This window comes from Hahella sp. NBU794 (genome assembly GCF_050749805.1).
Classification (GTDB): Bacteria; Pseudomonadota; Gammaproteobacteria; order Pseudomonadales; family Oleiphilaceae; genus Hahella.
The window spans coordinates 632,533-689,093 of the sequence record NZ_CP192738.1; the positions used below are offsets into that span (position 1 = coordinate 632,533).

A 56,561-nucleotide genomic window follows, 5' to 3' on the forward strand; every position below is an offset into this window, starting at 1 on the left:
GCCACTCAATGGTTTGAACTTCCAGCGCAGAGGCGATGGAGTCTCCCGGGGTGGACAGGTTCTGATCCACCGCTGCTGCGATCCAGTCTCCCAGCAGCGCGGCTGGAGTCACTCCACCGGTAACGAAGCCCCAATATCTGGGGCCTATGGCGGCGGCAAGATGGGGGCTGACCTCCTTGATGAAGCGCGCCACGGCTGCCTCCGCGCCCTCACCAAGCTCCGGCGCGGCTAATGCGGGGGGAGTGATGTCGGCGGTCATGGCCGCAGGACGATCGTCGGCGGAACGGATGAAGTCCAGGCACCATTGGCGAACGTCAGTGGTCAATCTGTCCAGGTCGTGAAAATCGTCGTGTAGCTGCGACATGGCGGCGCTCCTGAGTAAGGTTGCTAAATATGCATTGCATTATCGGAGCAGGAGTGAAAGCATAACAGTGACAATTCACTTCCATAAAAAGAGTACAATTTGCCTGCGTTATATCAAACCCTGGCGGAAAGCCTGATGCAAGATATCCATAGCGGTCGCCTGCAACCCGGGGAGCGCCTGCCCTCGGTGCGGCGCTTCAGCCGTCAGCGTGAGGTCAGCCTGACAACGGCGCTGCAGTGCTACCGCCAGTTGGAGGCGGAGGGCTTTGTCCAGGCGCGGCCGCAATCTGGTTTTTACGTCAGGCATAAAGAAAAGCTTCCTGCGGGACCGGAATTGCCGGTGTTCACGGGGCGCGCTGCGCGGGTCGCCAACATTGGTGCGATCGAAGAAGTGCAGGCTGTGTCCAGCCGTCGGGATTTTGCGCCTTTCGGGGTTTCCCTGTTAGCGCCTTCGCTGGTTCCTTCCGACATGCTGCAGCGCAGCCTGATCCGCGCTTCCCGGCGCCTGGGCGAGCGTTTGTTTCATTACGGTCCCGCGCAAGGCGACGTGGGGTTGCGGGAGGCGCTGGCGCGGCATTTCAAAGACGATGGCATGGCGTTCTCGCCGGATGATCTGATGATCTGCAATGGCGGCATGGATGCGGTGAGTTTGGGACTACAGTTGTGTACGCAACCTGGAGAAACGGTGGCGGTGTTGACCCCCTGTTTCAGTGGACTGTTGCAGGTGATAGAAAGTCTCGGACGCAAGGTGCTGGAGATTCCGTTGCATTACCGGGGCATTTACCCGGAGCGTTTGCGCGCAGCAATGGCGCGGCCGGATGTGAAGGCCTGCCTGTTGAGCGCCAATAACCATAACCCGCTTGGGTTTACGCTGTCGGCGCAGGAAAAAAAGGACATCGCCGCCTGGGCGGCGGCGCACCAATGCCCGGTGATTGAAGATGATATCTTCGGTGAGTGCGGCTATGGCCGCCAGCGACCGCTGCCCATTAAATCCTGGGATGACGAGGGCTGGGTATTTTGGTGCGGCTCCGTATCGAAAACGCTGACGCCGGCGTATCGCCTGGGCTGGTGCGCGCCGGGTAAATGGCGACAGGCTGCATTGCAGCACCGCCGGGCGCTCACGATCAGCATCAACCTGCCTTTGCAGGCGGCCTTGGCGGACTTCATGCACTGCGGCGAATATCGCAGCCACTTGCGCAAGTTGCGCTTGAGTCTGGCGCAACAGGTGGACGCCATGAGCCGGGCCATATTGCAGTCTTTTCCTGCCGGCTCCACCGTCACGGAGCCGGAGGGCGGGTATGTGCTATGGGTGACTCTGCCGCCGCAATGCGATGGCTGGCGAGTGTTTCAGCGGGCGGCGCAGGAAGGCCTGAGTATTTCCCCGGGGACGGTTTTTTCCATTACAGAACGCTATCGTCACTGCATCCGATTGAACGCGGGCTGGCCGTTTGATGAAAAGGCGCAGACGGCGGTGCGCAGGCTGGGGGAAATCTGCCGGGAGGCAGTGAGGTAGCGCCTATTTTTTCTGAATGAAGTCGCCCATGCGGGACTTTTCAAACAGCGACTCCAGGCGTCCGCTTGCGCGCATCTTCTTCAAGCCGCGATTGAACGCCTCGATTAACTCATTGGCGTCGGGAGTGCGACGGGACATCAAAAGATAGTGCTTCTCCTCGGACAACGGCTTCAAATGGCTGGTGACCATGCGGTCGACGCCGGGGGCGAATTCGCTGGATAAGATGAAGTAACCCACTTCGACATCTTCCGGCACCACATCCACCCGGTGTTTGAACATCATTTTGAAGCTGCTGACGATGTCGCTGGCGTAGTCGTGGGCAATTTCCTCATTACGCACCATGTCCATGAATTTGTCGTTGTAGTTGTAACCCAGGGTCAGTCCGAAACGGTATTTTTTCAGGTCGCTGAAATCTTTCCAGTCAAACTCGGCGTTGCGCAGATGAAAAAATACATACTGGGTGCTGGAGATCGGGTCGCTATAGATGAAGTACTGGGTGCGCTCTTCGCGATAGGCCCACAGGATGGAGCCGTCCCACTCGCCGTCCTGTGCGCTCTGCAGGGCGCGCTTCCAGGGCAGGAAGGTGAATTTGACTTCGTAACCTTCACTGGCGAAGGCCTCTTTGACGATCAGCGATACGACGCCATCGTACTTGAGTTCCTGAGAGACATAGGGCGGCCATTCGCCATTGGTGAGGCGGACGACGCGTTTGGCGTCGGCGGCGTGAGCGAAGGATATCAGGCTCAAAGCCCACCCAAGAAGCAAGAAGCGCCAGAGACAGGTATTCATGGTTAGACGGCCGCGCAAGTGAAAAACATATCCTGCGAAAGACTTTGAGTCTTTCCCGTTATGTCATCATGACAATCCGCTAATAGATTAAGTGTATGCGAATTGTCCCAGTTCGCAAACGCAAGCACGGAACGCAATGGCGGACAGCGACCGAGACTATACTCAATAAAGCGTCGCCCGGTGCGGCTCAATTGTTATCTAAGGAACCCTGATGAGGCGCCTGACGGAAAGACTATTATTTACCCTTGCTCTCATCGCCATGATTGACGGCGCGATGGCGAAAGAAAAGGTTTTGCTGGTGACCCAGGATTTTCCTCCATTGCAGGTGATGACGGGGCATGGCGAGTACACTGGCTTCGTGATCGACTTTATGAAGGAAGTGATGGCGGAGGTCGCCAAAGAAAACGACATTGAGAGCAGCATTATGTTCGCGCCCTGGAAGCGGGCGATGCTGTTGGCGGAGAGTCAGCCGAACGTCGTCTTCTTTTCCCTGTCGCGCACCCCTGAGAGGGAGACAAAATTCCACTGGTTGGGCTGGGTGGCGCCTTACGACGTGTATCTCTATAAACTCAGCTCTCGGGAAGATATTCAAGCGAAGGGCTGGGAGGATATCCTTGGTAAGGGCTACAGCATCAGCGTGCAAAGCGGCAGTAACTTTGAAGAGCTGCTGAAACGCAAGGGCATTGGTTTCCCGCCGGACAATACGATGGTGGAGACGGTGGTGCATAACTCGCAGAACATCATGCGCGAGTATCGCGGCTTTACAGATCTCATGATGCAGGTCGAAGTCAGCTTTCCGATTCGTCTGAAAGAGGTGAATCTCAACCCGTCCAACTTCGAGAAACTGTTCAGAATCGAAGAACTGTCTGGACGCTTGTGGGCGGTGGTGAGTCCGAAAACGTCTGACGCCGTCAAACAGGCGTTGCAGAAAAGCTTTGATCGTTTGAAAGCGGCGGGACGGGATAAAGAACTGATGCGCCGCTACTTCGTGGAGCCGCCGGCGGACGCGCTATTGGAAGTGGAAAGAACGGTGGAGGGCGGCTCCGCTTGGCCAGGGTGAGACGGCAGTCAGATTGAGCCGGTCAGGATATGCGGACGCTGGCGACCACGCCCTCGCAGCGCAGAGAGCCCAGAGTGGAGCTGGAGGTGTAGATAAAGAAGCTGCCGCCATCCACATCAATCGCCGCCACTTCTATGGAGAACTGTTCGGACATGCGGTTCGCCTCGCTCAGCGCGTCATTCCCAGACTTCAGAAACACAGTAGCGCCGCTTTCAAGGCCTGCAATGTCGCCTTCCAGCGGCGCAGGATCATCGCAACCTGAATTGACGGCGATGTGGAACTGAGCGTCACACCCGCCTAACCAGGGCGATACGCATAGAGTCGCCAAAGCGACCCAGCTTATAAGTTTGTACATGAGCGGCCTCTATCCCATGAACTTCATCCGAGTATACGCCTTTGTGGCGGATGACGTCAGGACCTGGCTGCGCGCCGGCGGCTTTCCCATATGGATAAGGTATCCAGGAGGGTGCGGGCGCAGGCGGCGGGGTTGGCCTGGAGCAGAAAGTGAGGGCCCTGGATGCGCACCAGACGGTTGTCTGGGAAATGCTGTTGGATTTCCAGCGCTTTGCCTGGCGACACTAAATAATCGTCGGTGGCTTGCAGGTAGATAGAGGGCGAAGAGACCGGCTCGTGACGCCAGTGCAGGTGCTGCAGCGTCTCCAGGCGCGCCTTGAGCGTCGCCGTCGGTATAGAGCGCACTGCGGCAGTGAAATGTTGCAGGAAGTCATCGCCGACATCCGGGCCCAGCAACAGGCGTCGCTGCGTCCAACTGGAAAAAGGCAGACGCATCATTCCTTGCAGCGGCAGCCGTCGACCGACGCATACCGCCCAAGGACTGGGGATCGATAAAAACGTGGCGACGAAGATGACGCCTTGCAGGCCCGGGACGCCATCCGCCGCCAACAGCGCGCCGATAGGGCCGGAAAAGGACTCCGCCAGCAGATAGAAGTCGTCGTCAGGAAGCTGTTCGCGAACGTAAGCGGCCAGCGAGTCATAGTCCTGGGCGCCGGTCTGCGGCAGCGGAATAATCTGCGTCTCAATCTGAGGGATACACTCCAGAAATGGCGCAAACAAATCCCCGGTCCCGTCCATGCCTGGCAACATCACTAATTTGGGTTGTGACTTCATCGCTGATGCGCATCCTTGCTGGCGGCCATTATTTCGTCCTGCAGCTTTTCCAGATCGTCCAGAATGCGGATGAACTTGCGTCCGAATGGAGTGATTTCATATTCCACACGCGGCGGGATTTCCGGGTAGGCGATGCGTTTGATAATGCCGAAGCTCTGGTTTTTGCGCAGGCAGTCGTTAAGCACTTTGGTCGTCAGGCCATCCACCCGACGCACCATTTCACCGGGACGATTGACGCCGTTCGCCAGCAGACTGAAGACGGTCAGCGACCATTTGCAGCCATAAATGGTTTCCACCATACGGGCGCTTTCCAATGGAGGCGTTTTCAAGGGGACGGTATCTTCGGACATAGACTCGAAACCATAAACGGACGACGATGGCGTCAGGGCTGCAACGACCCCAGATAATAAACAAAAAGACCCGCAAACCTAAATAAGATTTCCGGGTCTTCCGTCATAGGAAGGGATTATTCCGCCACTGCGTCAGCCTGTAGCGATTCCCCTGATTCGCCGAACAAACCACGCACCACCTGCCAGCCCATGGCGAAAGCGCCGACGATAAAGATTACGTCGCCGAAAGTGCGCGCCCAGCGTAGAGTTTCCATGATGTCCTGTTGCATGAAAAGCTCGCTGCGCGCGTACCACAGACCCTGGCTGGCGCTGGCGTAGAATTGCAGCAGCCCGATTGGGGCCAGGCTGACGACGACCATCAACGCCAATCCTGCGTTCAGCCACCAGAAGCCGGTTTTCATCAAACGATCGCTAAAGACCATATGGGGACGGATATAACGCAGCACCAACAGAGTGAAGCCCAGGGCCAGGAAGCCGTAGACGCCAAACAGGGCCGAGTGAGCGTGTACGGGCGTGGTGTTCAATCCCTGGATGTAATACAGCGAAATCGGCGGGTTGATCAGGAAGCCGAACACGCCTGCTCCCAGCATGTTCCAGAAGGCGACGGCGACAAAGCACAGTAGCGGCCATTTCAGGTTTTCCATCCATGGGGCTCGTGCTTTTAAACGCCAGTTCTCCCAGGCTTCGTAGCCCAGCACGATCAAAGGAACCACTTCCAGCGCGCTGAAGGTGGCGCCGACAGCCATCACGGGCGTCGTGGTGCCAGCGAAGTAAAGATGGTGAAACGTTCCGGGAACGCCCCCAAGCATAAACAGTGACGCCGAAGCCAGGCTGGCGGTGGTCGCCATGGGCCGCGACACTAGTCCCATGGTGGAGAAAATAAACGCCAGCGCGGTTGTGGCGAATACTTCGAAGAAGCCTTCCACCCATAAGTGCACCACCCACCAGCGCCAGTATTCCATGATGGAAAGATGTGTGCGCTCGCCGTAGAAAAAGGCGGAGCCGTAAAACAGACCAATAGCGATCACGGACGCGGTCAACAACGCTAACAGGTTTTTATCGCCGGGACGTCGCAGGCCATTGACGATTCCCCGCAGCATCAATACCAGCCAGAACGCGACACCGAGGAATTTACCGATCTGCCAGAGCCGTCCCAGATCCACATACTCATACCCTTGATGGCCAAGCCAGAAATTCAGCTCTGGCGGCATAATCTGTGCGATGGCCAGCCAGTTGCCGACAAAGGAGCCAACCACCACCACGACTAGCGCCCAGAACAGGATGTCGACGCCCAGCTTCTGATATTTGGGGTCTTTGCCGCCGTTAATAATGGGCGCAAGAAACAAGCCTGCGGCAAGAAAGCCGGTGGCGATCCAGAACAGCGCGCTCTGAATATGCCAGGTGCGCACCAGCGAATAGGGAAACCATTGGGAGACATCAAGACCATAAAAGTGCTGACCTTCAACGGTGTAGTGGGCGGTGAAGCCGCCGACCAGCACTTGGAAGGCGAACAGGGCGACAATCAGGAACAGGTATTTGCCCAGCGCCAGTTGAGAAGGCGTCAGCGCGAAACGGGTCAGTGGATCTGATTGCGGCGCCACGGGCTCCGCTTCATCATGTTTATGCAGGAACGCCCAGCCCCAAATCAGCAGGCCGACGCCGGCGATCAGCAGGGCGACGCTGACAATGGACCACATGATGTTTTCAGCGGTGGGGCGGTTGTCTATCAAGGGCTCATGGGGCCAGTTGTTGGTGTAGGTGACGTCGCTGTCAGGTCTTTGCGTGGCGGCGGCCCAGGCGGTCCAGAAGAAAAAGGCGGCGAGTTTTTCTCTGCGTTGGGCGTCGGGCAGGGTATTTTCCTTCATGGCGTAACTTTCGCGAGTTCCCTGTAACTCCACTGCGTCGCTGAACAGGCGGCTGTAGTAATCTGAGATATCCGCCATGGCCTGAGCGCGTCGAGGGCTCACTGTCGCCGCTCCACTGTCTGTGTTGTAGGTGTTGGTGCGGTATTCGTTTTTCAGGCGATGGCGCAGGATGTTTTGCCGTTCGTCATCCAGGTCCGTGTAAGCCGCGCCGTAGACCTCCTGCGCCGCCAGCTCAAGCCAGCGCACCAGTTCACGGTGCAGCCAGTCTGCAGTCCAGTCCGGCGCCTGATAGGCGCCGTGCCCCCAGATTGAACCCAGTTGCATGCCGCCTACGGACTGCCAGGCGGTTTGCCCATCGAGAATATTTTCCTGGGTAAAAATGGTCTCGCCCGAAGTGGTGACATAACGCTCCGGAATCGGCGGCGCCTGCCGGTAAACCTCGCGGCCAAAGAAACCAAGCAAGCAGAAGGTGGCGCCCAGTACGGCGATGAGCAGCCACCAGAGTTTACGATAGTCAGACATGGGCGTTCTCCACGGCGTCGGCGAACAATATGTTGTTTTCTAGATGGATGTGCTGCATCAGGTCGTCACGCAGTTGGGCGAGGCCGGTGTATAGCGCGCGCCAAGTGTTGCAGGCGCCTTTGGGTGGCGTGATGTTGTTGGTCAACGCCTCCAGATGCGCTAGTGCGTCGCCGTGCTGATCATGCTCCATGCGCATGACGGAAATAGGGCCTTGCGCCTGCATGCCGCTCATTCCCGCCAGCAGTATGGGAAATAGAATGTTCTCCTCTTTCATCATGTGGCTTTCCAACTCCTGGAGCATTTCCGTCAGGTGCTGGGCGAGTCCATTGGGACATTCCTCTCGCTCCCCGTGAACATGCTCCACGCGGCGAGCGAGGTGTATCAGCTCCGGAAGCTGTTCGCGATGGCGGGCGTGGTAGCGGGTGAGGATATGGTCGATCAGTTCAGGACGGCCGGCCTGGCTCCAAGTGTCCGCAGGCTCTTCCTGCAGGGCGTTGAGCCGTTGCAGCACAAGGTCCGGCTCTACTTCTTTTTCAGCCAGCGCATCACGTAACTTCTTCGCGCCTCCGCAACAAAAATCCAGTTGGTATTCACGAAAGAGGCGGGTGGAGCCGGGGAGGTTGCGAGCGATCCAGCCGACGGGGCGATCCAGTAAGGTCATGGCGGGTTTCCTTTGATAGTGATTAACTCGCCATAGCCATCGCAACCTTTGTGCCATTGATTATGTTATTGATATTTATAGAGTAAAAATTACATATGGTGTTTTTTACCCAAATCGAATAGGGTGATAAAAACCCTTTTAAGGTGATTAATACCATGATTGAAGCCAGTCTATTGGCGGACCTGGTGACGGAGCTGCCCCATGCGGTGCGTTATCAGCGCTTAATGAACGCCATGCGGGAATATTTCCACTGCGGCGCGGTGGCGCTATTACGGCTTGATGGCGACAGTCTGCGGCCGCTGGCGGCGGAGGGGCTGGTGGTGGAAACCCTGGGACGCCGTTTTATTATCGCAAAGCATCCCCGGCTTGCGGCGATTCTGGCCAGTCGACGGCCAGTGTGTTTCCCCTGCGATTCGAGCTTGCCCGATCCTTACGACGGTCTGCTGGAGAGCTGTGTCGGCGAGCCTTTGCCCGTACATGACTGTATGGGCGTGAGCCTCTATGTGGATGGCATCCTGTGGGGAGCGGTGACCCTGGATGCGTTGCAGGAAGGCACTTTTGACGCCCTGGCGCAGCAGGATCTGGCGCGTTTTACGCTGATCATCGAAGCGTCGGTAAGAGTGACCCGACTGGAGCAGGAGCGCCGAAATCTGGCGCTGATGCGGCAGGATGGCGATCGGCGGGGCGTAGCGCAGGAGGAAGGCGAGATCATTGGCTCCAGCGACAGCATCCGAAACCTGCTGCGGGAACTGGACGTGGTGGCGGACTCAGAACTACCGGTGTTGCTGATGGGGGAAACAGGGGTGGGTAAAGAGCTGTTTGCGCGGCGGCTGCACAGTCGCTCGCCGCGTCGGGAACGGCCGTTGATCCACGTGAATTGCGCGGCGCTGCCGGAATCGCTGGTGGAGAGTGAATTGTTCGGTCATAGCAAAGGCGCCTTTTCGGGGGCTTCGGCGGATCGCGCAGGTCGTTTTGAGGCGGCGCAAGGCGGAGTGATCTTTCTGGATGAAGTGGGAGAGCTGCCGCTCAGCGTGCAGGCGAAGTTGTTGCGGACGCTGCAGAACGGCGAGATTCAACGCCTGGGTGAGGACAAACCCAGGCAGGTGGATGTGCGGGTCATCGCCGCGACCAACCGACAGTTGAAAGACAGCGTTCGCGCCGGCGACTTTCGGGCGGATCTGTATCACCGCCTGTCCGTCTATCCTGTATGGATTCCACCGTTGCGCGAGCGGGGCTCAGACGTGCTGGTGCTGGCGGGGCACTTCTTGGAACTTAACCGCTCCCGCCTGGGCGTACGCAGTCTGCGGCTGTCGCGTGCGGCGGAGCAGGCGCTGTGCGCATACTCCTGGCCGGGTAATGTGCGGGAGTTGGAACATGTCATCAGTCGCGCGGCGCTTAAGGCGATCAGTCGGGGCGCTAATAGAAATGACATTGTGACGCTGGATGCGGCGTTACTGGACCTGGATTATGGCGACGCGGTGTCGGCGCCCAGAAAAAGCGCACCATCAGAAAGCCTGAGTTATCCGCGTGTCCGCTCCCTGCGCGCTGCCGTAGAGGACTGTCAGCGCGAAGTTATCCGCGAGTCGGTGAATCGTCACGATGGCTCCTGGGCCGCCGCCGCTCGTGAGTTGGAGGTGGATTCGAGCAATCTGCATAAAATGGCCAAGAAACTGGGGCTGAAGTGAGCCTGTTTTTGGCGGCGCTTTTGCTGGTTAAGCCCAGACTGCCGCCGTCAGCGATAGTCAGCAAGATCAATCAGGCGAATCTGCGCATGCGCTGCCACACTGCTCTCCGTTGAGGCGAATATGGCGAATGAGACGACTGTAAGCACATATCAAAAACGGCTGCGGCGCGTGCTGGCATACATTGATCAGCATTTGTTGGATGACTTGAGCGTCGAACAGCTGAGTCAGGTCGCTCACTTCTCCAAATTTCATTTCCACCGGCAGTTTTCTGCGAGCATGGGGATGGGCGTATACAAGTATGTGCAATGGCGACGGCTGAAAAAAGCCGCTCATGAGCTGGCTTATCGCAGTCGTTACAGCGTGACGGATATTGCGTTGAATACCGGGTTTGACAGCCTGGAAGCCTTTTCCCGAGCCTTTAAGAAAGCATGTGGGCAAACGCCTTCCCAATTTCGGCGACAACCGCGGTGGGAGCCTTGGCGAGATCATGATGAATTTCTTTTCAAAGCAAGGGCGGACATTATGCAGACGGATAACTCGAACTATTCAGTCAATATCCTGGAACAGGAGGCCATTCCTGTTGCGGCGCTGGAACATCACGGCGCTCCAGAGCGTCTCGGCGAGTCCATCCGACGCTTTATTGAATGGCGTAAAGCCAACAAACGGCCTCCCTCAGTCAGCGCCACTTATAACATTCTGTACAACGATCCTGAGTCTACGCCAGCGGAGGCGTTCCGCATGGACTTGTGCGCAGGCGTCAACTCAGCGGTTGAGGAAAATCCGTACGGCGTCATTGCTAAAACAATCCCGGCGGGACGTTATGCCGTGCTGCGTCATATCGGCCCCGACGCCGGCATGCGGGCGGTTTTCCACTTCTTATATGGCGAGTGGCTGCCTGGGAGTGGGGAAACATTGCGCGACACCCCTTGCTTCCTTCAGCGCGTGACAATGTATCCAGACGTTCCTGAACATGAAGCGATCATCGATATCTATTTGCCATTGGTTTGATCAGCGGCGCGCGCCGCCAAAAAGGTTCTTCTTCGGCCCAAATCCAGCAATAATGCGAGCCAACGTTGAGAACCAGTAATGAGAGATAAAGATGTTGCGTATTTTGGGGATTCTATTATTGCTGTCGCTGACCAGTTGCGGTTTTGTGGAAGGCGTTGATGACGCCAAGGCCGCCGCCGCAACCTTTTTTGACGACAGAATCAAGGAGGGCGGACCCGGAGCGGACCGCTTCTACTCGCCGCACTTTATCGATTCCGTGGACCCTGAAGAGTGGGAGAGCATTCGTCGGTTGGTGCAAAAGGCCAATGGCGACTTGCGTAGCTACTCCCTTGATACATGGCGCGCGCAGGACAAAGTGCAGACAAATGGGTTGTCCGGTATGTTTGTGACGCTCACCTACAAGACGACCTATACAAACGGGGAGGGCGTAGAGACGCTGATTTTGTTCAGCAATGACGAAAACCCGGAATATAAGGTGCTGTACCATCACTATAACAGTGAGTCGATCGACCGACTCGTCAAGCAAGGAATTGATGAGGTCGCCAGTAAGCCGGAAGCGATCAAACCCATCGCCGTCAAAGGCGCTGACAAGTAGCTGGGTGCGGCGCTCACATGAAATTGACGGCGAAACTGGCCGAGTGGCGTCTGGGGTGGAAACTTTATTTTTGCCTATGCGCGTTGATTGCAGTCGTGTTTGCGGTGATTGTCACGCAAGCGTCTTTTGGCTGGCATGATTATGTGGATTTAGCGTTTTTCTACATCAACTTACTGGCGATTTATGGCTACGCCTTTCACAAAAGAATCGGGCGCGCCGGGTTCTGGAAATGCCTGTTATGGGTTTACCCTGTCTGGTCGCTGTTATATCTGTTTGTTTTGCCATTTGGATATGACTTCCCGCAGATGGGCATGCGGGCTCACGCTAACTGGACAATGATATTCCCGTTGGGCGTTACCGCCGTCAGCTCCCGCTGTATTTATAACTATGGATTTAAGTCGCAGGGCTTATGGCGGCGTTAATTCAATTCGTCAACCATATCGTGAAATGAGAATGGAATAATTGAGGATCAACGAATGAGCGACTTGTATGCGCCGCCCAAAAGCGAAGTGTCGGAAGGCGAAATGGCGATTAAAGAGCCAATCGTCATATGGAAAATATTCTTTGTGGTTTATGTGTTGTTGAATCTGTTCGCGGCGCCATTTTTGATTATGTCCTTCATTGGCGCAGACTATTTGGAGATAGAGCTTAACGCTGGCGCGCTGGACTATCTGGACTGGCTGATACAATGCGCCATGATGGTTGGGCTGTTTGGGTACGCATTTTCCAGGCGTATCGGCGGAAGGGCCCTATGGAGAGCGGCCTTGCCTGCATATGTCGTCTGGTATGTGTCATACGCTTTTATCCTGCCGTTTGGCTTCGGCGTGCTTCCATACAATGAGCCGCCTACTTTGGACTGGACGATGGCGATTGACCCGCTGTTTACTCTAGCGGTAGCGCAGGCATTATATCTATACGGCTTTTCATCGGATCACCTTTGGCGAGAGCGCTGAACTGGTGGTTCAAGCCTGTTAAGAGACGCTACTCAATGGGATACTCTCTGCCGTATTTCTCATAAAGCGGCAGGAGCTGATGGGTTTCAATGAGGTAAGAGACGCCTTCGTTATATTTCTCGCGTAGATATTCGCCACGTTCGTTTTTGGCGAAGGTCATGTACAAGAAGACCCGGGTTACCGGCTCAGTGCGAAACTGGGTTTTATCCACCAGAATATTGCTGAAAGTAATGTTGGTCTGGCGCAGGTTGTCGAAGTAGTAGTCCGCCCGCTTCAAATAGACTTTGGATAGCGCGCTTTCCCGGGAGTTCAGATCTTCTCCCTGTAGATACTGCTTCACCTTGTCGTCGATATAATCCGTATAACCGCGAATCCATACACCGTTTTTCCCCTCCAGCGACGCGACTCCTTTCCATTCGCCAAAGTGCTCCGGCAGAAAAGTGACCGCTTCAGTGATAACGGAAATAGGGTAGAGCGCTTGCGGGTACTCGTCAGTAGGATCGAGGCCGCCGTACATGTCGGCGTGTCCGTCTTTCACCATCAGCTCGGCCCGCTTCCACGGCACGATAATCTGATTTACCTCGATATTCACATGTTTGAAGGCGGCGAAAATGACTTCGTTGTACAGTCCTGTTCCGTCTTTTTCCACGCTGCCTTCCCACTCTGGAGTGGCCCAGGTCACGCGTTCCGGCCCCTCCGCACAGGCGAGGTGGCTGATTAAGCTGGTGAGAATAAGTAATGCGAGTGGTTTGAGCATCTTGCGTCCAATCAGATAATGCCCGGGATATCCGGCGGAATAATAGTACAAGCCAGGTCCAATGCGAAGGAGGAGATGCGCTATCTGTATGTCCCTAACTGGCGTTGTCGCGCAATAATATTTTTTTCTTGTCTGGAATCAACTATCTATACCGATAAGTGCCTACCTGACCAATTTGTGCTTACTTTTTTGACTCTCTCTGGAAGCCTACTCTGGGGCCTGTTTCGAATGACTTTAGAGAGGTGAGACATCATGAAATTGGTAAAAGGTTCCTGGGCGTTGATCGTGGGCGGCTCCAGTGGAATGGGGTTGGAAATTGCGCGCCGGATGGCGACGGCGGGGGTGAATATCATGCTGGTTGGCAAGCGTCGGGAAAAACTGCAGCTGGCTGGCGACGCATTGCGGGACGTTGCGGAAATCAGGACGTTTAGCGTGGATCTTTATGACGACGAGCAAGTCACTGGTTTGATAGCTCAACTGAATGATCTGGGGGAGCCCATTCGCTATTTGGTCAACGCCGCCGGGTATTTCAACCCCAAGCCGTTCCTGCAGCATACGCCAGCGGATTATGACGCCTACCTGGGGTTGAATAAGGCGCTGTTCTTTATCTCCCAGGCGGTCGCTGCGAACATGCGCAAACACGGCGGCGGCGCTGTGCTGAACATTGGGTCCATGTGGGCGAAGCAGGCGGTTAAAGCCACGCCGTCCTCCGCCTACTCCATGGCGAAGGCGGGCTTGCACGCGCTGACTCAGCATATGGCGATGGAGCTGGCGGATGATGGCGTTCGCGTCAACGCCATCGCGCCGGCAGTGGTGAAAACGCCGATCTATGAAGCCTTTATCGCCCCTGAAGAGGTCGATGAGACCTTGGCGACGTTAAACGCATTCCACCCTATTGGTCGGATTGGCGACGTTGGGGATGTGGCGAACGCGGCGATATTTCTGCTGTCAGATCAGGCGGACTGGGTGACCGGCGCGATTTGGGACGTAGACGGCGGCGTGATGGCGGGGCGCAATTAGCCCGCCTCATGCAGGGCTCGCTCGCTGCGTGGTCGGCGAGAGCCCTGCTATACTGCCGCGCCATATCTCTTAATACGATATGCAGGAGTAGCCGTGTAATGGATGAGATGATGAATAGGAGACTGCGCTGTGCGGTGTTGGACGACTATCAGAACGTGGCTAAGACCTATGCGGATTGGAGTGCGCTGGAAACGCGCATAGATCTTCAGGTGCTCAACCGCCATCTTGGCAGTGAAGATGAGGTCGCTGCCAAGATGGCGGACTTCGATATTATTGTCATCATGCGTGAAAGGACCCCCTTTGCCGCCACGTTATTGAATCGGTTGCCGAGGTTGAAGCTGCTGGTGACCTCCGGCCCCCGCAATGCCGCCATTGATCTTGCCGCCGCTGCCGCTAATGGCGTGACGGTTTGCGGCACCCAGGCCTCGAAAGCGCCGCCGACAGAACTTACCTGGGCGTTGATACTGGGGCTGGCGCGCCACATAGCGTTAGAAGACGCTACATTCAAAGCCAACGGTCCATGGCAAAACACGGTTGGCGTTGATCTCGCAGGGAAAACGCTCGGCTTGCTGGGGTTTGGTCATATTGGCCAGAAAGTGGCGATGATTGGTCAGGCGTTTGGCATGAACGTCGTCGCCTGGAGCGCCAACCTCACTGCGACACTGACCCGCTCAATGGGCGTGACGCTTGCAGATTCGAAAGATGCTCTGCTGGCGTGCAGCGATATTGTCTCCATTCATCTGGTGTTAGGAGATCGCAGCCGGGGGCTGATTGATGCGGAGGCGTTGTTGCGGATGAAAAAGTCAGCGCTGTTGATAAATACTTCCCGCGCTCAAATCGTCGACCAGACGGCGCTGGTGGAAGCGCTGCAGCAGAAGCGCATCGCCGGGGCGGGATTGGATGTATTTGAACAGGAGCCGCTGCCGGAAGGACATGTCCTGCGCACGCTGCCAAATGTGCTGGCGACCCCCCACCTGGGCTATGTCACAGAGAATAACTATCGCACTTACTACACTCAGATCGTCGAGGCGATTCAGGCTTATCTGGACGGCGCGCCGATTCGGGTGATGGGTTGATCCGCAGCGGTCAGCGCCACTCGCAGTTACTTTCAATGCTGGCTGCGCCCAGATGCACGTATCTTCGCTTCCGCGTCAGTTCGCAGGTAAAGCGCAGGGGGCGTCCCGCCAGCTCGTCATTGGGCTCTGAGCCGATTTTGATCGTGCTCCAGATCAGGTGTTCAGTGCCGTTTACATCGACGTAAATGGTTTGCGCCGCACGGAACGGGATCGGCAACAGCGTCGCCAGTAAAGAAATTTTATATAGAGCGGGCAGGCGGAAGCTCCCATCCTGAGCGGTGCGTACACTGTCGGAGGATTTTTGACGCCATTCGACCCAGCGGGTCACTGTGGCGCCTGATACAGGTTCGCCAGCGTAGGTAATCACGCCGTAAACTTCTGAAAATAGGCATACTTTGCCGATCATATCCAAGACTCCCATGTCTTGCGCAGACATCATGGCTAGCGTAGAGAATGATAGCATGTTTCCCTGTAAAGGTTATGTAAGGGGTTAATTTTAATATATATTTCATGCTGGCCTCCCAATAGGCGATAGCGCTCGGCGCAGGCCAGGGAGATGCATGCCTCAACAGAATCGGGACAGAACGGAGAGTGAAGAATGATTTTCAGGAGAGATGGATATAGGGATATCAAAAAAATTCTCGCCCTGGGGGCGATGCTTGCGCTAGGCGCATGCGCCCATCAGAGCGCCAAGCCTCCCATACAGAAAAACCTGAGCCAGGCGTATGCTGATGCGGTCAGGGATGCTGAAATAGTAGAGCCGAATGAGATATCCAAAAACCTGACGGCGATTACGCCGCTGAATCCCGCTCTGGAATGGAGTGGCGACCGGCAAAAAGTGTTGGTGACGACATGGACATCCTGGGACGGCTACGACAACTCAGTGGGCCAGACGCAGGCTCTGTCCAGAGAAGTATGGGTGACGGTGGTTCCTGAAGTGAAAAACTTCTGTCGCACTCGTTATAAGTTTCCAGAACAGACCATTTTGCGACTGGAGCAATTACTGGGTTTGCCGCCAGGGGATAATAAAACCAAGTTCGTGGAAATGTGGGTGAGTCCGTCAGATTTGTTCCGCCCCTCTCCAGATCCAGAAATCAGCGACCATGAAGCGGAGCTGGACTTCCCTGTTTCCGATCGGTTTGTCACTGTCAGCAAAGAGCACAAGGAATGGTTCAAAAATCTGCGCAAAACGTCGTACGGCGAAAACGGTTATCCCTGGACCCGGTTGGGTTACACCTATGACTGGGGCAACCCAGAGTCGGAAGTGGGATTGAGCGAGTTTGTCATACGCGCCGGAGCCAATGTCAAAGTGCACAGTGTGACCAAGACGATCAAATACTGCGAATAACCAGGAACAGCGGCTCCGGGCGCGCCCGGAGCTTAGCTCAGGTAAATCTCCACGCGCTCTTTGCCCTTGCCGACATTCTTGCGTTTCATAGAGATGCGTCCGACTTCGCCAGTACGGGTCAGATGCGTACCGCCGCAAGGGACTTCTGCAAACCCCTCCACCCGCCAGTAGCGTCTTTCCGCGTCTGCGTCACTGAACGCGCTGATGATGTCGCGGTTTTCGTCGATGAGACGCTGCGCGTCGGCGTCGATGTCCGGCAACAGAGGAGAAATGCTTTGAGGCCAGGAAAAGTCGATACGCGCCTTTTCCTCGGCGATATGCGCGCCAACTTTATCCACGCCGCCCAGCTTGCGATAGAACAGTTCGAGCACCAGCTCGGCTGCAAAGTGCAGCCGCATAAGGCGATACCGTCTTTCCCAGTCAATGGTGATTTCCACTGGGTCGCCAACCTGCAGCGCATGATCTTGCGGCAGCTCGTAAAAAATTTCCTGCTCTTCCTTGCGCGCGCTGATCACTCTGAAGCCGCCAATGGTCCCATGATCGCTTTCCTGACCGCCGGAAAATGCGTAAAAGATAGTTTCCTCAACCGTTACTGCCGCGCCCTGGACGCCAGTGACGTAAGTGCTGAGAGTCGTGAGATAGGGGTCTTCCCAGAATATTTTTCTTGTCATACTTCTGCCTGAAAAAGTCCTTTAAACAGATACGCGGAATCTTCGCCAACCATTGCAGCGTTTGCAAGAGGGGAGGCGCTCAATGATCAGCCTGACTATTGCTTTTGACCTGCTCCAGGATATTGCGCCAAAGCTGTAGTGGGGGAATGCTGGCGTAACCAGATTCCTGGGCGTCGTTGCATTCGATGATGATCCAATGCCCTTGCCGGGTTTTGGCTATGTCGATAACCAGAAAGGGGACCTTCAAGCGCTCCGCGGCTTCCTGAGCGAGCTGTAAGCCCTGCTTCAGGTCGGGGGCGCTGTAATCCGAGGGCCAATACCTGCCATAGCCAACGCACTCACCATGCCACCAGAATGACCTGTACTCCTGAGAGGGACTTATTTTTCCCGGAATACCGCCAGAGACGGGCAGAGCTCCACAGGTGTACAAATGAAGTTTCCAAATTATCGGCGCTATCGCAAAGTGACAATAGGGTGTAAAGGCGCGACGGCTCAGCCGCCGCTTGATTTTATAATCTGAACACCCCTGAAACGAAAAGAAGTTATCTATCAGGCTAAGCCATACGCAAATAGTAAGATTTGGCTTGGGTGAGTTGCGTGTAGGCAAGTTCCGATAACAGTGAGCCGCATCCGGATTGCTTAACGCCCCCCCAAGCCAGGGTGGGGTCAATTTGAGTGCTTTGATTCATCAGCACTGCGCCAGTCTGCAGTTGCTCCCCAATTGCCTGGGCGCGGGCGGCGTCCTGGGTCCAAAGTGAGGCCCTCAATCCATAGAGGCTGTCGTTCATGTAGTGGATGGCTTCAGCGTCATCCTTCACCTTCATGACGCCCATAACTGGACCGAATGTTTCACTTGTCATCAACGCCATGGAATGATCGACATTCGTTAACACTTGTGGCGGCAAGTAGGCGGGGCCGAGGCTTGCGTCAGAGTAGTGAGTGTGCTCAATGCAAGGCGTTGCGCCCTGGGCGATAGCCGCGTCCAGTTGTGTTTTGACCTCCATGGCTTTTTGCTGGTTCGCCATTGGCCCTAATGTTGTGGAGGGGTCCATCGGGTTCGCCAGTTTGTAGCGTTTAACTTCTGCAACCAGGGCGTCTAATATTTCATCATAGATGTCCTCGTGAGCGTAAATCCGGTTAATGGCGCGATTGGATTGCCCACAATTGAATAGTGCGCCATTAGCGATACCGGTGGCGCATATACGCAATGACGCATCGGAGAAAACATAAGCAGGATTGTTGCCGCCTAACTCTAGGGTTAGCTTTTTGAATGTTCCAGCGGCGGCGCGTTCAATGGCGACGCCTTTCGCACTGGAGCCCATAAAAGAGACATGGCTTATTCGGTGGTCGCTGATCAAGCGTAATGTATCTGCGTCGTTGACGTGCAAATGCTGAAATACGCCGTCTGGGAGCCCTGCCTCAAAAAAAATGTGAGAGAACCGCTCCGCACACAATAACGTCTGTATGGAATGTTTGAGAATAACGCAGTTGCCGGCCATGAGCGCAGGAATAATCGCATTGGCCGCGGCCAGGTATGGGTGATTCCAGGGGGCGACACACAATACTATGCCCAGAGGCTCGCGTCTCATATAACGGCGAAAGCCGGTTTTTGGTTGCGTTATTAGGTCTTCAAGATATCTTTCGGCGATATCAATCATGTACTCAGCGCAGACTTCCGCTTCATTGATTTCCTGAGGCGTCTCTCGCACGGGACGGCCCATCAAGAGTGTAATCTCTGGAGCGATCTCCTGTGCTTGCGCCGCCAGTGTGGCAATGGCGAGACGGCAGTAGCGTGCGCGCTCTGCGATGGAGACTGTGCGCCAGATTCTTTGGGCGGTGAGTGCGCGTTCGAGCGCTGCGTGGATTTGCGTGTCCGTGGCTGGTTCCCTTTCCGCCACTAATGATCCGTCAATGGGTGAAATGATTCTCATGGTAGTTGCTTCCCTATGCTTGTCGTCGCAATAAATTTCCCTCTGCTCAGCTTTAATTATTGCAAATTACTGGGGGATGTCGCGGGGTTTTGCAAATCTTGTGGAACGTTTCCTATTTGAATTTGGGAGGTCTATGGAGAGATAGGAGTAAAGGAAATGATTTCCCGGTTTCTTTGTACGTTAGAGTGTCGGTGCGGTATGCACTAGTTTCAGAAAATAGTCCATTATTTTTACATATCCAGTAAGACAAAAAAGCTTTGTCTTTATAAATCAAAGATCTAAAAGTTGGCATGCGGGTTGCTGTATAACGGGGACAATAAGGGCACGACTCTTCACTATAAAAACTAGCATTTACGCTAAATTAATTTAACCGACATTTGTTCAGAGGACATCATGAAGAAACTCGCATTTCTAGCAAGCCTTCCATTAATGCTGGGCGCGGCCAGCGCATACGCTATTCCTGCTTCTTACGGCACAGCTACTCACGACACAACTGCGTGGCAAGAACTGGCTGACGCGCCTAATGGCGATTCCTACGGCGTTTCCTGGACTACCGATGGCGGCGCAAGCTGGGGTCGTAACGATCTGACTGTTGGCCAAACTGTTCAATTCAAATTCAGCGTACACAAGAAAAACGTGGGTACTCACTACGCCGACCTGATGAAGGCCTGGATTGACTGGGATCAAAATGGCGTATTCGACGCTAGCGACGAAATTGCATACGGCGAGCACAAACTGACTGATTTCGAGCCGGTGCTGGGAATTTGGCAAGCGCCTACCAACCCTGACTTCTCTTTCTTCTCAAGCGAGTACACGCTGACGAACGCTGACGTAGGCGATTTCTGGTTGCGCTCTATCGTAACCTGCAGCCACTCCATCACCAACATGTACGGTGGTACTTGGAATGACCAGTGGAAAACTAAATACACTGGTAGCTATGAAGATCGCATGACTCCAACTGGTCACTACTACCAGGGCGAAACTGAAGAGTGGAAAATCTCTGTTCACTCTGTACCTGAACCCACTACTTTCGCACTGTTGGGTTTGGGCCTGGTTGGTCTGGTAGCTAGAAAGCGCGCTAAATAATATTTAGTCGCGGCTAGCTTTGATGATCCTGGATCGGAGGAAGAACCTTTTCCTCTGATCCAGACATCTACAAACTTCTTCTCCCTTAGCTGACGTTTATACTCAGATTATCTCGAAGTAGCGTTCCAGCTCCCACATTGAAATATATTTCCTGTACTCCCGCTCCTCCCACTCGCGAGTCGCTGCAAAGTGTTCGACAAAAGGGGAACCAAAGAAGTCTCTGGCCATCTGGCAGTTTTTCAGACGCTGCGCCGCGTCCCATAAAGTCGATGGAAGCTGCAGATGCTCAGGAAAAGCCTGATCGTAGGCGTTGCCCTCCACCATACATTCAGGCTCAAGTTTGTTTTCCATTCCCCACAAACCCGATGCGATAACTGCTGCGAGGATGATATAGGGATTGGCGTCGGCGGCGCCAATTCGATACTCCAAACGTTGGGACTGTACGTCTCCAGGAATGACTCGGATAGCGCAGGTTCTGTTATCTATGCCAACGCTGGCTTCTGTAGGAGCCCAAAACCCAGGAATGAGTCTTCGATAAGAGTTAACCGTGGGAGCAATCATCGCCATCAGTTCAGGCATCAGCTTTTGTTGGCCTGCAATGAAATGGCGCATCGTGGCGCTCATGTGGGCTTCTCTTTCTCCATCATAAAAAAGATTCAGCCCTTTATCGTCTTTTAACGATAAATGTATGTGACCACTTTGTCCTGGGTAGTCTTTAGACCACTTGGCCATGAAGGTGGCCATCTTACCCTGCTTTTGCAGCGCAATTTTGGTGAACGTTTTAAATAATGCCGCTTTATCGGCGGCGTTAATTGCTTCATCGTGGGTAATCGCCGCTTCAAGGACGCCGGGGCCGGTTTCCTCGTGAAGGCCCTCAAGAGGAAAGTCCATATCATCCGCCAATTGCAGCAGGCTCAAATAGGTATCTGACTCCACACTGTTGCGGATAACAGAATAACCAAATTCTGACGGCGCCATGGGAGTGAGGCCTTGGAAAGATTTCTCTCGAATACTGTGAGGCGTCTCTTCAAAAACAAAGAATTCATATTCAAAACCGCAATCGACTTCCAGCCCCATGTCTCTCGCTTTCGCGACCACTCTTTTGAGCAGGGCGCGTGGGCAGATTGCTTCTGCTTTATCAGCAAATTCAGCGAGGAAAAATACGCCGCCGCTTTCAAGAGGCAACGTACGGCAACTGGAGGGAATGATGCGCACTTGCGCATCAGGGTAGCCTGTATGCCAGCCAGTGTAGGCAACATTGTCATAAAGCTGATCTTTTACATCCCAGCCCAGAACAACATCACAGAAGCCAAATCCTTTGTTCAATGACGATAAAAACTTGTCTCGCGACATGTATTTGCCGCGCATGACGCCATCAATATCAAATATGCCAACTTTTATGTGCTTGAACATGGAGTCTTCGATAAGCGTGCGTGCGTCTTCGGTGGATTTCACTTCCCTGGGGTCCATAACATCACCTGTGCAATAAACGGATGAAGAAGGGGCGTATTATTAAATATAACAGCTCCTTGGGAACTTGATCGGATATCGCTGGTCCAACCTTGCTTGGTCTGACCCACCGCGAAGAGTTGGACTAAAGTCTAGGAATGCAAAGGTGGTTTGTGCGCGCTTTCCCAGATACAAGCCGGCGGTCGATCTGAATTAGTATCTACATCAGTCGCGACTGCAGTTTTGCGCTTTCAGTTTCACCCCTTAATACCTGGGGAAAGTGCGTTATTTACGAGATTTAGTTGTATTTAGGAGTACGTAAAATGCCCGTTATGTTCGATTGGTTAGCCCACAATATCTTGTCTTTGCGTGTGGCGGGAGTGCAGAACTCCGCAACAGCCGCTGGCGGTCATTGCACTTGGCGCTTTTCTCAGGTGAAGAACCCAGTAAGAAGCTTAATTCTTACCAACCCGGAATCCAGTGGCGGAATATGCGAGATGCTGGCGGCGAAGTGGTTGGAAGTGCACGCCAATGCAGAGAAATATGCTCGTTCCGGTGAGGCGACCTCTTTGGCGGGTTGGATAAGCCGCGCTGGTGGAGATATCGATCCTAATAAAGTCCGCCAGATTATGCAGATGTTTATTATCGGGAGCACGATGAATTCCGGAGCGCTCGTGGGCCAGCCAGGCAGCGGCAGAGAAGACCAAACTTATGCGACAGAGCGTTGGTTGCAATCTAAAGGTGTGACCAGACGTAAGCATATTTCCAGTGGTCCAAGCTGGTTCAAGGGCATGTCGCGAGGATCGACTGGCACTCGTGGAGGGCGTCGTAGGGACTTTTCCGCAGACATTGGGCGGGCTATTACATCCAGCGCCAAGTCATACAAAATGATAGGTATTGCCGGGCCTAATTTTGCTCACGCAGTCGCAGCTTGGAGCGATACGGATGTCACCTTTTTTGATCCCAACTTTGGCGAGTTCTGGTTCCCTACGACAAACGCCTTCCAGGGGTGGTTTCCCCGCTTCTGGCATCTGGCGGGATACGGAACGCCAGCGATAGGCCTGAGCGACTCTTATGAAATTATGGAGTATGACACTGTAGCCTAGTTTTTCAGTTAAGATAACGGGCGAATATAATTGGCGGATAGCCCGAAAGGCGTCCATAGCGTCGTTTCCAGTATTCCAGCCTGAATGCGATAAAGGAGTCTATTTTGGCCAAAGCATACCTTCCTCTTATTGGCGTTATTCTTTTGGTTGTGGTGCTTTGGCCCTATCCGGTGCTGATACCTCTTAAATTACTGGTGGTATTCTTTCATGAGGCCTCGCACGCCATTATGACGGTGGCGACGGGAGGGGAAGTGGTGGAAATGGTTATTTCCGTTGACCAGGGCGGACATGTGCTATCCCGCGGCGGTAACCGGTTTCTAACGTTGTCCGCTGGTTATCTTGGGTCGTTGATCTGGGGCGTACTGATTTATCTGACGGCTCTGCTAAGCCGACTTGATCGTGCGCTGATGTTCATTCTTGGCCTGTCTTTATTGGCGATAGCCGCCTGGTGGATAAGAGATGTCTTTGCGTTGGGGTTTGCGCTCGCTACGGGGGGAGCCATGATAGCGAGCGCGATCTGGCTGCCGATGTCGTTTAATGACGCTGTGCTGCGAGTGATCGGCGTCACCAGCATGTTATACGCGCCATTGGACATATACAGCGATACGATTGAACGCTCTCACCTGCGGTCCGACGCAGTGATGCTTGGGGAGGCTTATGGCGGCTCAGGCATGCTTTGGGGCGTGGGCTGGTTTCTGTTGAGTCTGGCTGTCATTTACGTCGCATTTAAATTCGGGCATCGAAGCCCGCCTTCTTCACAAAATAATTGATACCTTTTCCCAGCGAGGCCGTATATCTATACTGGGCTCGCGCATGCAGTTCTGTCGGTATTGAAACGCGGGATGCGAACAAAAATAACAACAATCGATAGACAATCAGGAGACGGACTATGAAAGCTATATGGAATGGCGCAGTCATTGCCGAAAGTCAGAACACAATCATACTGGAAGGGAACCATTACTTTCCCCCTTCCGCAATCCGCTCGGAATACTTCAAGGCAAGTGATACCCGCACTGTCTGTGGATGGAAAGGTACGGCCTGCTATTACGACATTGAAGTAGAGGGCTCAACCAATCGCGATGCGGCCTGGTATTATCCTACCGCCTCAGAAACCGCCAGTAATATTCAGAACTATGTTGCTTTCTGGAGAGGGGTGACGATAGAAGAAGGTTAGCAGGGGAAGTATGGCGTGAGCGTTAATCCGAGCTCCACTCAGCAAGTACGCTCGCGCCATTGTAGTCATAACTCATACTTAAATAGTCACTACGCATCTCAACCTGTGCAGGAACCGAAAAGCCTTTTTCCCAAGACAGGTCATTACTGGATGTGATCAGCAGACGCCAAGCGCCGTTTTCCTGGTAGAGTTGGCCCGTGTAGTAATAAATAACCGGCAAGCCAAAGTCGGTGTAAGACTCAATATCAGCGATCCACTCATACGTATCCTCTGCAGTTGGGCGAATATCCATTGAACCGTTGAGCTGTTGAGGCATTCCATTAACGCTGTAAGACAGCAGATCGAATGTGCCTGCTTGAGCGCCTTCTCGCCTTGAAGAACTATTCTCTGGAGCTTGAACAAGTGAGTCGGTGAATAGTGTCGGGCTGCCGCGAACAACCATGCCTGTATCATAAACCGATCCCGCGCCGGGAGGCGGTAATTGCTCAAGTTCAGTTAATTCGGGCTGTGGCGTTGGAACCAGCGTTACACCGACGCCCGCAACAGTAAGCATGAGGGCGGGGTATAAAATATCTGGTGGGAGCCGGCCCTGATGATTGTGATGTATTACCTTTTCCGCAATAAACAAAATAAGTCCGGCAACGACGAGGGCCGTACCTGATATTGCTAAGAGCGCATCGAAATCTGACATGGCTTTCGCTCGTTGCTTGGCATTGTAAATTGCTTCCACTCTGAGCTGCTGTCTTTCTGCGATAGCTCTTACTTTACGAATGCCGATGCTGGGCGTGCAGTCTCTCCTTATCTAAAAATAGATCAAAACAAGTAACACCACCTCTTCTGGCGATCTCTTTTTAAGAGTTTATCGCCATATTGCGCTGACGAAGCTGACACTTGGCCGGTTAGAATGTCGGTTAAATTTACATCATTAACTTAAAAGCTAAGCGCCAAGAGCTGAGTTTTTATGCTTATCCTTTTAATAACAATAGATTATTAATATTGGCCCCGAAAATGCATATATTCTGTCACTAATTTTGTACGGGCCTTTTGGCTTACAAATCAATAAACCAATTATCGGGTAGTAGTTGTCTATGAAAACTTTCAAAGTACTGGCTGCAGTAGTAGCTTTGGGTTCCTCTGTCTCCGCGTTTGCATACCAAATTAACGATGAGTATGTAGGCAAAGATCATGGATATGGCGATGTTATCGGCGACGCCTCGAAATTCGATGTAAAGGGAATTGACGTGAGTGTAGCTGGAACTTTACTGACGGTAGACGTTTACACTAACTTTGTTAACCATGTTGGTGTTTTTAATAACTACGTCACTGATACAGCACTGAGTCAGAAAAAAGGCATCGCGTTTGGCGATTTGTTCTTGTCTTCTTCCTGGACGCCCAATGGGGATGCCGATACCGGTTACCTGGAAGATAGACATAGCACAGGCACTAAGTGGACCTACGGCTTTAGCTTGGATGACCGTTGGAGCACGGTAGGCGGCGATGGCGCTCTGTACGAACTGAACGGAGCTGCAAACCGTGATAACGCATATTTGTCTAATAACTTCATTAATGGCACTTATGCCAACTATCGCCATGGCCAGGAAGTTGCTGTCAAAACTGGCAGCTCTAACGTAACTTCTGTTGGTTCTGGCTCTTGGTTGGTAGACACTGTAAACGGTAAGGTTTCTTTCACCTTTGATATTGCTGGTACTGATCTGGTTAAAGGTGATGAGATTGCTTTCCATTGGGGTATGACCTGCGGCAACGATACTATCGAAGGCAAAGTTCCTTTCTCAGTACCTGAGCCTGGCGCTCTGGCTCTGATGGGCCTTGGTCTGGCGGCGGTTGGTTTGCGTCGTCGCAAGCAGGCTGCTTAATAAGCCTTATGTAATAAAGCGGGGATCATTGATCTTCCGCTCTTAAAGAAAAACCGCGTAGGCGACGCCATACGCGGTTTTTTTATGTGTTGTCGTTGGGCTGTTGTCCTAACTTTCCTTTGCGATATAGAGCTTTCTTACCGCCATGTTGAATGCTTCAACGCAATCGGGATCAAACAGTGAGCCGTTATAGCTGTTAACGTAGCGCACGGCCTCAAACAGAGACTTCTTGTACGAGCGATCTTCACGTTCGCTGGTTATTTCGAAGAATGCGTCGCATATCGCCAGCACTTTGGAGCCCATAGGGATGTCTTTACCGCTCACTCCGAATGGATATCCGCTACCGTCATAATGCTCATGATGATGCAGAACAATCTGCGCTGCGTCTTCCCAGCCGCCAAAGCGGTGCAGAATTTGCGAACTGGTGGCGACGTGAGCGGCCATGATTTTCTGCTCTTCGCGGGACAGCTGTTCTTCATGTTTGTGGGCCAGCCCAACTGGCACAAAAGCCATGCCTAAATCGTGCAGCAGCACTGCGGCGCTGAGTTGTTCTTCGTTTATCGGACCGCCCAACTCTTCGTTGATGGCTGTACACAGCTCCAGTTCCTTTTGCGTGCGATCCTTTCGGTAGATGCTGAGTTGATCCAGCTGGCGCGCCAGGAAGCGAAATAACTGCTGATCAGAGTCTTTGCCGGGGGCGAAGTAGCTCGGCATAGCCGCTTCGGGGCGGGGCGCTTCTCCTGCGTCCTTGGGGCCGGACAACAACTCATCCAGACCTTCGTTGATGACGGCGATTACGTTTCCAGGGGAGGCGTTACGCACTTTGGCGATGACTTTAAGCAGGGACTCCTGTAGATCTCCGTCTGCAGTGTGGTCGCTCGCCAACTGCCCAACCAGGGTTTCGACATAGCCAATGATGCTCATAAAGAAAACGCCGAACATAGGCTGATAAGGCAGCTCTCCTTTGCGCATGTCGGAAACGATTTCCTCCAGCTCGTGGATAACGTCCACCATGGCGTCCAGAAAGACCATTCTGCAGTTGCCTTTGAGGGAGTGCATGCTGCGGAACAGCTCGTTGATCAAATCAGGATTAACCTGATGCTCCAGGGTTTGAATCGTGTGTTCGATCTCTTCGACGTTTTCCTGAAAGCAGGCGACAAACTCGTCAATCAGGTCTTTTTCCAACTCAACAAACTGTGGGCAGGTAATTGGCTTCATGACATATCGGGCTCCTGTTGAATACGGACATCCCCTTGTGCGACTACGCCGCGATGTGGAGGCGATTGTTTTTAGTATAGACGCTGGCTGTACTTATCGAGCGGATGCTCAATCAAACTCAAGTAACGCCAGCTTTTCGCCAAACAGGTAACGATGCCAGGGAGACCAGGCGAGCAAGCTTAACGCTCCCCAGCGTTCCCAGTGGTAGTCGAGAATGCACCATTCCTGTTTGACTTTGATGTGGGAGTTCCAACTTTCCAGGCGACGGATATTATGCAGTGTCCATTGAAAGGCCGCGTTCATCCACCCAATGGCCTCATGTAAATGAGCTTGCCCCAGGGCTCCATGAGGCAGCATCTCGAAAAGCATGCGAGCGTGAGGGATACGTTCGGCAAGGTAATTGAAAAACTGTTTGATGCGTTGTTCTGTGAAGTACATCAGCACGCCTTCCGCCAAAATCAGGCAATTGTCAGACTCACCGGCGGCATGCTCCAGCCAGGATACGTCGAACAGTGACTGCTCCAGCATGTGGTAACGATCAGAATCGCTGAAAAACAGGCGACGAGCGGCGATGACGTTGGGGAGGTCGAGGTCGAACCATTGAATCAAACCGTTGTCCACGCGCAGGTAGCGGCTGTCGAAGCCGGCCCCAAGATTAATGATGACCGCATGAGGGTGGGTGTTGATGAAATCCGTCACCAGTTTGTCAATGAGATCTGTGCGGATGGCGATGGCTAACTGTGACAGCCAGGCGTTGCTGAAGCGTTTGAAGTCATAATTGAGGCGCTGGTACATTTCCAGAGCCTTGTCGTCGTGAATGATGGCGTCGGGGCGCAAAGTTTCCATCGCCCTGGCCCAAAGAGGCAGGAGTGCGGTTTCTGAAATATCCCGCAATTGCAGCGTTTCCATCGTCATGCTCCCTGGATGTCCCCATGTCTGCTTCAGCCGCTCACCGGCATCAACAAGTCTGGTTTATTTTGACGAAATATCCAGCGGCCGCTTGGTTAAGCGGAGGACGCGCGTGCGTCCGGGAGGAAGTGGGAACGCACGCGAAGAACGCTATGAAATGCGTTTATTTAGAAAGATAGTAATCTTCGGTAGCCTCACGCAACCGCTTGTTTTCCAGATAGTCTTCTATCGCCCTGCGGGCTTGAAGACGTCGCTTTGAGGCTTGCTTTTCTTTGCTTTTCCTCTCTTGAGTTTCGGACTCGTAAAAAACGTCAAGAATTGTACTGGCGACGGAATCGGAAGGTTGATTCATATTTTGCATGGCTTTCCCCTTAGCCTAGTGACGATTCACTGTAGTTGTTATTTTTTACACTGGAATGACAACCGGCTTACTGCTTGATAACGCGTGTTATCAATCCGTTCCTGCGTTGGTGCGATGCCTTGTCCAGCCGACTGAGGAGCGTCGGTCTTATGCTGTATATTATTTCACCGATAATACAATTAATTAGGTGAGAGCCGCAACGAGCTTAGATTCTTTTTAGCCTGGTTGAGTTTTTGCGCATGACGCTTATCAAGTTTTTGAAACAGATTGGTGGCGATGGTATCCAGAACCATTAAATGGGCAAGGCGTGAAGCCAAAGGAGTGAAGGCGTCAGTATCTTCGTCCACTGCGACGCCGATATTTAGATTGGCGATATTAGCCAACGCCGACTGAGGCGGACTGATGGCGACAACCCTTGCGCCGGAGGCTCGCGCACGCATGCAGGACTGGATCAGGTTGTTAGTGCGTCCGCTGTGAGAGATGGCGACGATAACGTCGTTTTCCTCCACCAGACCGGCGATCAGCATTTGCATATCTGGATCGGGGCAGGCCTGGGAGTTCAACTTTAAGCGAAAGAACTTTTGTTGCGCATCCGCCGCCACGGCTGCGGATGCGCCATAGCCGAAAAAGTATAAGCGGGAGGATTCGGAAATCCAGGCGCATACCTGCTCAATCCGCTCCCAGGCCAGCTGATTGAAGACCTGCTGTAATGACGACTGCACGTCGCTGAATATCTTGGCGCCAGTCTGCTGCAGACTACCTCCAGAGTTTATTGGAAACGGCGTTTGCCTTTGTATACTTGCAAGTTGCTGGGCGAGGCTCACTTTCAGGCTTTGGAAGCTGTCAAAACTGATGGTGCGACAGAAGCGCACTATAGTCGGCTCGCTGACGCCGGCCTCTGTCGCCAGATCAACGATGCGCATGTGAATGACATCGTTGGGGTTGCGCAGCACACATTCCGCCACTTTCTGTTCGCTCTTGCGCAGCGAATCCCGGTTTTGTCGAAGCCAATTCAATATATCGTGGGGGCGTCCCATCCAACTACCTTGGAGTGTCTATAAGCCCTGTGGGATCGGTAGGCAGGGTAAGCCCGTGAATCCGCTTTCGGGGCGGGATTGAAGAACTGCTTTAAGAATAGACAAAAGTGAAGCAGGATTACACTGACCAAAAGTCGCTAGATGTTATTGAATGACCTGCGTTGGGTTTTGCAGTGCGGGAGAATCGATGCGTTGCTCTCGCAACAGGCTCGCCATCTCTTCGGCCCCCAGCGGCTCGGCGATGAGGTATCCCTGCACAGTATGACATCCGCTTTCTCGCAAGAACTCCAAATGCCCTTCGTGCTCCACGCCTTCAGCGATGACTTCAAGATTCAGGCTTTTACCCAGCATGATGACTGCGCGGGTGATGGCGGCGTCGTCGGCGTTTTGGTGTGCGTCTTTGATGAACATGCGGTCTATTTTCAAAGCGTTTAGCGGAAAGCGCTTGAGGTAAGAGAGAGATGAATAGCCTGTCCCGAAATCGTCCACAGTGATGCGCACGCCCATCTCTCTCAGACGGGAGAGCATAAACTGGGTGCGGCCCATGTTTTCCATCAGCGTGCTTTCCGTCAGCTCCAGATCCAGCAGATGCGGGGGAAGATCTGTTTCCTGCAGGACTTTGCGCACCAGTTGCGGTAAGTTGCTCTGACGTAACTGATGTGCGGAAAGATTGACGGATACCTGTATATTATCCAGCCCCTCCCGGCTCCAGGCGGCGGCCTGAGCGCAGGCGGCGCCGAGCATTTGTTCTCCCAGCTCGGTGATCAGACCGCTTTCCTCCGCCATGGGCACGAAGTCGCTGGGACCGATCAGTCCCCTCTGAGGGTGCCGCCAGCGCGCCAGCGCCTCCACTCCGGTAATGCGACCGCTATCCAGCGATAACTTGGGCTGGAAGAAGACTTCCATCTGTTGATTTTGTATCGCTCGGCGTAATTCAGTCTCTACTTCCAGGCGCATGCGCGACATGCTGCGCAACATGCGGCTGTAAAACTCATAGGTGTTACCGCCGAGGTATTTGGCCTGCCGCACCGCCATATTGGCTTGCTGCATCAGGGTTTGGATTTCCCAGCCGTTGTCTGGGGCTTGAGTGACGCCTATTGAGGTTGAAACGTAAAACTCATGTCCGTCAATATTGAACGGCGCTTTCAGTTCGTCCAGCAGTTGTTCACAGAAACGGCTCATCTGGGAGCGGCTTTTCGCAGGGGTGAGAATTGCAAACTCATCGCTGCCGAGGCGCGCCAAAGTATGGGCGTGGGATGCGGTTTGTGAGATGCGTGTAGCAACCTGCTTTAACAGCTCATCTCCTCGGTCCTGCCCCAGGCTTTCGTTCACCTGTCGAAAGCGGTCGACATTCAGCAGCAGCATATTAATGCTGAGTCCTTGCTCTCGCACTTTGCGGAGAATTTTATCCAGTCGCTCGCGGAACAGCATGCGATTCGCCAGCCCGGTCAATTCATCATAGTTCAGCAGATAGTGGAGCTTCTCGTCCGCCTGTTTACGCTCAGTCAGGTCGGAAAACAGGCCTGCGTAATGGGTGGTGGCGCCTTCTGTATTGATGATCGAAGTAACCTGCAGCCACTGACAATAGAATTCGCCGGACTTGCGCTTTTCATATAACTCGCCTTGCCAACGGCCTCGCAAAGAGAGCTCGTCGCGAATTCGGCTGAACACTTGTCGCTTGTTGGGCGCCTGGCTGAAATCCTCAAGACTGCTACCGATCACTTCTTCTGTTTCATACCCTGTGATCTGGCTGAAGGCATTGTTGACGGTGAGGAAGCGGAACTCCGTATCCAACGCGAAGACACCCTGGGGAGTATGGTCAAACACAGACTTGGCGAGAAGCAGCTGCTCATCGCGGCTTTTCTCTTTGCTGATATCTCTGCGTGACCCGATCATGCGCGTAATGCGGCCAAGCTTGTCGAAGCTGACTGGTTTGCCGCAATCCTCAACCCAGATCCAGGCGTCTTTGGCGGTGATGACGCGGTACTGCACTCGATAAGTGTTACTCAAACCTTTCAGGCACAGCATCATTTCTTTTCTAATGCGTGGGCGATCGTCAGGGTGTATCAGTCCATGCATGCGCTCGACGAAAGCGGTCGCCGACATTTCACGAGGACCAAAGGCGTCGTGAAAGAATGATTGATAAAGGGAGTTTCTCGGAATATCCCAATCCCACAAGGCCAACCCGGTGGCTTCAATGGCTTGCGATAAACGGGTCTGGCTTTTCATCAGCGCATCGCTGATATTTTTCCGTAGTTTGATTTGCTGACTTAGAATACGGTTGGCTTCGGACAATTCGTGGGTGCGCTCGCAGATTGCGCCTTCCAGCTCCTTTTGCGTTTCCCGCAACTCCTGTTCAATCTCTTCTCGGTAGGTTATTTCATGGGCGAGCTGCTGATTAAGCTGTTCTGACGCGGAGCGGGCGTTATCCAGGTAGGCGATCAAGCCTTGCATCTGCAGATTCTGATTAAGGTAGCGACTGGAGGCGAGATACCATAGCGCGGCGAGCGGATAGAGAAAGACGCTGAGAATGGCGGCGTTGGTCAGTAACTCTTGAGGGAGGGGCTGTCTGCCGATTAGCAGCACTGCAAGCCACAGAAGAGGCATCGCGCTGAGAACAATAAACGGGGTGCGCCAGACGCCAAGGAAAAAGGATAGAAGACCCGCGCCGACAAACTGGGCGATAGTGGCGCTGTCCAGCCAGGAAGCGGGGAGATCCATGATGACGTATGCGGTTATCGGCCCCAACACCGTGGCGATTGTGGCGCTGAGTAATACATAAAGCCTGCTGAGGTTGGCGACGTTGCAAGGTAGGTTGGCGCTCTCATTCTGTAATTGCGCCTGAGCCTGTGAACCGAAGGCGACGAGCAAAACTGCACAGAAAACTCCCAGCGCAGCGAGGCCGATCAGAGGCTCTATGGCCTGATGGGGAAAGGCGGTGGCGACAAACCCCATGGTGATTAAAAAAAGCAATGCGGCGGCGTGGCGACTGCGACGCCCCAGCTTTATGAGTTGCTCCCGACGCACCATGAGAGGTTTAGGGCGCGCCATGGTCGACATCAGCTTTAAACTGCTTGCTTGAATATCGTTTGTCCCGGGGTGCATGTTAGTATAATTGTCCGATTTCACTGGAATCCCGCCGCACAAACAAACCCGTCATATCTGCTTTTGACGGTTGGCGAACCTGGAAAGCAGCGATGCAATGTTGTAATAGGCTGTAAAATTATCCAGTATTAATCGCCGCAAATATGCAAAGCGGCGACTCCGGTTTAGCGGTTCAGTGTGCTTACTGTATGTAACATTTTGTTATTTTTTGTTCGTTGTCCCATTTAACCCGATAGTGAACTCGCGCACAAGCACTTCGAATAAAATCGGAGATTGGTCTGCGGTTAATTTTCCTGACATGTCATACGCGGAAAGCCGTTAACAACAAAGCCCTTCAAACAAAGAGAGGTAAGTCTCAGCAATGGACGTAACGGCGGTATTGGACCCGCTTAACGATGCTCAACGTGAGGCGGTGACCGCCAGCGCCCGCAACCTGCTGGTTCTGGCAGGCGCCGGTAGCGGCAAAACCCGCGTTCTTGTGCACCGCATGGCATGGTTAATTCAAGTCGAGCGTATTGGCGCTCACGCAATAATGGCGGTGACGTTCACCAATAAGGCGGCGCGGGAAATGCGCGAGCGGGTGGAGTCGCTGTTGCATATTCCTACTCGCGGCATGTGGCTTGGCACCTTTCACAGTCTGGCGCATCGACTGCTGCGCGCCCACTGGCGGGAAGCCGGACTGCCGGAAAATTTTCAGGTCATAGACTCCGATGACCAGCAGCGCATGCTGAAGCGAGTGATTCGCGAGCTGGGACTGGATGAGTCCAAGTGGCCTGCGCGCCAGGCGCAATATTTTATCAACAGCCAGAAAGACGAAGGGCTGCGACCGGAAAACATTGAGCCGGGTAGCGACGCCTGGCGGCAGACCATGAACAAGATATACCAGCGTTACGACGAATATTGTCGGCAAAGCGGACTGGTGGATTTTGGCGAGTTACTGCTGCGCTCTCATGAAATCTGGCTGCAAAAGCCTGATCTGCTACAGCACTATCAGCAGCGCTTCCAACATATTCTGGTTGATGAGTTTCAGGATACCAACACCATTCAATATGCATGGCTGCGCGTGTTGGCGGGGGACCGCGTCCCTATGACCGTGGTTGGAGACGATGACCAGTCCATTTACGGCTGGCGTGGCGCCAAGATTGAGAATATCCAGCGTTTCCAGAATGACTTCGGCGAAGCGGCGCTGGTGCGTCTGGAACAAAACTACCGCTCGACACAGACCATTTTGCGGGCCGCCAACCACGTCATTGCCCACAATCCGAGTCGCCTTGGTAAGCAGCTCTGGACGGATCAGGGCGAAGGCGAGGCGATTGATGTGTACGCCGCGTTTAACGAGCAGGATGAAGCCAACTATATCGTCGAGTCCGTGCAGTCCTGGGTGAATCAGGGGCGTTCCCGTTCGGAAGTGGCGCTGCTGTATCGTTCCAACGTGCAGTCGCGGGTATTGGAAGAAGCGCTGATTCGCCACAGCGTGCCTTATCGGATTTATGGCGGTTTGCGCTTCTATGATCGCTTGGAAGTCAAAAACGCTGTGGCGTATTTGCGTCTGGCTCATTTCGCTCATGATGACGCGGCCTTTGAGCGGGTGGTCAATGTTCCGCCTCGGGGCGTTGGCGCCAAGTCATTGGAGACATTGCGCGACGCGGCTCGCGAGCGCCGAGGGTCGTTGTGGCAAACCACGGTGGCGGCGGTTGGCGCAGGCCTGATCAAAGGCAAGGCGGGGACCGGCCTGAAGCACTTTATTGAAATAGTCGAAACCCTGCGTGAGTATGCCAAAGAGAACAGCTTGCAGGATCTGACCAAGCATATGCTGGATGTCAGCGGCATACTGGAGCATCACTCCAATGAAAAGGGCGACAAGGCGGAAGCGCGCAAGGAAAACCTGCTGGAGCTGGTGAATGCGGTTGCTGAGTACGAAACGCTCGACAATGAATCGCCGCTGGCGGAGTTCCTGACTCAGGCGGCTCTGGATGCTGGCGAGCGGCAGGCGGATGCGGATCAGGATGCAGTGCAACTTATGACGCTGCACTCCGCTAAAGGTTTGGAGTTTCCTTTGGTGTTCCTGACAGGCATGGAGGAAGAACTGTTTCCTCACTCAATGGCGCTGGAAGAGGCGGGTCGCTTGGAAGAAGAGCGTCGATTGTGCTACGTCGGCATCACGCGCGCCATGGAAAAGCTGGTGCTTACTTTCGCGGAAAGCCGCCGCTTGTACGGTCAGGATAAATACCACTCTATCTCTCGCTTTGTCCGCGAAATTCCCAATGAGCTATTGCGCGAAGTGCGTTTGCGCTCCGTCGTGAGCAAGCCTATGTTTTGGGATCGTGGGCCGGCGCATGGGGCTATTGGCGAATCCGCGCAGCAGTCGGGTATTTCCCTTGGACAACGAGTGCGACATGAAAAGTTTGGCGAAGGCGTGGTGCTGAACTATGAAGGCAGTGGTCCGCATTCCCGGATTCAGGTGAACTTCGACGATCAGGGCAGCAAATGGTTGGTGCTTTCATACGCCAAACTGGAAGTGATTTGAGCGGCCTGGCTGTTAAGTGACCCGTTAGATTTTGCGTGCGCTTCGCCAGTGTCCTTTTGCCGGATAATCGAGTTATACTGCGGAACGCAGCCTTCTCGTCGGCTCATCTAAGCAGGTTTTATCCGCCTGTTTAGAAGGCTTGGCGACTGGCGCTGGATGCTTGGCTGCGCAAGGCGCCGAGATCGCATAAGAATAAAGACAAAAAGGAGACGCAATCGAATGAAAAGACGCTATCTGTTTTCCCTGATGGGCGCGGGCATGTTGGGAATGCTGTTGGGCGGATGCTCCGCCGAGAAAGAAGCGGCGGCCCCGGTTGCCCAGCAGGCGCCCAAGCAAACCATCCAATGGAAGCTGGTAACTTCCTGGCCGAAAAACTTCCCGGGACTGGGCGAGGCCCCAGAACGCTTCGCTAAAGAAGTCGAACGCATGAGCGATGGCCGCCTCAAGGTCAAAGTCTACGGCGCCGGCGAACTGGTTCCCGCGTTGGAAGTATTTGACGCGGTCTCTCAGGGTACTGCGGAAGCAGGCCACGCTGCATCCTACTACTGGAAAGGCAAAATTCCCGCCGCACAGTTCTTCTCAACCGTTCCTTTTGGTCTGAACGCCCAGGAAATCAATTCCTGGATCAGCTATGGCGGCGGTCTGGAGTTATGGCGTGAATTGTATGAACCGTTCGGCGTCATTCCTATGCTTGGCGGCAACACCGGCGTACAGATGGGAGGCTGGTTCAACAAAGAGATCAACTCTCTGGATGACCTGAAAGGTCTCAAGATGCGTATCCCAGGCCTGGGTGGCGAGGTGCTGCAACGGGCGGGAGGCACGCCTGTGCAGTTGCCTGGCGGCGAAATCTTCACTGCTCTGCAAACCGGCGCTATCGACGCCACCGAATGGGTGGGCCCGTACAATGATCTGGCGTTCGGCCTGCATAAAGCGGCTAAATACTACTACTACCCAGGCTGGCATGAACCCGGCACTTCCTTGGAGTTTACCTTCAACAAGAAAGCGTTTGAGGCTCTACCGAAAGATCTGCAAGCCATCGTCGAGGTGGCTGCGCGTATGATCAACCAGGACATGCTGGATGAGTACACAGCGCGTAACAATGCAGCGTTGAACGAACTGGTGAACAACCACGGTGTGGATGTCAGACGCTTTCCTGACGACGTGTTGAAGGAGTTGCAAGACATCTCCCGTCAGACGATTCAGGAGATCGCGGAGAAAGATCCTGCAGTGAAGAAGGTATATGAGTCCTATGAGAAGTTCCGCAGCAATGTGTGGAAATACCACGAGATCTCAGAAAAAGCTTATATCAACGCCAGATCCTAAGACGATCGACTAACACAAAAAAACCGCAGCTCAGACTGCGGTTTTTTTATGCCTTGCGCCATAGTTTGGCTCACTCTCCGGCAGGCACCGCGCGAATGCGTCCGGAGTCGTCAATCGCAACCAGTACAAACACGCCTTCAGTCACCTTGCGGGGAGTATTCTGGTGGTTGTCGCGAGTCCAAACTTCCACTTCGATGTGCATGGAGCTGGTGCCGATATTAACCATGCGCGCATAACAACTGACTTCCGCGCCGACTCTAACCGGAGATAGAAAATCCAGTTGTTTCACGGATACTGTCGCAGTACGGCCTTTGGCGATACGGCCAGCCATGCTGGCGGCGGCCAGGTCCATCTGCGACATCAACCAGCCGGCGTAAATATCGCCGTTGGAGTTGGTGTCCTTATCGAGAGCGATGACGCGAAGCGCCAGTTCTCCGTTGGGTGCTGAGCTACTAGAAGCTTTCATGACAGTTCTCTTGTATTTATGAAAATCCGATATCTGCAAGTTTAGGCGCTGTCGCGACGTTTCTCCGCCGTAGCCGAGGCGCCTGAACTAAGGAGGCGGTCAGGGCCCGTAAACCACCTCCGGCAACCAGGTCGCCAGTGACGGCCAGGCCGCCAGCAGACAAAGCATTAATACCTGGATTGCGATAAATGGGGCCACGCCCATATAAATGTCCGTCGTTTTCACATGGCTTGGGGCGACCCCGCGTAAATAAAACAGCGAAAACCCGAAGGGCGGGGTCAGGAACGACGTTTGCAAATTCAAGCCAATCATGATGCCCAGCCAGATGGGGTCTACGCCCATCGCCAGTAATACCGGGCCGACAATGGGCACCACGACGAAGGTGATCTCGATGAAGTCGAGAATAAAGCCCAACAGGAAAATAACCAGCATCACTACCAGCACCGCCATGAACACGCCGCCTGGCATGGATGCGAAAATATCTTTGATCAGCTCATCGCCGCCATAGGCGCGGAACACCAGTGAGAAAATGGTGGCGCCTATCAAAATCATGAACACCATACAGGTGACGCGGGTGGTTTGCTGGCATACATCCCTTAATACGGAAATTGAGATCTGGCGTTTGTAGATCGCCAGGATAATGGCGCCAAATGCGCCGACGCCTGCGGCCTCCGTGGGCGTGGCGATACCGGACAGAATTGATCCCAGAACGGCGATGATCAGCGCCAATGGCGGCGTCAGGTCGCGTAACAAGGAGAGTTCGCGGGAGTGCATTTCCTGCTTGCTCAGCTTTTCGCCCGCAGGCAACAGGTCGGGTTTAACCAGCGCCAGTACAAATAGATAAATGATGTACAGCAGAACCAGTACAAGACCGGGAATCAGCGCTCCCACGAACAGGTCGCCTACGGATACGGTGTCCGGGTTGAAGATGCCCATGTCACGCTGGGCTTGCTGATAGGCGCTGGATAGCACGTCGCCCAGCAATACCAGGGCGATTGACGGGGGAATGATCTGGCCCAGGGTGCCTGTGGCGCAGATTGTGCCCGTAGCTACCGCTTTACTGTAGTTGCTCTTCAGCATGGTGGGCAGGGAGATCAAACCCATCGTCACTACGGTGGCGCCGACGATGCCGGTACTGGCCGCCAGCAACATGCCGACGATCGCCACAGAAATACCCAGACCGCCAGGAATATTGCGGAACAGCATCGCCATACTTTCCAGCAGGTTCTCTGCGATCTTTGACTTCTGCAGCATGCAGCCCATGAACACAAATAAGGGAACCGCCAACAGGGTCTGGTTATTCATCAAGCCATACAAACGGCTGGGAGTGGCCAGCAGGAAACTGTTGTCAAAAACACCCGCCATGGCGCCAATGCCCGCAAAGGCGAGGGCGGTGCCGGCGAGCGAGAACGCGACAGGATAACCGCAGAGCAGTACCAGACACACCGCAGCGAACATGAACAGCGACATATACTCCATCTCAGTCTTGCTCCTCTTGTCCGCGGGAATGGCTGGGGTCGATGATCAGGCAGAGGTTGCGCAGAACCTCTGCAATGCCCTGCGCGCCAAGCACAAAAACCAGCGCCAGAATGAGTGACTTGAGAATAAAGACCGCAGGCAGGCCGGCCGCTTCGGCGGACACCTCGCGAATGCGCCAGCTTTGCGCAATGTAAGGCCAGCTTTCAATGCCGATATAAATAATCAGAGGGAAGAGCAGCAACAAGGTTCCCAGCAGGTTCACCACTGCTTTGCCGCGTACGGAAAATCGTTGATAAAGAATATCCACCCTGACGTGCTCGTCGTGTTTCAGGGTGTAGGCTGAAGCAATCATGAATACGAAGCCGTGCATGTAGAGCACGGATTCCTGCAGGGCGATGGAACTATTGTTGAAGACGTATCGGAGCAGGACGACGGCGACAGTTCCGACCACCATTCCGATATTGAGCCAGGCGATGATCGCGCCGGTTTTCTCGGTGAATGCGTCAATGAGTCTCACAACAGCAGTGAGGCCGTTAGTCATTATGGATTTTCCTTCTTGTTGTTAGATGGGGCTATCGGTGTGGCGACCGAGTCAGCAGCCCTTCATGTCCACAGCTCTTACTTCTGACATATCTATGCATACGACGCCCGAAAAATCCCTAATGTAAAGCAGTCTCTCGTTTCCTTAACCGGGGCGGAAATTCAACCGCTAAGTTTAACCTGAGTGAAAGGGGAATGCGATGAGCCTTGGGTGAAATCACGTTGCAATCTGAATGTCACAACGCGTCATTTTGTAACATCCCTGTCATATTCGAATCCTATAGTGGCGATCAATCCGACGAACCTATCGGATACGTCGCAATCGAAACCAGGAGTTCATCCCTATGCAATTAAAAAAATTTTTTGCGGCAGCCACAGTTGTAGCTGCTTCATTCTGGGCAGGCGCAGCTTCCGCGGATCTGGATCCCAAGCTGACTGATTACAGCAAAGCAAGTGGTGTTTCCGGCAATCTATCCAGCGTAGGTTCCGATACTCTGGCCAACTTGATGACACTGTGGGCTGAAGAGTTCAAGCGCAACTATCCAAACGTCAATATTCAGATTCAGGCCGCTGGTTCTTCCACTGCGCCGCCTGCGTTGACTGAAGGCACTTCCAACTTGGGCCCAATGAGCCGCAAGATGAAAGATAAAGAGCTGGAAGCCTTTGAGAAGAAATTCGGTTACAAGCCAACCGCTATCCCTGTTGCGATCGACGCCTTGGCGGTGTTCGTACACAAAGACAACCCTATTAAAGGCATGACCATGGCGCAAATCGACGCTGTGTTCTCCTCTACTCGCAAGTGCGGTTACAGCAAAGACATCACTACCTGGGGCGATCTGGGCCTGACTGGCTCCATGGCGAACCGCTCTATCCAATTGTTCGGTCGTAACTCTGTATCCGGTACTTACGGTTACTTCAAAGAGCACGCGCTGTGTAAAGGCGACTACAAAAACAACGTGAACGAGCAACCTGGCTCCGCTTCTGTTGTACAAGGCGTTTCCGAGTCAGTTAACGGCATCGGCTACTCTGGCATCGGCTACAAAACCGCTAGCGTACGTTTGGTTCCTCTGGCCAAGAAAGAAGGCGACAAGTTCGTAGAAGCTTCACCTGCAACTGCGATCACTGGCGAATACCCACTGTCCCGCTTCCTGTACGTATACGTTAACAAGGCTCCAAACAAAGACCTGGACCCTATCGTTGGCGAATTCGTTAAGATGATCATGTCCAAGCAAGGTCAGGAAGTGGTTGTGAAAGACGGCTATGTGCCGCTGCCTGCTTCCGTCACCAGCAAGTACCTGAAAGAGCTGTCACTGTAAGACTTTCTTACAGACAAAGCCTAAAGGTCGAAAAAACCGCCTCATGCAGGCGGTTTTTTCTTTTGTGAAGCGCACTTACCTGCTTTGGTTCTACGCATAATCCCCGCCATCCCGCAATACACATTTCACATCCGCGCTGCTATCTTATGCGGTTATCGGGGTAACTCTCTCGCCAAAGAAAACATAAGGAAAAGCCATGCGCGTACTTAAGTTTGTTGGCTATGTATTCGTTCTGTTGATCGTAATAGTCATAGCCGCTCTCTTTTTTATAGATATCATCGCCAAGTTCGCGATTGAAGAAGAAGGAACCAAAGCGGTTAAGGCCAAGGTTGAAGTCGATTCGGTGGATGTCCGATTCTTTCCCCTTGGCGCCTCAATTCATGGTTTGAAGGTGACCAATCCTCAGGCGCCGATGACCAACGCGTTTGAGGCGGAACTGATCGACGCTAATCTGGACTGGGAACCTCTGCTGAAGTCCAAAGTGATTGTGGAGACCGCCGCGCTGGAAGGCATGCGCTTTAATACTGCGCGCTCGGTTACCGGCGCTGTGCCAGGATTAACGCCGCCGCCCAGCCAGGAGCCGTCGTTGGTTGATCAGTTCAAAGAAGATATGAAACTGCCGGCCATTGATATTCCAGACCCGAATGAACTGCTGGCCAGAGTGGACCTCAAGACCGTATCCATGGCCAAAGAGATGGAAGCGTCTTTGGCTGCGCGCAAGAAAGCCTGGAAAGAGCGCATCGATGGTCTGCCGAACAAAGAAACCCTGGAAAGCTATAAGCAGCGCATCAAGGCGTTGAAAGAGGCGAAAAATCCTCTGGAAAGACTGCAGGCGGTCGCCAAGGTGAAAGATTTGCAGAGCGACGCCAAGAAGGACTTGCAGAAAATCCGCGACGCCAAGTCTGACCTGGAAAAAGAAGTCGCTCAGTTGAAAGCGGATCTGGCCAAAGTAAAAGCCGCGCCGCAGGAAGATATGAAGCGTGTGATGGAGCTGGCTGGTTTGAATCCAGGCGCCTGGGAAGGGCTGGCGAAAGCCTTGTTCGGCGATGAAGTGGCGAAATGGGCGAATAACGCCTATATGTGGTACGGTCGCTTGCAGCCCTACATCAATGGCTCTGGTGAAGAAACGCAGAAGTCCGCTCCCGAGCCTGATACAACCGACTACAGCGATGGCTTGCCACGGTTCCTGGTGAAGACGCTAAGCATCAGCGGTAAGTTGCCGATCCCGCAGCAGGATGTGCCGTTCTCCGGTAAGTTCAACAACTTGACGGATCGCGCCGACGTTTGGGGCAAGCCTGCGCAACTGGCGTTGCAAAGTCAGGCTCAGGGCGTCGGAAAAATGGACTTCAAAGGCGTTCTCGATCATGTCACCGCGATCGCCAAAGACTCCTTCTCTTTCGACCTGAAAGATCTGCCTGTCACCGATCTTGTTTTCTCTGATAAAGAAGATTTCCCTGTGACCTTGAGCAAAGCGATCGCCGCTATTGCAGGCAAGGCGGATATCACGGACGGCAAACTGGCGATGAATGTCGACGCCAAGTTCCTGGAAGTGCAACTGGCTAATCTGTTGGAGGGTGAGAGCGCTCCGTTGAAAAAGGCGTTGCTGAACACGTTGAAGAATATCTCTCAGTTCGATGTGAATATGCTGGCCTCCGGCGCATTGCAGGACCCACAAGTGAAGATCACTTCCAGCCTGGATAAAATCCTGTCGCAAAGCGTGAAAGGGCTGATCGATGAAGAGAAGAAAAAGCTTTCCGGCAAAGTGCAGGCGAAGCTGAATGAAATCGTCAGCGAGAAAGTTGGCGGGTTGGACAGCGAGCTGAATGGGTTGGTGGATATCAACGCATTGTTACAAGAACGTATCGGCGACTTTTCCAACCTGTTGTAAAGGTATCCGCTGTTATCAGCAGTAATACGCGGGGGCGAAATGGCTTCGTCCCCGCTAACGCTTCCTCTCTATATTCCCTTAAATTGCGCGTTACGCGCAGGCTGCGTTGATGATCGGCGCCAGCTGGGCTCACGTCCTGACAAGCTGTCACAGAAGCTTAAAATCCCTCTGCTTTAATGAAGATTCCGCCAGCGACAAATGTGACAGGGTTGTAACATAACTGTCACATTATGCCGCTATCGTTTGCGCATCTTTTAATATTGGGATTTCACTATGAATGAGGCGGTATCTGTCAAAGCTCCGGAGATAGACTTCAATACCCCCCAGCTCAAGCGCCACCGCAATATCAGAACCCTGAAAGACAAAATGGCGAAAGGGTTTATCGCCGCTGGCGGTGTGAGCGTCATTGTTGCAGTCACCCTGATCTTCTTTTACTTACTGTATGAAGTGGCGCCGATTTTTGAATCCGCGTCCGTAGACGCCGTCGCCAGTTATGACGTTCCCGGCGAAAAGGGGGCAACCCTGCTATTGGGCATGGAAGAGCAGGCCGAGAAGGGGCTGCGTCTGGACGATAATGGCAATGTCACTTTCTTCAATTTGAAAGACGGCTCCGTCGATTCCGCGACCCGTCTGCCTATTCCTGATAGTGCGTCCTTGACTGGCGTCAACGAAGGCGCGCCGGGCTCCAACACTGTGGTGGCCGGCGTGAGTGACGGCAGCGTCGTTATTTTCAAACACACCTATAACATCACCTGGCCCAACAATGTTCGGGTAATCACGCCATCGCTGGAGTTCCCCTATGGCGAATCTCCTATGGCGCTTGATCCATCCGGTGCGGCGCTGACCCATGTGGCGGTGCGTGACAATAATGATTATCTGCTGGTCGTCGGCTCCAATGAGTCGAACAAGCTGTTCGCCAGCTTTTACGAGAAGGAAGCGAACTTTCTGACTGGCGATGTGACGCTGGAAGAATCCTCCGTCACCATGCCCTCAGTGAATGGCGATATCGTTTCCATTCAGATCAGCCCAGACACCCGTTGGCTGTATGTCGCGACCAAGAGCGGCAAGCTGGATATGTACGACATCTCCAACAAGCAGTCGCCGGATTTGATCGCTCGCGTTGACGCTGTCGCGTCAGGCTCCCAGATCACTGACATGAGCTTTCTGCTGGGCGGCTATTCTTTGTTGATCGCTAACAACCGTGGCGAAATTCGTCAGTGGTTCCCTGTTCGCGATGCTGAAAACCAGTATCACCTGCAGCATGTGCGCAGCTTCCAGGCGGGTAATGCGGCTATCGCCAAGATCGCAGTGGAGCCAAGACGTAAAGGCTTTTTGATTGCTACCACTCAGGGCGAAGCGGCGATTTTTAACACCACTGCCGAACGCAATCTGTTGCAGGAGCAGGTTGTCGATGGCGACGTCAAACACTTGGCGATTGCGCCCAGAGCCAATTTCATGCTGCTGCAATCGCAGGATGACCGCCTGCATTTCTGGAGTATCGACAACGAACACCCGGATGTGTCCTGGTCCGCGCTATGGAGCAAAGTCTGGTATGAAGGCTACTCCGAACCTGATTATGTCTGGCAGTCCTCCGCCGCCAGTAATGACTTTGAACCCAAATACAGCCTGACGCCTCTGGTGTTCGGCACGATCAAAGCGGCGTTCTACGCCATGTTGATCGCAATTCCTCTGGCGATTTGCGGCGCCTTGTATACCGCTCATTTCATGTCGCCGACCCTGCGTCGGAAAGTGAAGCCGGCGATTGAGCTGATGGAAGCGTTGCCGACGGTTATCCTTGGCTTCCTGGCGGGCTTGTTTTTCGCTCCATTCATGGAGTCTCACATGCCAGGCGTATTCACGCTGCTGGTGCTGACCCCGATCGCGATTCTTGTGTTCAGTTTTGCATGGGCGAATATGCCGCAGTCCGTGCGCCTGATGGTGCCAGAAGGCTGGGAGCCGTTGTTGTTGCTGCCGGTTATCTGCTTCATCGGCTGGCTAAGCTTCGCTATCAGTCCTGCTGTAGAAGTGGCGTTGTTCGATGGCAATATGCCCCATTGGCTGAAAGAAACGGTTGGTTTGGATTATGACCAGCGCAACGCGCTTGTGGTCGGCGCGGCGATGGGCTTTGCGGTGATCCCAACCATATTCTCCATCACCGAAGACGCGGTGTTCAGCGTGCCGAAGCATCTGACCTACGGATCTCTGGCGCTGGGCGCTACGCCTTGGCAAACCATGATTCGCGTAGTGTTGCCGACCGCCAGCCCCGGTATTTTCTCCGCGCTGATGATCGGTCTGGGGCGCGCTGTCGGTGAGACCATGATCGTACTGATGGCGACAGGCAACACGCCGATTATGGATATGAATATCTTTGAGGGCATGCGCACGCTGGCCGCTAACATTGCGGTGGAAATGCCGGAGTCCGAAGTTGGCAGCTCCCACTTCCGGATCTTGTTCCTGGCGGCGTTCGTGTTGTTCCTGTTCACCTTCCTGGTGAACACCGTGGCTGAATTCGTGCGCCAGCGTCTGCGGGCCAAGTACAGCGTGATCTAAGATCGCGCTGAGTCATGCAAGTCCGATGGGCAGTAAAGAAATCTGAGAGAATCGAGAGAACAGAATGCGCGTTTCACTGAAAACCTGGTTTAACAAAGGCGATCCCTGGATCTGGATTAACGCCGGCGCTGTATCAATCAGTCTGGTGATGGTGTTCGGTCTGCTGTTGCTGATTGGCGTGCGCGGCTTGGCCCACTTTTGGCCTCACAGCCTGATGGAAACCGATTATCTGGGCGAGAACGATAAAACCACGCTGTTGATTGGTGAGATCGTCGAAACAGAAGAAGTGCCGGCGGAGCAATTGCACGCCGCGGGTGTGCAGGTGCCGCCGGGCGTAGATTATATGCGCCGGGATCTGATCAAGACCGGCAACCGTGATGTGCTCGGCTCCGACTTCCGTTGGGTGCTGGCGGACCGTATGCGCGACGTACGCTACCCCAAAGAGTTGATGACGCTGGAGCGTCGCGAATGGGGTAATTTTTACGGCTATCTGGTGTCCGTCAAAGAAGACGGCTCGGTAGTGGCCTCAGGCTCTGGCGCCTGGGATGAGTTACAGACCCGCATCGATCGCGCCTTGTCGCTGCACGACCGTATCTATGACATTGAGAAGCAGCAGATTGGTAAGGTGAACTACACGCTGGAGCGTCTGCGTCTGAAGGAACGTCGTCTTGAGCTGGATGGCCGCAAGACGCCGGAAGCCATGGCGGAGATTGAAGCCGAGCGCGCTGAACAGCACGCCACCTATGAAGTGCTGCAAAAGGATCTGAACGAGCTGTATCAGGAAATCAAACGCGACGCTTTGGTGGCGCGTGCGATGAACGGTAAAGAGCTGGAAATCCCTTTGTCCAAAGTAGTGCGCGCCTTCCAGCCGAACCAAATGGGGCTGGGAGATAAAATCGGATTCTATTTCGCCAAAATCTGGGAGTTCATCAGTGATGACCCGCGCGAGGCGAACACCGAAGGCGGTATTTTCCCCGCTATCTACGGTACGGTGCTGATGGTGGTCATCATGTCCGTACTGGTGACGCCTCTGGGCGTGATCGCAGCGGTTTATCTGAGAGAGTATGCGCATCAGGGCGCCTTGACGCGAATTATCCGCATTGCGGTGAATAATCTGGCGGGCGTGCCCTCTATCGTATATGGCGTGTTTGGTCTGGGCTTCTTCATTTATTTTATTGGTAGCGGCATTGACGAGCATTTCTTTCCAGAAGCGCTGCCGTCGCCGACTTTTGGCGCTCCCGGATTATTGTGGGCCTCTATCACCCTGGCTATTTTGACCCTGCCTGTGGTGATCGTCGCTACTGAAGAAGGCCTGGCGCGTATTCCCCGCTCGATTCGTGAGGGAAGCCTGGCGCTGGGCGCGACCAAGGCCGAGACGTTGTGGCGGGTTGTGCTGCCGATGGCCAGTCCTGCGATGATGACGGGCGTGATCCTGGCGATTGCGCGCGCCGCCGGGGAAGTGGCTCCTTTGATGCTGGTAGGGGTGGTCAAACTGGCCCCGTCGTTGCCCTTGGATGGCAATTATCCCTACCTGCATTTGGATCAAAAATTTATGCACCTGGGCTTCCATATCTATGACGTTGGCTTCCAAAGCCCGAACGTAGAGGCGGCGCGCCCACTGGTTTATGCGACGGCCCTGTTGCTGGTGGCGGTGATCGCATTGCTTAACCTGAGTGCGGTGGCGATTCGTAACCGCCTGCGTGAAAAGTACAAAGCCCTTGAGATGTAACCTGAGCCGGATGACGCCCCGAAGCCGGTGGGGAGGACTATAATGAGTGAAACTATGACCAATCAGAACGTAGTGAACGAAGAGCAGCCATTCAACGAATCCAAACACCGTTCTCACGGTATCGACATTAGCGCGATCGAGCGCTCGATGGAGGATTTGTCGATCGACAATGAGACGATCGCCCTGGAGGTGAACAAGCTCAAGCTGTTCTACGGCGAGAAAGAAGCGTTGCATGGCATTGATATGCGCATTCCGCAAAAGCGGGTGACAGCGTTTATCGGTCCGTCAGGTTGTGGTAAGTCCACCCTGCTGCGTTGCTTTAACCGCATGAATGATCTGGTTGACGGGTGTCGTATTGACGGGCAGATTCTGCTGGAAAAAGAAGATATCTACCGTAAGGGCGTGGACGTGGCGGAGTTACGCCGACGCGTAGGCATGGTGTTCCAGAAGCCGAACCCATTCCCCAAGACTATCTATGAGAACGTGGCGTACGGGCTCAGAATCCAGGGCATCAACAAGAAGCGTATTCTGGATGAAACCGTGGAGTGGGCGCTCAAGTCCGCGGCATTGTGGGATGAAGTGAAAGACCGTCTGAATGACAGCGCTTTGGGTCTGTCTGGCGGTCAGCAGCAGCGTCTGGTTATCGCCCGCACTGTGGCGGTGAAACCGGAAGTGCTCTTGCTTGACGAACCTGCATCGGCTCTTGACCCGCTATCGACGCTCAAGATCGAAGAGCTGATCCATGAGCTGAAAAACGATTACACCATTGTCATCGTCACCCACAATATGCAGCAGGCGGCGCGAGTATCGGACTATACTGCGTTCATGTACATGGGCGATCTGATTGAATTCGGCAGCACTAACCAGCTGTTCACCAATCCGTCCTGCAAGCAGACAGAAGATTATATTACCGGGCGTTACGGGTAACAGTTTTCCCCGGCGGAAATTAGTAATAGGAAGCATATATGGCGAACTCAGACGTTCATTTGCAGCATATTTCTCAACAGTTCAATGTGGATTTGCGGGAGCTTCGGAACCATGTCCTGGTGATGGGCGGCCTGGTGGAAAAGCAGGTGGCGGACGCAGTTGAGGCGTTGGTGCGCGGGGATTCAGAACTGGCCGAGATGGTGCGCCAGAATGACAATGACGTCGATAAACTGGAAATAACCATCGATGAAGAGTGCACCCGGGTAATCGCCAAGCGTCAGCCGACGGCGAGCGATCTGCGTTTGGTGGTGGCGATTGCGAAAATGGTTAACGACCTGGAGCGCATCGGCGACGAGTCGGAGAAAATCGCCAAGAACGCGCTGCAATTGCTGGAAGAAGGCGAAGCGCCGCGCGGCTACGTGGAAGTGCGTCATATCGGCAGTCATGTTGGAAAAATGGTGCATGACGCTCTGGACGCTTTCGCCCGATTCGATCTGGATCTGGCTTTCGAGGTTATGAAAGAAGACAAGTCAGTGGATATCGAATACAAAACTGCGATGCGTTCACTGGTGACGTTCATGATGGAAGATCCGCGCAGTATCTCCCGTATCCTCAGCGTCATGTGGGTGTTGCGCGCGCTGGAGCGCATTGGCGACCACGCCAGAAACATCTGCGAGCACGTAATTTTTATGGTGAAAGGCAAGGATGTGCGCCACGCTTCTCTGGAGAAGACAGAGAAGCTTATTGAGAGATCCTGATCTTTTTTCGGCGACTCATTTTATGGTAAAACGCAGCTTCGGCTGCGTTTTTTGCGTTTAGGCCGCGGTTTCAACCACTGTTATCAGGATTTGTGCATTGTCTACGCCGCTTTTTTGTTATGGCACGCTGCGTCATCCTCATGTGATGCAACGGCTGTTGGGATGGGCGCCCGAAGCCTCCGCCGCCAGATTGCCGGGATATCGATGTCTGCAGGTTGTCGGGAAGGCCTATCCTGGTCTCTGGCGCGATCGTGGCGCTATTTGTCCCGGTCACCTCTACCATGGTCTGACTCAACATGACATTGCCCGCCTTGATCATTATGAAGGCGATGATTATGTGCGCCGTTACGCCATAGTCAGGACACCGGGAGGCGGCCGCCTGACTGCTTGGATTTACCTTTATCGCCGGCCTGAGAAACTGACCACCCGTATCTGGCGTTACGAAACCTTTCTAAGGGACAGTCTGGTTAACTATCTTAGTGAATTGTAGGTTTTTGTAATATAAGCCGGTTTTCCAAAGCGCTGAAAATTTAGACAACTATACTGGAAGACAGGCGAACGGATTCATGCCGCTCGCCATGTCTTCCTGTTGTCGTTGTTTTTGGGATGCACTCATATGAAGTTGTTCCGCGCTATTTTCTGTCTGCTGTCCGCTATTCTACTCTCCACTCCTGTTTTCGCCGTCAAATCGGACACTTCGTTGTCCGCAAATTTGCTGGCTCAGACCGGTGTGGATGAATTGCTGTCGCGCTACCCGGATATGATAAAAACCGGGATTCGCGCCAACATCCGTCGCACTGGCGCGTCGGAAGATCTGATGGATCTGTTTGAGCGGGTGGTGGATGGCGCTTATCAGGCGGACGACCTGCAAAGTCAGGTGGAGAGACGCCTGGAGCAACAGCTGTCGCCAGCGGAAATGCGCCATGTCTTGCAGTGGTATCGCTCGCCCATCGGCCAGAAAATCGTGGCGGCGGAACTCAACGCCATGAGTTCGGAGGAGTATGCCGAGGCGCAGAAAAGAATGGAGCGCCTGAGTGAGGAAAACAAAGGCGGTGAGCGGGAGCATCTGTTTTCCGCCTATGATCGCGCCACCCTGGCGACGGACTCCATGCTGGATAATACCGTCACTATTCAACTGGCGATGGCCGCCGCTATTACTTCGGTGGTGAAAGGTCCTGAGCTGCCTTCGTACCATGAGCTTAAAAGAGTCATTGAAGAGCGTCGCTTTTCCATGCGCGGCATGGTGGGGCAGCAGGTTTATCTGAATTATCTCTATACCTATCGGGATGTGCCGCTTGCAGACATGAAGGGTTACATTGCATTCGCGCGCACTGACGCGGGAGCGCGTTTTGTGGAAGTGTTAAAGACGGCGTTGTTTGATGTGTTGCAAGAGCGCTCAGAGGTGCTGGGCGAACGGCTGAATCAGTTGGCTGGGGCGCAGTAACCGCTTTGGCTCTTTGGCTGGCGAGTGGCGTTAAACGCCTAACCTGAAAGATAAGTTGCCCGCGGGTCGGGAGGAGGGAGAGATGACCCGCGGGCGACCACCCTGTCGAAACTGGATGGAGCGCCGGATGGCGTTGCAACATCACCGAGCCCATTGAGTTCAGTCCTGCCGCTAATCCGCCAGCGCTGTGCGGAACTGTAACCAATTCCCTCCGCATCAGGGTTGACGCATATCAACAACCTCAGCGTTTTATCCGGATTATCCTTAGGGCTATCAATACCTAAGAGACTTAAGCGTAATTGCGCAAAGTGATTCCAGCCCATAGAATCTCAACGTTTTTCATTATGTTCTGCGTCTGCAGGCGATGGTTTGTAGTAAATCGTTGACAGGGGCGCTCAATAAAAATAACCGAGAACTAAAGTACGGATTAGCTGAATGAAAAAACTGCAACTTCTGCTGGGCGGTCTGCTGTGCGCGGCTGGCCCTGTTTACGCCTCTGAAGGCGGCATGCTCGTTCTAGACGCCACCGACTCACCCAAGGCGATACTCGCCGTCATCCTTTTTATCGTCGCTTATATCGCCGTCATGGCGGAAGAAGTGTTGCATTTAAGGAAATCCAAGCCGGTCATTTTCGCCGCTGGATTGATCTGGGTGTTGGTGGCGAGCGTCGCTCAGGACATGGGGCGCAGCAATGACGATATCCACGGCGCCGTCGCTCACAACCTGCTGGAATACGGCGCTTTATTTCTATTTCTCTTGGTGGCGATGACTTTCATCAATGCGATGGAGGAGCGCCATGTATTCGAGTCCTTACGCTCTTATCTGGTTCACAAAGGTATGAGCTATCGCAAGCTGTTCTGGGTTACCGGATGGCTGGCTTTTTTCATTTCGCCGGTGGCGGATAACCTGACCACCGCTTTGCTGATGGGCGCGGTGATCATGGCGGTGGGAGGCAAAGACACCAAGTTTGTTTCCCTGTCGATGATTAATGTGGTGGTGGGCGCCAACGCAGGCGGGGCGTTCAGTCCTTTTGGGGACATTACGACCTTGATGGTGTGGGCGTCCAAGAAAGTGCAGTTTGAAGAGTTCTTTGAGCTGTTCATTCCCTCTGTGCTGAACTTTGTGACGCCTGCGCTGATTATGAATTTCTTCCTGCCCAATGGCGTTCCAACAGGACATGGGGGACTGGTGCCTATCAAACGCGGCGGCTTGCGCATCTGTATTTTGTTCTTGTTGACCATTGCGACGGCGGTCTGCTTTGAGCGCTTTTTCCACTTGCCGCCGTTTCTCGGCATGATGACCGGTATGTCCGTGCTCATGTTCTTTGCGTATTTTCTGCGTAAAACCGGAACCGTCGAAGACGATATTCAGTTTGATATATTCCGCAGAGTGGCGCGTGCGGAGTGGGACACGCTGCTGTTCTTCTTCGGCGTGATTTTCTGCGTAGGCGGCCTGGCGACGCTGGGCTTCCTGCAGATGATGTCTCATGGCATGTATGACAACTGGGGGCCAACGATCGCCAATATCGTGGCGGGCACCATCTCGGCGGTTGTGGATAATATTCCGGTGATGTTTGCGATTATATCGATGGAGCCGGACATGGACGTCAGCCAGTGGCTGTTGATTACGCTCACCGCCGGCGTTGGCGGCAGCCTGCTGTCCATTGGGTCGGCTGCCGGGGTGGCGTTGATGGGGCAGTCGAAAGGCAGCTACACTTTCCTGTCGCACCTGAAGTGGTCCTGGGCCATTTTTATCGGCTACGGCGTATCTATCGCCGCACATTTGGCCATCAACGGAACCTGAGTCGGCGTTCAGGGAAGATCCGGTTGAAGTGAAACCGGGTCTTCACGTTTCTTGCTTATCAATGTTAGCATGGAACACATTGACGCCAGAGAGCCTTCGCCATGTCCCCTGAAATCCTTCCTGTCATTAGTCCGGACCAAGTGCGTTCCACGCTGTCGCTCTATCGCACGGAAGATGCGTTGGCGCCAGTGGTCGTCTGCATGCCCGCCATGGGCGTCCGCGCCAGTTTTTATTCGCCCTTGGCGGAGGCGATAGCCGCACGCGGCGTTCACTGCGTGACGGCGGATCTGCGCGGACATGGCAGTAGCTCAGTGCGCGCCTCCCGGCGCACCAACTTCGGCTACTACGAGATGATCCAATACGACTGGCCGGCCGTGCTGGACTGTGTGAGGCTGCATCTGCCGGATTCGCCGATCTGGCTGCTTGGCCACAGTCTGGGCGGACAATTAAGCTCTCTTTACATGGCGGAGCAGCCGGGATCTGTCGCAGGGCTTATTTTGCTGGCTTCCTGTAATGTCTACTACAAAGGATACGCCAAACCTTTGCGGACTCTCGCCGGTACGCAGTTGCTGCGTGGTATCAGCGAGATCTGGGGATATATGCCGGGGGATCGTATCGGTTTCGCGGGGCGGGAGGCGCGTCGCCTGATTCGTGATTGGGCGCGCAACGCCCGCACTGGCGACTACTACCCGGAGCGAAGCCCGATAAATTATGAGCGTCTGCTGGAGGCGGTCACCAAGCCTGTGCTGGCGATTTCCTTCGAGTCCGATGAACTGGCTCCGGCTGAAGCCGTGGCGAACCTGTATCGCAAAATGCCTTCTGCGGAGGTAACGCACTGGCGTCTGACGGACGCTGATTTCGGCGGCGCCTGTGTAGGACACTTCAATTGGATCAAGCATTCAGAGAGTCTGGCGCAACGTGTAGGCGACTGGCTGGAACGCAGCGCTCTGCAATCTGAGTCGCCTTTGGCGGTCTCGGAAGGGGGTTGAAAGGGTAAGCTCACTTACCCTGTCTATCGTCTAAAAAGGCAAGCCTAGACTTTGAGTTTGTCCGTATAAGGCGGCCAACCCAGAGGTTTCCCCGCCAGAACGTGAAGGTGGATATGGAAAACCGTCTGTCCTGCGTTTTCGTTGCAGTTCATCACTACACGGTAGCCGTCATCGGCGAACCCTTTTTCTTGGGCGATTTTAGCTGCGGCGATATACAAGTGGCCCACTAACTCACGATCTTGTTCTTCAATATCGTTGATGGTGGCGATGGGCTTTTTGGGAATGACCAGGAAATGCACTGGCGCTTGAGGGTTGATGTCGTTGAACGCCAGACAGAACTCATCCTCGTAGATAATGTCGGCGGGGATTTCCCGTTTGATGATTTTGCTGAAAATCGTTTCAGACATGGTCTTGCATCCTTTGGCTGCGTTTACGGTGTGGTTATGTTTTGCTGCGACAGTCAGCGCGTCAACGGACGTTCCGTCTGTGCGCCATTCAGTCCCATGGCGTAGGCGATGACTTTGCGTTTCGCCGGTCCTAACAGGCCCGCAAGCCCGAGTCCCAGGTTGCGCGCCAGTTTCACCGGGGCGAGGTTGTTGCTGAAGGCGTAATAAAATCCATCCATCAGCGTCATCATTTTAAGATTCTCTCCTCGGCGCAGTCGCTCATATTGACGCAGAGTCTGCAGATCGCCGATGCTCAGTCCTCGCTCTGCGGCTTGTTGAATCACCTCCGCCAGGGCGGCGGCGTCCTGAAACCCGAGGTTAACTCCCTGTCCCGCCAGGGGATTAATTGTATGCGCGGCGTCGCCCGCCAGCGCGACGCCCTGAGCTACATAGTGTTGAGCGTGTCGTTTCACGAGCGGAAATGAGCCTTTGCCGAGTACTTGGCGTAGTTCCGGCAACTGACGGGGAAACTCTTTGCGCAGGGCGCGGATAAATTCGTCCTGAGAGAGTTGTTGTAACGCCTTTAATTTGGCGGGCTGGTCGTACCAGACCAATGAGGCGTAGGCGACGCCGTCCATGGCGCACAAGGGTAGGAACGCCAGTGGCCCATTAGGTCGGAATGCCTGCCAGGTAATATTTTGAGGCTCGCCGGCGATGGCGACGCTAACCACTAGCGCATGCTGTTCATAGGCGTCGCTGAGCAACCCGAGCTGCGCCTGCTCCCGAACCAAGGAAGAGCCGCCATCGGCGCCGACTATTAAGCGTCCGCTCAGCAGGGTTTTATCATCCAGCATGACTTCAGGCGACGATGCGCGAAAGTTGATGGCGTGAATGCGCCGGCCGCTGATCAAGGTTACGTTTTCCGCCTGCTCGACCACACGCAGCAGCGCCAATTGAATGACCCGGTTTTCAACGATGTGACCAAGATGAGAGTGGCCAACCTGGCGGGAGTCGAACTCTGTTTTGTTGACCACCGACGACAACCGCTCGCCGAAAGGATTGCCCAGTTTCTCCCACACCGCCAGACGTTGGTAGGGATGGGCGCGCATACGCAGAGCGTGCTCCCAGGCGCCAATCTGGGTGAGAAACTGCTCGCTGGCGAAATTAATCGCGGATACGCGCAGGTCCGGAGTTTCGTCTGGGTTGAAGGGAGCGGGCAGCTCTCTCTCTATCACCGCCGTTTTTAACGACGTGTTCTTTAACGCTGCGGCGATAGCTGCGCCGACCATGCCTCCGCCGACGATGATGACGTCGTAATCAGGAGCGTCGCTGAGCTGGGAAGAAGCCTTGTCTGTCATAGTAATGTCAATAGGTTCCGGACGGCGGCTGGATAAGCCGGGAGCCTAATGATAGAGGAAGAGGGAAGGAGACTGCAAAACCTCGGCGCAGGCTTCTGGGGCCTTATTCGTCCGCCATGGAAGGCGGCGTGCGGGTAAGGATATCCAGAGGGCTCTCCGCTATGCCGTAGCGACGATAGATGGTCGCGACCCAACCGCTTTGCAGAAGCTCAGCCAGAGCGGCGTTGAAGTCGGCGACGATGGTCTCGGCGTTGTCCAGGTTACGACGAACCCCCATATGCAGAGGGCGGTACACCAGGGGGAGAGGCAATATCTTCAGGTGCTCGCTAAGCCGGTCATCATGGTTGATGAGGCTATGCAGAATCCTGACATCCTCTACGGTCAGATCCAGACGCCCGACAGCGGTCATATTGAGGGCGCTTTCCGTGGTATTAACGGTGATTTTGTTGAGCGATGTTGAGAAGTCAAATGGACTCCAAAAGCGGGCGCCTTGGCGTACGCCGATGCGGGCGTTGGTGAGGTCGCTGAGGCGCGATGGTTTGAATGTGCTCTCTGTCGGCGCGGCGAAACCAATGACGTTGACGTAATAAGGGGATGAAAAGACAAAGGCTTCTTCTCTTTCCAGCGTCCACCAGAGCCCGATCATGACATCGACTTCTTTGAATTCCGCTGCGCGCAATAGTCGAGGCCAGGGCAAAATCTTTATCTGTACCGGGTAGCCGGCTTTATTGAAGGCGGACTCCACGATTTCCGTGGCCAGGCCACGGTGGATCTGATCTTCATCCAGGTAAGGCGGCCAGGGAGGGCCGCCCAGGATCAGCGTGGGCTTCTCCGCGCTGGCGAAGCCCGCGTGCAGCCATAACGCCGCCAGCATAAGCGACAGATATTTGTATATCGGCAACGCTGCCGGTCTATGCTGGCGAATATTGACTGCTCCGGGGTCAGGCGTGCCTGTGGGCGCGTTTACGGCCTTGCCGCACCCGCTGTAGCGGCGGGCTGTTGGGCTGAACGAACCCTTCATTCATGATTAGCGGCCGCGCTAAGTCGACATAGGCGCTCATGGACATGCGCAGTATTTCGCTGTGAGTGCCTGCGCTGAAGGCGATCTCTTCGTTATTGCGCAGATGCTCGTCCATATAGACGGACATGCCGTACAGATTGCCGAAAGGGGGGATGGCGCCGACTTCGCATTCCGCAAAATGGTCTTTGAAGTCCTCTTCGTCCGCCAACTCTATGAAATCCGTACCCATCGCGCGCATGAACCGGTCCCAACGAATACGCGATGTCGCGGGCATAACCGCCATCGCGAACTTGCCGTCCATCATGACAATCACGGTTTTTGCGAGCATCTTCCCGCAGATATGCGCGGATTGAGCGATCTCCTGAGCGGTATAAGCCGGGGAATGCTGTATCGACACATATCGGACTTGATGTCCATCGAGGAAGTTCTTCAAAGATTGTACAGGCATAAGCCACCTCCAGCCTGGATAAGAAACATTCGCTCTTAATAATTAAGATAGCCTATTAAGTTGCGATTGCAGCAAATAGCGGGGCTGAAAGTTGGGAACTGGGTAACGGTTGGGAAAATAAAAAGGGGAACCTGAGTTCCCCTTGCTTGGATTATCTGGCGAATCAGCTGTTATTGATTGGTTTTAACGGTCGCTTCTACGACTGCGACAACGCGACGGTTGGCGCTACGGCCTTCTGCGGTGTTGTTATCGCCAATCGGACGGGCTTCGCCGTAACCGACGCTGGAGATTCTCTCGCCAGCAATGCCGAAACGCTCAACGACCATCTGACGCACGGCGCTGGCGCGCTTCTCAGACAGCTTCTGGTTGTAGGCGTCTTGCCCGCGATCGTCAGTGTGTCCTTCAACAACCGCTTTCGTGTCTGGATACTGGCGCATGAACTCAGCCAGTTTCTCTACTTCTGACACAAACTCCTCTGGAATAGCCGCTGAGTTAGTGGGGAACGTGACGTTCATGGTAATTGTGACCGTCTCGCTTAACTGAATACGGCAGCCGCGGTTGTCCACTTTAGCGCCATAGGGCGTGTCAGGGCATGCGTCCAGACCGTCGGTGATGCCGTCACGGTCGGTGTCCAGAGGGCAGCCTCTGCTGTCCACTTTCGCCGCTGCCGGAGAGTTCGGGCACTGGTCTTTTTCGTTCGGTACGCCGTCTGCGTCATCGTCGCCGACAACTGGGCAGCCTGTGGCGTCAACGCGCGCGCCGGCTTTGGTGTTGGGGCACTGATCTTTGTCATCGGTCACGCCATCACCGTCCGCATCGCCAATCACCTCACATCCGCGAACGTCGACTTTAGCACCGTAAGGCGTGCCAGGGCAGGCGTCTTCGTCGTCATATACGCCGTCTCTGTCGCTATCCTTAGGAGCAGGCGCGGCGGAGGCGAACATGTAAGTGAAGCCCAGGTTCAGCATGGCGTCTTTGGTTTCGTCTTCATCGCC

General features: G+C 54.1%; 54 protein-coding genes (2 of these 54 only partly in view). 27 read left to right on the forward strand and 27 right to left on the reverse strand.

Translation table 11 applies throughout. The annotated features are described in order from the left end of the window. Positions 1 to 364, reverse strand: the 5' portion of a protein-coding gene (locus tag ACQYWX_RS02835; protein ID WP_431687812.1) for a pyridoxal phosphate-dependent decarboxylase family protein. The gene continues 1,019 nt to the left of window position 1, outside the view; only the first 364 of its 1,383 coding nucleotides appear in the window; its start codon is at positions 362 to 364; its stop codon lies beyond the left edge, outside the window. A gap of 99 nt (positions 365 to 463) precedes the next feature. Here ACQYWX_RS02835 and ACQYWX_RS02840 point away from each other — a divergent pair, with 99 nt between their 5' ends. Next, positions 464 to 1,876 carry a PLP-dependent aminotransferase family protein gene (locus ACQYWX_RS02840; RefSeq protein ID WP_431687813.1) on the forward strand — a complete coding sequence of 471 codons (1,413 nt, stop codon included), beginning with the start codon at positions 464 to 466 and terminating at the stop codon, positions 1,874 to 1,876. A gap of 3 nt (positions 1,877 to 1,879) precedes the next feature. On the opposite strand, the gene ACQYWX_RS02845 is transcribed toward ACQYWX_RS02840, so the two are convergent. Continuing rightward, complete coding sequence (locus ACQYWX_RS02845; protein ID WP_279503929.1) at positions 1,880 to 2,665, reverse strand: substrate-binding periplasmic protein; 786 nt, start codon at positions 2,663 to 2,665, stop codon at positions 1,880 to 1,882. Between the two features lie 211 nt (positions 2,666 to 2,876). Between ACQYWX_RS02845 and ACQYWX_RS02850 the strand changes: the two genes are divergently transcribed. Further along, positions 2,877 to 3,725, forward strand: coding sequence for a substrate-binding periplasmic protein (locus tag ACQYWX_RS02850; protein WP_431687814.1), 849 nt, complete (start codon positions 2,877 to 2,879; stop codon positions 3,723 to 3,725). A 22-nt stretch (positions 3,726 to 3,747) separates the two neighbouring features. On the opposite strand, the gene ACQYWX_RS02855 is transcribed toward ACQYWX_RS02850, so the two are convergent. The 5 genes from ACQYWX_RS02855 to ytfE form a co-directional block, all read right to left on the reverse strand. Next, the gene (locus ACQYWX_RS02855) at positions 3,748 to 4,080 is read right to left on the reverse strand and encodes a hypothetical protein (protein ID WP_279503932.1); all 333 of its coding nucleotides are present in this window, start codon (positions 4,078 to 4,080) and stop codon (positions 3,748 to 3,750) included. A gap of 56 nt (positions 4,081 to 4,136) precedes the next feature. After that, positions 4,137 to 4,853: a hypothetical protein gene (locus ACQYWX_RS02860; RefSeq protein WP_431687815.1), complete on the reverse strand. Its 717-nt coding sequence runs from the start codon at positions 4,851 to 4,853 to the stop codon at positions 4,137 to 4,139. Further along, complete coding sequence (locus tag ACQYWX_RS02865) at positions 4,850 to 5,203, reverse strand: winged helix-turn-helix transcriptional regulator (RefSeq protein ID WP_431687816.1); 354 nt, start codon at positions 5,201 to 5,203, stop codon at positions 4,850 to 4,852. The genes ACQYWX_RS02860 and ACQYWX_RS02865 overlap by 4 nt, the downstream gene beginning before the upstream one ends. Positions 5,204 to 5,319: 116 nt before the next feature. Further along, positions 5,320 to 7,590: a nitric-oxide reductase large subunit gene (locus ACQYWX_RS02870; protein ID WP_431687817.1), complete on the reverse strand. Its 2,271-nt coding sequence runs from the start codon at positions 7,588 to 7,590 to the stop codon at positions 5,320 to 5,322. After that, entirely contained in the window at positions 7,583 to 8,251 is a 669-nt protein-coding gene (gene ytfE / locus ACQYWX_RS02875; RefSeq protein ID WP_431687818.1) for an iron-sulfur cluster repair protein YtfE, read from the reverse strand. Before ytfE ends, ACQYWX_RS02870 begins: the two co-directional genes overlap by 8 nt. A gap of 155 nt (positions 8,252 to 8,406) precedes the next feature. Here ytfE and norR point away from each other — a divergent pair, with 155 nt between their 5' ends. From norR to ACQYWX_RS02900, 5 genes are all read left to right on the forward strand, one after another. Further along, a complete protein-coding gene (gene norR, locus ACQYWX_RS02880; RefSeq protein WP_431687819.1) occupies positions 8,407 to 9,936 on the forward strand; it encodes a nitric oxide reductase transcriptional regulator NorR in 1,530 nt (509 codons plus the stop codon). A 168-nt stretch (positions 9,937 to 10,104) separates the two neighbouring features. Continuing rightward, on the forward strand, positions 10,105 to 10,944 hold the full coding sequence (locus ACQYWX_RS02885; protein WP_431687820.1) for an AraC family transcriptional regulator: 840 nt from the start codon (positions 10,105 to 10,107) through the stop codon (positions 10,942 to 10,944). 91 nt (positions 10,945 to 11,035) lie between these two features. Next, positions 11,036 to 11,539, forward strand: coding sequence for a hypothetical protein (locus ACQYWX_RS02890; protein WP_431687821.1), 504 nt, complete (start codon positions 11,036 to 11,038; stop codon positions 11,537 to 11,539). 17 nt (positions 11,540 to 11,556) lie between these two features. Next, entirely contained in the window at positions 11,557 to 11,961 is a 405-nt protein-coding gene (locus ACQYWX_RS02895; protein ID WP_279503947.1) for a hypothetical protein, read from the forward strand. A gap of 54 nt (positions 11,962 to 12,015) precedes the next feature. Then, positions 12,016 to 12,492, forward strand: coding sequence for a hypothetical protein (locus tag ACQYWX_RS02900; RefSeq protein ID WP_431687822.1), 477 nt, complete (start codon positions 12,016 to 12,018; stop codon positions 12,490 to 12,492). A 28-nt stretch (positions 12,493 to 12,520) separates the two neighbouring features. On the opposite strand, the gene ACQYWX_RS02905 is transcribed toward ACQYWX_RS02900, so the two are convergent. After that, positions 12,521 to 13,249, reverse strand: coding sequence for a substrate-binding periplasmic protein (locus tag ACQYWX_RS02905; protein ID WP_216738776.1), 729 nt, complete (start codon positions 13,247 to 13,249; stop codon positions 12,521 to 12,523). Between the two features lie 252 nt (positions 13,250 to 13,501). Here ACQYWX_RS02905 and ACQYWX_RS02910 point away from each other — a divergent pair, with 252 nt between their 5' ends. Both ACQYWX_RS02910 and ACQYWX_RS02915 read left to right on the forward strand, forming a co-directional pair. After that, a complete protein-coding gene (locus ACQYWX_RS02910; protein WP_279503952.1) occupies positions 13,502 to 14,269 on the forward strand; it encodes an SDR family NAD(P)-dependent oxidoreductase in 768 nt (255 codons plus the stop codon). Between the two features lie 98 nt (positions 14,270 to 14,367). After that, positions 14,368 to 15,345 (forward strand): D-2-hydroxyacid dehydrogenase family protein, encoded by a 978-nt coding sequence (locus tag ACQYWX_RS02915; RefSeq protein WP_431687823.1) that lies wholly within the window; start codon positions 14,368 to 14,370, stop codon positions 15,343 to 15,345. A gap of 10 nt (positions 15,346 to 15,355) precedes the next feature. Here ACQYWX_RS02915 and ACQYWX_RS02920 read toward each other — a convergent pair whose 3' ends face one another. Beyond that, positions 15,356 to 15,808, reverse strand: coding sequence for a DUF6795 domain-containing protein (locus ACQYWX_RS02920; protein WP_431687824.1), 453 nt, complete (start codon positions 15,806 to 15,808; stop codon positions 15,356 to 15,358). 135 nt (positions 15,809 to 15,943) lie between these two features. Here ACQYWX_RS02920 and ACQYWX_RS02925 point away from each other — a divergent pair, with 135 nt between their 5' ends. Beyond that, positions 15,944 to 16,693: a hypothetical protein gene (locus tag ACQYWX_RS02925; protein WP_431687825.1), complete on the forward strand. Its 750-nt coding sequence runs from the start codon at positions 15,944 to 15,946 to the stop codon at positions 16,691 to 16,693. 32 nt (positions 16,694 to 16,725) lie between these two features. On the opposite strand, the gene ACQYWX_RS02930 is transcribed toward ACQYWX_RS02925, so the two are convergent. The 3 genes from ACQYWX_RS02930 to ACQYWX_RS02940 form a co-directional block, all read right to left on the reverse strand. Then, positions 16,726 to 17,364, reverse strand: coding sequence for an alanyl-tRNA editing protein (locus ACQYWX_RS02930; RefSeq protein ID WP_431687826.1), 639 nt, complete (start codon positions 17,362 to 17,364; stop codon positions 16,726 to 16,728). A gap of 79 nt (positions 17,365 to 17,443) precedes the next feature. Then, positions 17,444 to 17,794 (reverse strand): ATP-grasp domain-containing protein, encoded by a 351-nt coding sequence (locus ACQYWX_RS02935; RefSeq protein WP_431687827.1) that lies wholly within the window; start codon positions 17,792 to 17,794, stop codon positions 17,444 to 17,446. Positions 17,795 to 17,918: 124 nt separating this feature from the next. Further along, entirely contained in the window at positions 17,919 to 19,295 is a 1,377-nt protein-coding gene (locus tag ACQYWX_RS02940) for an aldehyde dehydrogenase family protein (protein WP_431687828.1), read from the reverse strand. Positions 19,296 to 19,688: 393 nt separating this feature from the next. Here ACQYWX_RS02940 and ACQYWX_RS02945 point away from each other — a divergent pair, with 393 nt between their 5' ends. After that, the gene (locus ACQYWX_RS02945) at positions 19,689 to 20,381 is read left to right on the forward strand and encodes a PEP-CTERM sorting domain-containing protein (RefSeq protein WP_216739400.1); all 693 of its coding nucleotides are present in this window, start codon (positions 19,689 to 19,691) and stop codon (positions 20,379 to 20,381) included. A gap of 102 nt (positions 20,382 to 20,483) precedes the next feature. Here ACQYWX_RS02945 and ACQYWX_RS02950 read toward each other — a convergent pair whose 3' ends face one another. Continuing rightward, positions 20,484 to 21,851: a glutamine synthetase family protein gene (locus ACQYWX_RS02950; RefSeq protein WP_431687829.1), complete on the reverse strand. Its 1,368-nt coding sequence runs from the start codon at positions 21,849 to 21,851 to the stop codon at positions 20,484 to 20,486. 302 nt (positions 21,852 to 22,153) lie between these two features. On the opposite strand from ACQYWX_RS02950, the gene ACQYWX_RS02955 reads away from it, so the two are divergent. The 3 genes from ACQYWX_RS02955 (at position 22,154) to ACQYWX_RS02965 (ending at position 24,110) form a co-directional block, all read left to right on the forward strand. Further along, positions 22,154 to 22,936: a YopT-type cysteine protease domain-containing protein gene (locus ACQYWX_RS02955; protein ID WP_431687830.1), complete on the forward strand. Its 783-nt coding sequence runs from the start codon at positions 22,154 to 22,156 to the stop codon at positions 22,934 to 22,936. A gap of 104 nt (positions 22,937 to 23,040) precedes the next feature. Beyond that, positions 23,041 to 23,706: a M50 family metallopeptidase gene (locus ACQYWX_RS02960; RefSeq protein WP_216739397.1), complete on the forward strand. Its 666-nt coding sequence runs from the start codon at positions 23,041 to 23,043 to the stop codon at positions 23,704 to 23,706. Positions 23,707 to 23,825: 119 nt separating this feature from the next. Then, positions 23,826 to 24,110, forward strand: a complete 285-nt coding sequence (locus ACQYWX_RS02965) for a DUF427 domain-containing protein (protein WP_431687831.1) — start codon at positions 23,826 to 23,828, stop codon at positions 24,108 to 24,110. A gap of 22 nt (positions 24,111 to 24,132) precedes the next feature. Here the strand turns inward: ACQYWX_RS02965 and ACQYWX_RS02970 are convergent, their stop codons facing one another. After that, positions 24,133 to 24,840, reverse strand: a complete 708-nt coding sequence (locus ACQYWX_RS02970) for a hypothetical protein (protein ID WP_431687832.1) — start codon at positions 24,838 to 24,840, stop codon at positions 24,133 to 24,135. A gap of 358 nt (positions 24,841 to 25,198) precedes the next feature. Here ACQYWX_RS02970 and ACQYWX_RS02975 point away from each other — a divergent pair, with 358 nt between their 5' ends. Continuing rightward, a complete protein-coding gene (locus ACQYWX_RS02975) occupies positions 25,199 to 25,984 on the forward strand; it encodes a PEP-CTERM sorting domain-containing protein (protein ID WP_216739394.1) in 786 nt (261 codons plus the stop codon). 108 nt (positions 25,985 to 26,092) lie between these two features. Here ACQYWX_RS02975 and ACQYWX_RS02980 read toward each other — a convergent pair whose 3' ends face one another. From ACQYWX_RS02980 to ACQYWX_RS03000, 5 genes are all read right to left on the reverse strand, one after another. Beyond that, complete coding sequence (locus ACQYWX_RS02980) at positions 26,093 to 27,202, reverse strand: HD domain-containing phosphohydrolase (RefSeq protein ID WP_431687833.1); 1,110 nt, start codon at positions 27,200 to 27,202, stop codon at positions 26,093 to 26,095. Positions 27,203 to 27,310: 108 nt separating this feature from the next. Further along, the gene (locus ACQYWX_RS02985; protein WP_431687834.1) at positions 27,311 to 28,111 is read right to left on the reverse strand and encodes a class I SAM-dependent methyltransferase; all 801 of its coding nucleotides are present in this window, start codon (positions 28,109 to 28,111) and stop codon (positions 27,311 to 27,313) included. Positions 28,112 to 28,274: 163 nt separating this feature from the next. Continuing rightward, positions 28,275 to 28,472, reverse strand: coding sequence for a PA3496 family putative envelope integrity protein (locus tag ACQYWX_RS02990; protein ID WP_127968310.1), 198 nt, complete (start codon positions 28,470 to 28,472; stop codon positions 28,275 to 28,277). Positions 28,473 to 28,651: 179 nt separating this feature from the next. Next, the gene (locus tag ACQYWX_RS02995) at positions 28,652 to 29,509 is read right to left on the reverse strand and encodes a MurR/RpiR family transcriptional regulator (RefSeq protein ID WP_216739391.1); all 858 of its coding nucleotides are present in this window, start codon (positions 29,507 to 29,509) and stop codon (positions 28,652 to 28,654) included. 144 nt (positions 29,510 to 29,653) lie between these two features. Next, complete coding sequence (locus ACQYWX_RS03000; RefSeq protein WP_431687835.1) at positions 29,654 to 32,569, reverse strand: EAL domain-containing protein; 2,916 nt, start codon at positions 32,567 to 32,569, stop codon at positions 29,654 to 29,656. Positions 32,570 to 32,975: 406 nt separating this feature from the next. Here ACQYWX_RS03000 and uvrD point away from each other — a divergent pair, with 406 nt between their 5' ends. Together uvrD and ACQYWX_RS03010 are read left to right on the forward strand one after the other, a co-directional pair. Continuing rightward, on the forward strand, positions 32,976 to 35,141 hold the full coding sequence (gene uvrD / locus ACQYWX_RS03005) for a DNA helicase II (protein WP_431687836.1): 2,166 nt from the start codon (positions 32,976 to 32,978) through the stop codon (positions 35,139 to 35,141). Positions 35,142 to 35,360: 219 nt separating this feature from the next. Beyond that, entirely contained in the window at positions 35,361 to 36,464 is a 1,104-nt protein-coding gene (locus ACQYWX_RS03010) for a TRAP transporter substrate-binding protein (protein WP_216739388.1), read from the forward strand. Between the two features lie 70 nt (positions 36,465 to 36,534). Here the strand turns inward: ACQYWX_RS03010 and ACQYWX_RS03015 are convergent, their stop codons facing one another. The 3 genes from ACQYWX_RS03015 to ACQYWX_RS03025 form a co-directional block, all read right to left on the reverse strand. After that, a complete protein-coding gene (locus ACQYWX_RS03015) occupies positions 36,535 to 36,930 on the reverse strand; it encodes an acyl-CoA thioesterase (protein ID WP_011394720.1) in 396 nt (131 codons plus the stop codon). A 99-nt stretch (positions 36,931 to 37,029) separates the two neighbouring features. Next, on the reverse strand, positions 37,030 to 38,409 hold the full coding sequence (locus ACQYWX_RS03020; protein ID WP_216739387.1) for a TRAP transporter large permease: 1,380 nt from the start codon (positions 38,407 to 38,409) through the stop codon (positions 37,030 to 37,032). A 1-nt stretch (position 38,410) separates the two neighbouring features. Further along, positions 38,411 to 38,950, reverse strand: a complete 540-nt coding sequence (locus tag ACQYWX_RS03025; RefSeq protein ID WP_216739386.1) for a TRAP transporter small permease subunit — start codon at positions 38,948 to 38,950, stop codon at positions 38,411 to 38,413. Positions 38,951 to 39,293: 343 nt separating this feature from the next. On the opposite strand from ACQYWX_RS03025, the gene ACQYWX_RS03030 reads away from it, so the two are divergent. The 10 genes from ACQYWX_RS03030 (at position 39,294) to ACQYWX_RS03075 (ending at position 52,353) form a co-directional block, all read left to right on the forward strand. Then, positions 39,294 to 40,265, forward strand: coding sequence for a PstS family phosphate ABC transporter substrate-binding protein (locus ACQYWX_RS03030; RefSeq protein WP_127968318.1), 972 nt, complete (start codon positions 39,294 to 39,296; stop codon positions 40,263 to 40,265). 196 nt (positions 40,266 to 40,461) lie between these two features. After that, positions 40,462 to 42,153: a TIGR03545 family protein gene (locus tag ACQYWX_RS03035; protein ID WP_431687837.1), complete on the forward strand. Its 1,692-nt coding sequence runs from the start codon at positions 40,462 to 40,464 to the stop codon at positions 42,151 to 42,153. 273 nt (positions 42,154 to 42,426) lie between these two features. Next, entirely contained in the window at positions 42,427 to 44,703 is a 2,277-nt protein-coding gene (locus ACQYWX_RS03040) for an ABC transporter permease subunit (protein ID WP_431687838.1), read from the forward strand. Between the two features lie 64 nt (positions 44,704 to 44,767). Continuing rightward, on the forward strand, positions 44,768 to 46,432 hold the full coding sequence (gene pstA / locus ACQYWX_RS03045; protein WP_279503995.1) for a phosphate ABC transporter permease PstA: 1,665 nt from the start codon (positions 44,768 to 44,770) through the stop codon (positions 46,430 to 46,432). A gap of 54 nt (positions 46,433 to 46,486) precedes the next feature. Beyond that, complete coding sequence (gene pstB, locus ACQYWX_RS03050; protein ID WP_431689493.1) at positions 46,487 to 47,359, forward strand: phosphate ABC transporter ATP-binding protein PstB; 873 nt, start codon at positions 46,487 to 46,489, stop codon at positions 47,357 to 47,359. A gap of 38 nt (positions 47,360 to 47,397) precedes the next feature. Beyond that, positions 47,398 to 48,117, forward strand: coding sequence for a phosphate signaling complex protein PhoU (gene phoU, locus ACQYWX_RS03055; RefSeq protein WP_127968322.1), 720 nt, complete (start codon positions 47,398 to 47,400; stop codon positions 48,115 to 48,117). Between the two features lie 97 nt (positions 48,118 to 48,214). After that, positions 48,215 to 48,607 (forward strand): gamma-glutamylcyclotransferase family protein, encoded by a 393-nt coding sequence (locus tag ACQYWX_RS03060; protein ID WP_431687839.1) that lies wholly within the window; start codon positions 48,215 to 48,217, stop codon positions 48,605 to 48,607. 126 nt (positions 48,608 to 48,733) lie between these two features. Beyond that, entirely contained in the window at positions 48,734 to 49,561 is an 828-nt protein-coding gene (locus ACQYWX_RS03065; protein ID WP_431687840.1) for a DUF2059 domain-containing protein, read from the forward strand. Positions 49,562 to 49,996: 435 nt separating this feature from the next. Next, positions 49,997 to 51,364, forward strand: a complete 1,368-nt coding sequence (gene nhaD, locus ACQYWX_RS03070; protein ID WP_216739379.1) for a sodium:proton antiporter NhaD — start codon at positions 49,997 to 49,999, stop codon at positions 51,362 to 51,364. A 101-nt stretch (positions 51,365 to 51,465) separates the two neighbouring features. Then, the gene (locus tag ACQYWX_RS03075; RefSeq protein ID WP_431687842.1) at positions 51,466 to 52,353 is read left to right on the forward strand and encodes an alpha/beta hydrolase family protein; all 888 of its coding nucleotides are present in this window, start codon (positions 51,466 to 51,468) and stop codon (positions 52,351 to 52,353) included. 44 nt (positions 52,354 to 52,397) lie between these two features. Here the strand turns inward: ACQYWX_RS03075 and ACQYWX_RS03080 are convergent, their stop codons facing one another. From ACQYWX_RS03080 to ACQYWX_RS03100, 5 genes are all read right to left on the reverse strand, one after another. Continuing rightward, positions 52,398 to 52,760 (reverse strand): histidine triad nucleotide-binding protein, encoded by a 363-nt coding sequence (locus ACQYWX_RS03080; RefSeq protein WP_216739377.1) that lies wholly within the window; start codon positions 52,758 to 52,760, stop codon positions 52,398 to 52,400. A gap of 53 nt (positions 52,761 to 52,813) precedes the next feature. Further along, complete coding sequence (locus tag ACQYWX_RS03085; RefSeq protein ID WP_431687844.1) at positions 52,814 to 54,097, reverse strand: FAD-dependent monooxygenase; 1,284 nt, start codon at positions 54,095 to 54,097, stop codon at positions 52,814 to 52,816. A 103-nt stretch (positions 54,098 to 54,200) separates the two neighbouring features. Continuing rightward, complete coding sequence (locus tag ACQYWX_RS03090; protein WP_431687845.1) at positions 54,201 to 55,118, reverse strand: substrate-binding periplasmic protein; 918 nt, start codon at positions 55,116 to 55,118, stop codon at positions 54,201 to 54,203. Beyond that, entirely contained in the window at positions 55,039 to 55,566 is a 528-nt protein-coding gene (locus tag ACQYWX_RS03095) for an aminoacyl-tRNA deacylase (RefSeq protein ID WP_127968330.1), read from the reverse strand. Before ACQYWX_RS03095 ends, ACQYWX_RS03090 begins: the two co-directional genes overlap by 80 nt. 170 nt (positions 55,567 to 55,736) lie before the next feature. Next, positions 55,737 to 56,561: the 3' portion of an OmpA family protein gene (locus ACQYWX_RS03100; protein ID WP_216739374.1), read on the reverse strand. 462 nt of this gene lie beyond the right edge of the window; the window shows 825 of its 1,287 coding nt (coding positions 463-1,287); the start codon falls outside the window, past its right edge; it ends in the stop codon at positions 55,737 to 55,739.

What these genes read in the sequence shown, in the direction of transcription:
- ACQYWX_RS02845 (WP_279503929.1), bottom strand. Translation starts at nt 2,665, where the DNA reads ATGAATACCTGTCTCTGGCGCTTCTTGCTTCTTGGGTGGGCTTTGAGC.
- ACQYWX_RS02850 (WP_431687814.1), top strand. Translation starts at nt 2,877, where the DNA reads ATGAGGCGCCTGACGGAAAGACTATTATTTACCCTTGCTCTCATCGCC.
- ACQYWX_RS02855 (WP_279503932.1), bottom strand. Translation starts at nt 4,080, where the DNA reads ATGTACAAACTTATAAGCTGGGTCGCTTTGGCGACTCTATGCGTATCG.
- ACQYWX_RS02860 (WP_431687815.1), bottom strand. Translation starts at nt 4,853, where the DNA reads ATGAAGTCACAACCCAAATTAGTGATGTTGCCAGGCATGGACGGGACC.
- ACQYWX_RS02865 (WP_431687816.1), bottom strand. Translation starts at nt 5,203, where the DNA reads ATGTCCGAAGATACCGTCCCCTTGAAAACGCCTCCATTGGAAAGCGCC.
- ACQYWX_RS02870 (WP_431687817.1), bottom strand. Translation starts at nt 7,590, where the DNA reads ATGTCTGACTATCGTAAACTCTGGTGGCTGCTCATCGCCGTACTGGGC.
- ytfE (WP_431687818.1), bottom strand. Translation starts at nt 8,251, where the DNA reads ATGACCTTACTGGATCGCCCCGTCGGCTGGATCGCTCGCAACCTCCCC.
- norR (WP_431687819.1), top strand. Translation starts at nt 8,407, where the DNA reads ATGATTGAAGCCAGTCTATTGGCGGACCTGGTGACGGAGCTGCCCCAT.
- ACQYWX_RS02890 (WP_431687821.1), top strand. Translation starts at nt 11,036, where the DNA reads ATGTTGCGTATTTTGGGGATTCTATTATTGCTGTCGCTGACCAGTTGC.
- ACQYWX_RS02895 (WP_279503947.1), top strand. Translation starts at nt 11,557, where the DNA reads ATGAAATTGACGGCGAAACTGGCCGAGTGGCGTCTGGGGTGGAAACTT.
- ACQYWX_RS02900 (WP_431687822.1), top strand. Translation starts at nt 12,016, where the DNA reads ATGAGCGACTTGTATGCGCCGCCCAAAAGCGAAGTGTCGGAAGGCGAA.
- ACQYWX_RS02905 (WP_216738776.1), bottom strand. Translation starts at nt 13,249, where the DNA reads ATGCTCAAACCACTCGCATTACTTATTCTCACCAGCTTAATCAGCCAC.
- ACQYWX_RS02910 (WP_279503952.1), top strand. Translation starts at nt 13,502, where the DNA reads ATGAAATTGGTAAAAGGTTCCTGGGCGTTGATCGTGGGCGGCTCCAGT.
- ACQYWX_RS02915 (WP_431687823.1), top strand. Translation starts at nt 14,368, where the DNA reads ATGGATGAGATGATGAATAGGAGACTGCGCTGTGCGGTGTTGGACGAC.
- ACQYWX_RS02920 (WP_431687824.1), bottom strand. Translation starts at nt 15,808, where the DNA reads ATGCTATCATTCTCTACGCTAGCCATGATGTCTGCGCAAGACATGGGA.
- ACQYWX_RS02925 (WP_431687825.1), top strand. Translation starts at nt 15,944, where the DNA reads ATGATTTTCAGGAGAGATGGATATAGGGATATCAAAAAAATTCTCGCC.
- ACQYWX_RS02930 (WP_431687826.1), bottom strand. Translation starts at nt 17,364, where the DNA reads ATGACAAGAAAAATATTCTGGGAAGACCCCTATCTCACGACTCTCAGC.
- ACQYWX_RS02940 (WP_431687828.1), bottom strand. Translation starts at nt 19,295, where the DNA reads ATGAGAATCATTTCACCCATTGACGGATCATTAGTGGCGGAAAGGGAA.
- ACQYWX_RS02945 (WP_216739400.1), top strand. Translation starts at nt 19,689, where the DNA reads ATGAAGAAACTCGCATTTCTAGCAAGCCTTCCATTAATGCTGGGCGCG.
- ACQYWX_RS02950 (WP_431687829.1), bottom strand. Translation starts at nt 21,851, where the DNA reads ATGGACCCCAGGGAAGTGAAATCCACCGAAGACGCACGCACGCTTATC.
- ACQYWX_RS02955 (WP_431687830.1), top strand. Translation starts at nt 22,154, where the DNA reads ATGCCCGTTATGTTCGATTGGTTAGCCCACAATATCTTGTCTTTGCGT.
- ACQYWX_RS02965 (WP_431687831.1), top strand. Translation starts at nt 23,826, where the DNA reads ATGAAAGCTATATGGAATGGCGCAGTCATTGCCGAAAGTCAGAACACA.
- ACQYWX_RS02975 (WP_216739394.1), top strand. Translation starts at nt 25,199, where the DNA reads ATGAAAACTTTCAAAGTACTGGCTGCAGTAGTAGCTTTGGGTTCCTCT.
- ACQYWX_RS02980 (WP_431687833.1), bottom strand. Translation starts at nt 27,202, where the DNA reads ATGAAGCCAATTACCTGCCCACAGTTTGTTGAGTTGGAAAAAGACCTG.
- ACQYWX_RS02985 (WP_431687834.1), bottom strand. Translation starts at nt 28,111, where the DNA reads ATGGAAACGCTGCAATTGCGGGATATTTCAGAAACCGCACTCCTGCCT.
- ACQYWX_RS02990 (WP_127968310.1), bottom strand. Translation starts at nt 28,472, where the DNA reads ATGCAAAATATGAATCAACCTTCCGATTCCGTCGCCAGTACAATTCTT.
- ACQYWX_RS02995 (WP_216739391.1), bottom strand. Translation starts at nt 29,509, where the DNA reads ATGGGACGCCCCCACGATATATTGAATTGGCTTCGACAAAACCGGGAT.
- ACQYWX_RS03000 (WP_431687835.1), bottom strand. Translation starts at nt 32,569, where the DNA reads ATGTCGACCATGGCGCGCCCTAAACCTCTCATGGTGCGTCGGGAGCAA.
- uvrD (WP_431687836.1), top strand. Translation starts at nt 32,976, where the DNA reads ATGGACGTAACGGCGGTATTGGACCCGCTTAACGATGCTCAACGTGAG.
- ACQYWX_RS03010 (WP_216739388.1), top strand. Translation starts at nt 35,361, where the DNA reads ATGAAAAGACGCTATCTGTTTTCCCTGATGGGCGCGGGCATGTTGGGA.
- ACQYWX_RS03015 (WP_011394720.1), bottom strand. Translation starts at nt 36,930, where the DNA reads ATGAAAGCTTCTAGTAGCTCAGCACCCAACGGAGAACTGGCGCTTCGC.
- ACQYWX_RS03020 (WP_216739387.1), bottom strand. Translation starts at nt 38,409, where the DNA reads ATGGAGTATATGTCGCTGTTCATGTTCGCTGCGGTGTGTCTGGTACTG.
- ACQYWX_RS03025 (WP_216739386.1), bottom strand. Translation starts at nt 38,950, where the DNA reads ATGACTAACGGCCTCACTGCTGTTGTGAGACTCATTGACGCATTCACC.
- ACQYWX_RS03030 (WP_127968318.1), top strand. Translation starts at nt 39,294, where the DNA reads ATGCAATTAAAAAAATTTTTTGCGGCAGCCACAGTTGTAGCTGCTTCA.
- ACQYWX_RS03035 (WP_431687837.1), top strand. Translation starts at nt 40,462, where the DNA reads ATGCGCGTACTTAAGTTTGTTGGCTATGTATTCGTTCTGTTGATCGTA.
- ACQYWX_RS03040 (WP_431687838.1), top strand. Translation starts at nt 42,427, where the DNA reads ATGAATGAGGCGGTATCTGTCAAAGCTCCGGAGATAGACTTCAATACC.
- pstA (WP_279503995.1), top strand. Translation starts at nt 44,768, where the DNA reads ATGCGCGTTTCACTGAAAACCTGGTTTAACAAAGGCGATCCCTGGATC.
- pstB (WP_431689493.1), top strand. Translation starts at nt 46,487, where the DNA reads ATGACCAATCAGAACGTAGTGAACGAAGAGCAGCCATTCAACGAATCC.
- phoU (WP_127968322.1), top strand. Translation starts at nt 47,398, where the DNA reads ATGGCGAACTCAGACGTTCATTTGCAGCATATTTCTCAACAGTTCAAT.
- ACQYWX_RS03065 (WP_431687840.1), top strand. Translation starts at nt 48,734, where the DNA reads ATGAAGTTGTTCCGCGCTATTTTCTGTCTGCTGTCCGCTATTCTACTC.
- nhaD (WP_216739379.1), top strand. Translation starts at nt 49,997, where the DNA reads ATGAAAAAACTGCAACTTCTGCTGGGCGGTCTGCTGTGCGCGGCTGGC.
- ACQYWX_RS03075 (WP_431687842.1), top strand. Translation starts at nt 51,466, where the DNA reads ATGTCCCCTGAAATCCTTCCTGTCATTAGTCCGGACCAAGTGCGTTCC.
- ACQYWX_RS03080 (WP_216739377.1), bottom strand. Translation starts at nt 52,760, where the DNA reads ATGTCTGAAACGATTTTCAGCAAAATCATCAAACGGGAAATCCCCGCC.
- ACQYWX_RS03085 (WP_431687844.1), bottom strand. Translation starts at nt 54,097, where the DNA reads ATGACAGACAAGGCTTCTTCCCAGCTCAGCGACGCTCCTGATTACGAC.
- ACQYWX_RS03090 (WP_431687845.1), bottom strand. Translation starts at nt 55,118, where the DNA reads ATGAAGGGTTCGTTCAGCCCAACAGCCCGCCGCTACAGCGGGTGCGGC.
- ACQYWX_RS03095 (WP_127968330.1), bottom strand. Translation starts at nt 55,566, where the DNA reads ATGCCTGTACAATCTTTGAAGAACTTCCTCGATGGACATCAAGTCCGA.